Annotated in this window: 65 protein-coding genes (1 of these 65 only partly in view); 64 read left to right on the forward strand and 1 reads right to left on the reverse strand. The window is 41.9% G+C overall.

The window, feature by feature from the left end; genetic code table 11:
* The first annotated feature begins 9 nt into the window (after positions 1-9).
* The 3 genes from NSQ20_RS12465 to NSQ20_RS12475 are packed head-to-tail and all read left to right on the forward strand — an operon-like array spanning position 10 to position 996.
* Positions 10-414 carry a YopX family protein gene (locus tag NSQ20_RS12465; protein WP_340032668.1) on the forward strand — a complete coding sequence of 135 codons (405 nt, stop codon included), beginning with the start codon at positions 10-12 and terminating at the stop codon, positions 412-414.
* 1 nt (position 415) lies between these two features.
* Positions 416-658 (forward strand): hypothetical protein, encoded by a 243-nt coding sequence (locus NSQ20_RS12470; RefSeq protein ID WP_340032669.1) that lies wholly within the window; start codon positions 416-418, stop codon positions 656-658.
* Positions 658-996 (forward strand): hypothetical protein, encoded by a 339-nt coding sequence (locus tag NSQ20_RS12475; protein WP_340032670.1) that lies wholly within the window; start codon positions 658-660, stop codon positions 994-996. The genes NSQ20_RS12470 and NSQ20_RS12475 overlap by 1 nt, the downstream gene beginning before the upstream one ends.
* A gap of 146 nt (positions 997-1,142) precedes the next feature.
* Here the strand turns inward: NSQ20_RS12475 and NSQ20_RS12480 are convergent, their stop codons facing one another.
* Positions 1,143-1,397 (reverse strand): hypothetical protein, encoded by a 255-nt coding sequence (locus NSQ20_RS12480; RefSeq protein WP_340032671.1) that lies wholly within the window; start codon positions 1,395-1,397, stop codon positions 1,143-1,145.
* 197 nt (positions 1,398-1,594) lie between these two features.
* On the opposite strand from NSQ20_RS12480, the gene NSQ20_RS12485 reads away from it, so the two are divergent.
* From NSQ20_RS12485 to rpsB, 61 genes are all read left to right on the forward strand, one after another.
* Positions 1,595-1,939 carry a hypothetical protein gene (locus NSQ20_RS12485; RefSeq protein ID WP_340032672.1) on the forward strand — a complete coding sequence of 115 codons (345 nt, stop codon included), beginning with the start codon at positions 1,595-1,597 and terminating at the stop codon, positions 1,937-1,939.
* Positions 1,936-2,214 (forward strand): hypothetical protein, encoded by a 279-nt coding sequence (locus tag NSQ20_RS12490; protein ID WP_340032673.1) that lies wholly within the window; start codon positions 1,936-1,938, stop codon positions 2,212-2,214. The genes NSQ20_RS12485 and NSQ20_RS12490 overlap by 4 nt, the downstream gene beginning before the upstream one ends.
* Before the next feature lie 148 nt (positions 2,215-2,362).
* Positions 2,363-3,100: a metallophosphoesterase family protein gene (locus NSQ20_RS12495; RefSeq protein WP_340033022.1), complete on the forward strand. Its 738-nt coding sequence runs from the start codon at positions 2,363-2,365 to the stop codon at positions 3,098-3,100.
* Entirely contained in the window at positions 3,090-3,728 is a 639-nt protein-coding gene (locus NSQ20_RS12500) for a sigma-70 family RNA polymerase sigma factor (RefSeq protein WP_340032674.1), read from the forward strand. Before NSQ20_RS12495 ends, NSQ20_RS12500 begins: the two co-directional genes overlap by 11 nt.
* Before the next feature lie 48 nt (positions 3,729-3,776).
* Positions 3,777-4,157, forward strand: a complete 381-nt coding sequence (locus NSQ20_RS12505) for a hypothetical protein (RefSeq protein WP_340032675.1) — start codon at positions 3,777-3,779, stop codon at positions 4,155-4,157.
* Between the two features lies 1 nt (position 4,158).
* The gene (locus NSQ20_RS12510; protein WP_340032676.1) at positions 4,159-4,572 is read left to right on the forward strand and encodes a hypothetical protein; all 414 of its coding nucleotides are present in this window, start codon (positions 4,159-4,161) and stop codon (positions 4,570-4,572) included.
* A 45-nt stretch (positions 4,573-4,617) separates the two neighbouring features.
* Positions 4,618-4,869: a hypothetical protein gene (locus NSQ20_RS12515; protein WP_340032677.1), complete on the forward strand. Its 252-nt coding sequence runs from the start codon at positions 4,618-4,620 to the stop codon at positions 4,867-4,869.
* Between the two features lie 412 nt (positions 4,870-5,281).
* Complete coding sequence (locus NSQ20_RS12520) at positions 5,282-5,773, forward strand: hypothetical protein (protein WP_340032678.1); 492 nt, start codon at positions 5,282-5,284, stop codon at positions 5,771-5,773.
* 197 nt (positions 5,774-5,970) lie between these two features.
* On the forward strand, positions 5,971-6,915 hold the full coding sequence (locus NSQ20_RS12525; RefSeq protein ID WP_340032679.1) for a ParM/StbA family protein: 945 nt from the start codon (positions 5,971-5,973) through the stop codon (positions 6,913-6,915).
* A complete protein-coding gene (locus tag NSQ20_RS12530) occupies positions 6,906-7,187 on the forward strand; it encodes a hypothetical protein (protein ID WP_340032680.1) in 282 nt (93 codons plus the stop codon). The genes NSQ20_RS12525 and NSQ20_RS12530 overlap by 10 nt, the downstream gene beginning before the upstream one ends.
* A gap of 123 nt (positions 7,188-7,310) precedes the next feature.
* Entirely contained in the window at positions 7,311-10,508 is a 3,198-nt protein-coding gene (locus NSQ20_RS12535) for a PHP domain-containing protein (protein ID WP_340033023.1), read from the forward strand.
* Entirely contained in the window at positions 10,509-10,643 is a 135-nt protein-coding gene (locus tag NSQ20_RS12540) for a hypothetical protein (protein ID WP_340032681.1), read from the forward strand.
* 203 nt (positions 10,644-10,846) lie between these two features.
* The gene (locus NSQ20_RS12545) at positions 10,847-11,440 is read left to right on the forward strand and encodes a hypothetical protein (protein ID WP_340032682.1); all 594 of its coding nucleotides are present in this window, start codon (positions 10,847-10,849) and stop codon (positions 11,438-11,440) included.
* 141 nt (positions 11,441-11,581) lie between these two features.
* Positions 11,582-11,797, forward strand: coding sequence for a hypothetical protein (locus tag NSQ20_RS12550; protein WP_340032683.1), 216 nt, complete (start codon positions 11,582-11,584; stop codon positions 11,795-11,797).
* An 89-nt stretch (positions 11,798-11,886) separates the two neighbouring features.
* Positions 11,887-13,566 carry a recombinase family protein gene (locus NSQ20_RS12555; protein WP_340032684.1) on the forward strand — a complete coding sequence of 560 codons (1,680 nt, stop codon included), beginning with the start codon at positions 11,887-11,889 and terminating at the stop codon, positions 13,564-13,566.
* A gap of 589 nt (positions 13,567-14,155) precedes the next feature.
* Positions 14,156-14,611 (forward strand): MarR family transcriptional regulator, encoded by a 456-nt coding sequence (locus tag NSQ20_RS12560; protein ID WP_036609387.1) that lies wholly within the window; start codon positions 14,156-14,158, stop codon positions 14,609-14,611.
* Positions 14,612-14,854: 243 nt separating this feature from the next.
* Positions 14,855-16,015: an ADP-forming succinate--CoA ligase subunit beta gene (gene sucC, locus NSQ20_RS12565; protein ID WP_036609384.1), complete on the forward strand. Its 1,161-nt coding sequence runs from the start codon at positions 14,855-14,857 to the stop codon at positions 16,013-16,015.
* A gap of 63 nt (positions 16,016-16,078) precedes the next feature.
* Positions 16,079-17,008, forward strand: a complete 930-nt coding sequence (gene sucD / locus NSQ20_RS12570) for a succinate--CoA ligase subunit alpha (protein ID WP_036609382.1) — start codon at positions 16,079-16,081, stop codon at positions 17,006-17,008.
* 244 nt (positions 17,009-17,252) lie between these two features.
* Positions 17,253-18,383, forward strand: coding sequence for a DNA-processing protein DprA (gene dprA, locus NSQ20_RS12575; protein ID WP_339198916.1), 1,131 nt, complete (start codon positions 17,253-17,255; stop codon positions 18,381-18,383).
* A 116-nt stretch (positions 18,384-18,499) separates the two neighbouring features.
* Positions 18,500-20,599, forward strand: a complete 2,100-nt coding sequence (gene topA / locus NSQ20_RS12580) for a type I DNA topoisomerase (RefSeq protein ID WP_036609379.1) — start codon at positions 18,500-18,502, stop codon at positions 20,597-20,599.
* A gap of 57 nt (positions 20,600-20,656) precedes the next feature.
* Positions 20,657-21,994 (forward strand): FADH(2)-oxidizing methylenetetrahydrofolate--tRNA-(uracil(54)-C(5))-methyltransferase TrmFO, encoded by a 1,338-nt coding sequence (gene trmFO, locus NSQ20_RS12585; RefSeq protein WP_074094557.1) that lies wholly within the window; start codon positions 20,657-20,659, stop codon positions 21,992-21,994.
* Between the two features lie 26 nt (positions 21,995-22,020).
* Positions 22,021-22,563, forward strand: a complete 543-nt coding sequence (hslV, locus tag NSQ20_RS12590; RefSeq protein WP_017689194.1) for an ATP-dependent protease subunit HslV — start codon at positions 22,021-22,023, stop codon at positions 22,561-22,563.
* Positions 22,564-22,679: 116 nt separating this feature from the next.
* Positions 22,680-24,080, forward strand: coding sequence for an ATP-dependent protease ATPase subunit HslU (gene hslU, locus NSQ20_RS12595; protein WP_036609375.1), 1,401 nt, complete (start codon positions 22,680-22,682; stop codon positions 24,078-24,080).
* 981 nt (positions 24,081-25,061) lie between these two features.
* Positions 25,062-25,469 carry a flagellar basal body rod protein FlgB gene (gene flgB, locus NSQ20_RS12600; RefSeq protein WP_036609373.1) on the forward strand — a complete coding sequence of 136 codons (408 nt, stop codon included), beginning with the start codon at positions 25,062-25,064 and terminating at the stop codon, positions 25,467-25,469.
* Positions 25,470-25,475: 6 nt separating this feature from the next.
* The gene (flgC, locus tag NSQ20_RS12605) at positions 25,476-25,925 is read left to right on the forward strand and encodes a flagellar basal body rod protein FlgC (RefSeq protein WP_017689191.1); all 450 of its coding nucleotides are present in this window, start codon (positions 25,476-25,478) and stop codon (positions 25,923-25,925) included.
* A gap of 58 nt (positions 25,926-25,983) precedes the next feature.
* On the forward strand, positions 25,984-26,295 hold the full coding sequence (gene fliE, locus NSQ20_RS12610; RefSeq protein ID WP_017689190.1) for a flagellar hook-basal body complex protein FliE: 312 nt from the start codon (positions 25,984-25,986) through the stop codon (positions 26,293-26,295).
* Positions 26,296-26,432: 137 nt separating this feature from the next.
* Positions 26,433-28,016 carry a flagellar basal-body MS-ring/collar protein FliF gene (gene fliF / locus NSQ20_RS12615; protein WP_340032685.1) on the forward strand — a complete coding sequence of 528 codons (1,584 nt, stop codon included), beginning with the start codon at positions 26,433-26,435 and terminating at the stop codon, positions 28,014-28,016.
* A gap of 11 nt (positions 28,017-28,027) precedes the next feature.
* Positions 28,028-29,044 (forward strand): flagellar motor switch protein FliG, encoded by a 1,017-nt coding sequence (gene fliG / locus NSQ20_RS12620; protein WP_036609368.1) that lies wholly within the window; start codon positions 28,028-28,030, stop codon positions 29,042-29,044.
* On the forward strand, positions 29,037-29,900 hold the full coding sequence (locus NSQ20_RS12625) for a FliH/SctL family protein (RefSeq protein WP_036609366.1): 864 nt from the start codon (positions 29,037-29,039) through the stop codon (positions 29,898-29,900). The genes fliG and NSQ20_RS12625 overlap by 8 nt, the downstream gene beginning before the upstream one ends.
* On the forward strand, positions 29,887-31,206 hold the full coding sequence (fliI, locus tag NSQ20_RS12630; RefSeq protein ID WP_036609365.1) for a flagellar protein export ATPase FliI: 1,320 nt from the start codon (positions 29,887-29,889) through the stop codon (positions 31,204-31,206). Before NSQ20_RS12625 ends, fliI begins: the two co-directional genes overlap by 14 nt.
* An 11-nt stretch (positions 31,207-31,217) precedes the next feature.
* Entirely contained in the window at positions 31,218-31,670 is a 453-nt protein-coding gene (gene fliJ / locus NSQ20_RS12635; RefSeq protein WP_036670362.1) for a flagellar export protein FliJ, read from the forward strand.
* A gap of 43 nt (positions 31,671-31,713) precedes the next feature.
* Positions 31,714-32,655: a DUF4088 family protein gene (locus tag NSQ20_RS12640; protein ID WP_036670365.1), complete on the forward strand. Its 942-nt coding sequence runs from the start codon at positions 31,714-31,716 to the stop codon at positions 32,653-32,655.
* Positions 32,656-32,695: 40 nt separating this feature from the next.
* Positions 32,696-34,084, forward strand: coding sequence for a flagellar hook-length control protein FliK (locus NSQ20_RS12645; RefSeq protein ID WP_051449694.1), 1,389 nt, complete (start codon positions 32,696-32,698; stop codon positions 34,082-34,084).
* A 19-nt stretch (positions 34,085-34,103) separates the two neighbouring features.
* Positions 34,104-34,661 (forward strand): flagellar hook capping FlgD N-terminal domain-containing protein, encoded by a 558-nt coding sequence (locus NSQ20_RS12650; protein WP_017689182.1) that lies wholly within the window; start codon positions 34,104-34,106, stop codon positions 34,659-34,661.
* Positions 34,658-35,041: a TIGR02530 family flagellar biosynthesis protein gene (locus NSQ20_RS12655; protein ID WP_036609362.1), complete on the forward strand. Its 384-nt coding sequence runs from the start codon at positions 34,658-34,660 to the stop codon at positions 35,039-35,041. The genes NSQ20_RS12650 and NSQ20_RS12655 overlap by 4 nt, the downstream gene beginning before the upstream one ends.
* 81 nt (positions 35,042-35,122) lie before the next feature.
* Complete coding sequence (flgG, locus tag NSQ20_RS12660) at positions 35,123-35,941, forward strand: flagellar basal body rod protein FlgG (protein ID WP_036609361.1); 819 nt, start codon at positions 35,123-35,125, stop codon at positions 35,939-35,941.
* 68 nt (positions 35,942-36,009) lie between these two features.
* Positions 36,010-36,231, forward strand: coding sequence for a flagellar FlbD family protein (locus tag NSQ20_RS12665; RefSeq protein WP_017689179.1), 222 nt, complete (start codon positions 36,010-36,012; stop codon positions 36,229-36,231).
* The gene (locus NSQ20_RS12670; RefSeq protein WP_036609360.1) at positions 36,231-36,692 is read left to right on the forward strand and encodes a flagellar basal body-associated FliL family protein; all 462 of its coding nucleotides are present in this window, start codon (positions 36,231-36,233) and stop codon (positions 36,690-36,692) included. Before NSQ20_RS12665 ends, NSQ20_RS12670 begins: the two co-directional genes overlap by 1 nt.
* Before the next feature lie 40 nt (positions 36,693-36,732).
* Positions 36,733-37,731: a flagellar motor switch protein FliM gene (fliM, locus tag NSQ20_RS12675; RefSeq protein WP_036609359.1), complete on the forward strand. Its 999-nt coding sequence runs from the start codon at positions 36,733-36,735 to the stop codon at positions 37,729-37,731.
* A complete protein-coding gene (gene fliY, locus NSQ20_RS12680; protein WP_036609358.1) occupies positions 37,721-38,995 on the forward strand; it encodes a flagellar motor switch phosphatase FliY in 1,275 nt (424 codons plus the stop codon). Before fliM ends, fliY begins: the two co-directional genes overlap by 11 nt.
* A gap of 28 nt (positions 38,996-39,023) precedes the next feature.
* Complete coding sequence (locus tag NSQ20_RS12685) at positions 39,024-39,389, forward strand: response regulator (protein ID WP_017689175.1); 366 nt, start codon at positions 39,024-39,026, stop codon at positions 39,387-39,389.
* Positions 39,390-39,400: 11 nt separating this feature from the next.
* A complete protein-coding gene (locus NSQ20_RS12690) occupies positions 39,401-39,937 on the forward strand; it encodes a flagellar biosynthetic protein FliO (RefSeq protein WP_100529395.1) in 537 nt (178 codons plus the stop codon).
* Positions 39,934-40,689, forward strand: coding sequence for a flagellar type III secretion system pore protein FliP (gene fliP, locus NSQ20_RS12695; protein WP_036609355.1), 756 nt, complete (start codon positions 39,934-39,936; stop codon positions 40,687-40,689). The genes NSQ20_RS12690 and fliP overlap by 4 nt, the downstream gene beginning before the upstream one ends.
* A gap of 25 nt (positions 40,690-40,714) precedes the next feature.
* A complete protein-coding gene (gene fliQ, locus NSQ20_RS12700; RefSeq protein WP_017689172.1) occupies positions 40,715-40,984 on the forward strand; it encodes a flagellar biosynthesis protein FliQ in 270 nt (89 codons plus the stop codon).
* A gap of 10 nt (positions 40,985-40,994) precedes the next feature.
* The gene (gene fliR, locus NSQ20_RS12705; protein ID WP_036609353.1) at positions 40,995-41,783 is read left to right on the forward strand and encodes a flagellar biosynthetic protein FliR; all 789 of its coding nucleotides are present in this window, start codon (positions 40,995-40,997) and stop codon (positions 41,781-41,783) included.
* Positions 41,784-41,806: 23 nt separating this feature from the next.
* A complete protein-coding gene (gene flhB, locus NSQ20_RS12710) occupies positions 41,807-42,889 on the forward strand; it encodes a flagellar biosynthesis protein FlhB (protein ID WP_174806417.1) in 1,083 nt (360 codons plus the stop codon).
* 25 nt (positions 42,890-42,914) lie between these two features.
* Positions 42,915-44,948, forward strand: a complete 2,034-nt coding sequence (gene flhA / locus NSQ20_RS12715) for a flagellar biosynthesis protein FlhA (protein ID WP_036670372.1) — start codon at positions 42,915-42,917, stop codon at positions 44,946-44,948.
* Positions 44,945-46,297: a flagellar biosynthesis protein FlhF gene (gene flhF / locus NSQ20_RS12720; protein WP_253507493.1), complete on the forward strand. Its 1,353-nt coding sequence runs from the start codon at positions 44,945-44,947 to the stop codon at positions 46,295-46,297. Before flhA ends, flhF begins: the two co-directional genes overlap by 4 nt.
* Positions 46,294-47,181, forward strand: a complete 888-nt coding sequence (locus NSQ20_RS12725) for a MinD/ParA family protein (protein ID WP_340032686.1) — start codon at positions 46,294-46,296, stop codon at positions 47,179-47,181. Before flhF ends, NSQ20_RS12725 begins: the two co-directional genes overlap by 4 nt.
* Before the next feature lie 32 nt (positions 47,182-47,213).
* Positions 47,214-48,656 carry a chemotaxis-specific protein-glutamate methyltransferase CheB gene (cheB, locus tag NSQ20_RS12730; protein ID WP_047842490.1) on the forward strand — a complete coding sequence of 481 codons (1,443 nt, stop codon included), beginning with the start codon at positions 47,214-47,216 and terminating at the stop codon, positions 48,654-48,656.
* Between the two features lie 32 nt (positions 48,657-48,688).
* A complete protein-coding gene (locus NSQ20_RS12735) occupies positions 48,689-50,761 on the forward strand; it encodes a chemotaxis protein CheA (protein WP_340032687.1) in 2,073 nt (690 codons plus the stop codon).
* 41 nt (positions 50,762-50,802) lie between these two features.
* The gene (locus NSQ20_RS12740) at positions 50,803-51,264 is read left to right on the forward strand and encodes a chemotaxis protein CheW (protein ID WP_036609340.1); all 462 of its coding nucleotides are present in this window, start codon (positions 50,803-50,805) and stop codon (positions 51,262-51,264) included.
* A gap of 10 nt (positions 51,265-51,274) precedes the next feature.
* On the forward strand, positions 51,275-51,895 hold the full coding sequence (locus tag NSQ20_RS12745; protein ID WP_091017763.1) for a chemotaxis protein CheC: 621 nt from the start codon (positions 51,275-51,277) through the stop codon (positions 51,893-51,895).
* Positions 51,888-52,385 (forward strand): chemotaxis protein CheD, encoded by a 498-nt coding sequence (locus NSQ20_RS12750; RefSeq protein ID WP_017689162.1) that lies wholly within the window; start codon positions 51,888-51,890, stop codon positions 52,383-52,385. The genes NSQ20_RS12745 and NSQ20_RS12750 overlap by 8 nt, the downstream gene beginning before the upstream one ends.
* Positions 52,386-52,389: 4 nt before the next feature.
* Positions 52,390-52,833 (forward strand): hypothetical protein, encoded by a 444-nt coding sequence (locus NSQ20_RS12755; RefSeq protein WP_253507499.1) that lies wholly within the window; start codon positions 52,390-52,392, stop codon positions 52,831-52,833.
* Positions 52,834-52,848: 15 nt separating this feature from the next.
* Complete coding sequence (locus NSQ20_RS12760; protein WP_017689160.1) at positions 52,849-53,637, forward strand: FliA/WhiG family RNA polymerase sigma factor; 789 nt, start codon at positions 52,849-52,851, stop codon at positions 53,635-53,637.
* A gap of 62 nt (positions 53,638-53,699) precedes the next feature.
* Complete coding sequence (locus NSQ20_RS12765; RefSeq protein WP_076249810.1) at positions 53,700-55,109, forward strand: FapA family protein; 1,410 nt, start codon at positions 53,700-53,702, stop codon at positions 55,107-55,109.
* Between the two features lie 52 nt (positions 55,110-55,161).
* Complete coding sequence (locus NSQ20_RS12770) at positions 55,162-55,476, forward strand: hypothetical protein (protein ID WP_036609332.1); 315 nt, start codon at positions 55,162-55,164, stop codon at positions 55,474-55,476.
* Between the two features lie 65 nt (positions 55,477-55,541).
* Complete coding sequence (locus NSQ20_RS12775; RefSeq protein ID WP_339188210.1) at positions 55,542-56,126, forward strand: hypothetical protein; 585 nt, start codon at positions 55,542-55,544, stop codon at positions 56,124-56,126.
* A gap of 3 nt (positions 56,127-56,129) precedes the next feature.
* Positions 56,130-56,756 (forward strand): hypothetical protein, encoded by a 627-nt coding sequence (locus tag NSQ20_RS12780; RefSeq protein ID WP_339188209.1) that lies wholly within the window; start codon positions 56,130-56,132, stop codon positions 56,754-56,756.
* 295 nt (positions 56,757-57,051) lie between these two features.
* On the forward strand, positions 57,052-57,671 hold the 5' portion of the coding sequence (rpsB, locus tag NSQ20_RS12785; protein WP_017689155.1) for a 30S ribosomal protein S2. Its footprint extends 79 nt past the window's final position; the window shows 620 of its 699 coding nt (coding positions 1-620); the start codon lies at positions 57,052-57,054; its stop codon lies off the right edge, out of view.

Below are 57,671 nucleotides of genomic sequence, written 5' to 3' on the forward strand. Positions count from 1 at the left end.
GATATAAATATGAAGATGATCGATGTAGATAAACTTAGTCAATGGATCAATAGTGAGCGAGTGGAATTGGAAGCAGAGGGCCAATCAGCATTAAATATGGTTTTAAAAGAGATTGTGAATGGAACTTTTGATTTAACAGATCACTATATTGGAATTGACGATAGTAATGGTAAAAAAATGTGCGAAGGCAGCATTGTAAAAATCACCTTTGACACAAACTACATAGATAAAGATTTCTACATTGGAGTAATTAAATATGGAGCAGATCGAGGATATCCAGCTTTTGATTTGGAGCCTTGGATTGATTGCGACATGAATGCAATTAGCTGGCTCAAAAGTGAGAGCGATCCATCTGTAATTAAGTATGAAGTTATCGGAAACATCAAAGATAATCCTGAACTATTGGAGGTTTAAAATGAAAGAAAAGACAATTAAATTTACAGGGAAACCTAGTGGTGACCATGAATCATTTGTTTGGGATGTGAATAAAGAGGATTTTATTAAAATTACTGGACAAAAACCTGACAGATTTGATAAGGCAGTATTTACTAAGGGAAGATATATGGTTTATCCGAATAGTCTACTAGAAGGAATTGCAGATGAGAAAGTGGATTATGAGTTTGAAATAACAATTAAAGCAAAGAAGGTGGGAGAGTAATGGCTAAAACAAACAAGAAGAGTAAGACAATTGATCAAACTGAGGCATGGATTAAAGCTATTCACAACTCAGAGGAGGAGAGAAGAAGGGTAGATGCTTCACTTTCACCATCAAGAGATTCAATTCGATATGTAGCTGATTACGCCAAGACTATCAATGACTCTGTTCAACTAATTAAAAACACTTCAAACATGGCACATCAGGGCATAATTGAATTTGAAGTTGCCCAGAGAATCATCGACAATCAAAAGAAAACGTTGCTGCGTGACGTTAAGTGGCTTGAAACATTTTTAACACAAGATGATGAAGACAAAATAGAAGAGTCAATGAAAGTCTAGTTTTATCAAAAATTAAAAAGCCAGAAAATCTCTGGCTCAAAGGAGAAACAATATGGAATATGTCAGTCGAATAAATGAATACTATGAAATATTTCGTCCACAGAACATATCGATGAAAGAAAATGAGAGAAAATGTGTTACAAGTGTTACTTATCGTGAGACAAACTTTCTAAAAATCGAACCTCATTTTCGATTAGAACTTCCTTTAGAGCAGCAAAAATTAAAGAATTATTTACTGCAATTAGTTCTTTCATCATTAGGAGTGTATTTTGTGAATAATGTTGCTGGGTTTGCGACTGCTCTTCTAGAGAGTTTAGTAAATTATTATAATTAATATCTTGCTCTGCCTTTGCTATCGCGCTCATCACTTTTGCTTGTGCAATTTCTTCAACGTTAATCATAAACCGAGCACCTCTATGTATTAGATTTGATTCTATATGACTAACTAGGGTGACTATTGAACCAGTATATTAATACTATGACAAATTTCTACATACAGCAATACGGAACGTCAGTTCTGTCAAGTGTTTTAAGTCGACTACCTAAATATGTTGACAAATGAAAATACTTTGATCTCTTTGAGATAGGAGGAATATAAGTGCTAAGAATTAAAGATGATTACTTCAAAAATATTATAAAAAGCATTAAAGATAGAACATTGAATTTTGATGCTGAAGGTGGATGTGCATGTGGACAACTAGAGATTAAATTAAGCGATCATTTATATTTGAGTGTGTATCGAAGTTGCCGTAAAGCAAATGCAACTCCAGATGATAAATTGTGGAATATTGAGAGTGTTGAATTTCATAAACAGTCTTTTGACCAAATTGAAGATGGCTATCCAGAAGAGGTTAAAATGAAACTGGACAAAGAACAAGAATACATATTGATCAAAGTTCTAAAATCAGCAACGGAAGAAGATTGGGGAGAAGAATGCCGATGAAATATCAAATAACTCCAAAACAAGCAAGAGAAGTGACGGAAGAACAGTTTTACTCTTTCTTTAATGAAATCGTACCTCGTAGTAATTGGGCTAGTTATCACCATAGAAAGATGGATATTGGTAAGATGATTGACTATTTAGATGAAGTGACAATTGGCAGAAGTATTATAGATGGGAAATGGAATGTGTGTACTTTTCTTACTGATAAGCACTACGAAGGAAAAGAATTAGTTGATGCCCTATGGGAGGCAATGAAAGATGATATTGAAAAGTAGATGAATTACCTGTTTTACAACAAAAAAAGAGCAGCCACACCAATTAAGGTAATGACTGCTCTCGGTTAAACCTTCGTCTATTGCACCCCTGCAATAAAATAATTTTAATAGTACGTACACAATAAATCAATAGAAATGAGGCCATAACATCAGAAAACTCGTAGTTAGCGACATCCACGGTTGTCACGATGAATTCAATTGTATTCTTAATAAGTGTAAATACAACCCAGCAACAGACCAACTTATGCTTCTTGGTGATTATGTTGATAGAGGTTTGAGAAGTAAGCAAGTTGTTGAGCAAATTATAAATATTAAAAATAACAACAATGCTATTGTACTAAAAGGAAATCATGATGACATGATGGTAGCTGCACTAAAGCATGACGATGAGGCATATGACGCACATTGGCTCAATAATGGTGGATTCACAACGATAATTAGTTACATTGGTGGAGACTATTTTGAAGAAGGATTCGATTGGGACAAATACATAGAAGTAAAAGAGCATATACGTAAACACTATCAACACCACATTGATTTTCTTGATGCATTACCACTATATCATGAGGACGAGAGACACTTATACGTTCATGCAGGAATTAATCCAATGTTAAGTAACTGGAAAAACACTTCTGAGTCTGATTTCATATGGATTAGAGAGCAATTCTATAGCAATTTCACCAATCTAAATAAGAAAGTAATTTTTGGGCATACTCCAGCAGTTCATTTACACGGTTCCGCTGAAATTTGGTTCGATCCTAAAGGAGACAAAATAGGTATTGATGGTGCATGTGCATATGGTAAGCAGCTAAATTTATTAGAAATTACAGAGGAAGGTCTGTACATACCACGCAGTGTACAGAAGGGTGAGAAAGATGAATTTTGATAATATGGTGAGACATTATGATCCAAGTTTTGATAATGAAGCAATGATCAAACTCGCTAAAGAGACAAACGATCAGGAATTAAGAGACCAAGTAATCAATAATAATATTCGCATTGTAGTTAAACTTGCTCACAAGTGGAAGGAATTTGGCTTCAAAGACGACTTGGACGACTTAGTTGGAATAGGATCAATAGGATTAGTAAAAGCTTTTGATACATATGACACAAGTAAAGATACTAAACTATCTACCTATATCGGAAATGTTGTGTGGATGGAATTTGTCAAAGCTGAACGCCACAAACGTATGAAGTGTCGCAATTCTTTTCAAACCGTGAGTCTTGAGACACCCATTGGTAAAACGAGCGATGGTAAGGATAAATTAATTTCAGAAATTTTAGCCAATGATGAACATACTAAACTTAATCAGATAGAAGAAGATGAATTCAACAATCAATTAAATGTATTGCTGGATACGAAGCTTAATGAAAAAGAGAGATACGTTGCTAAGAAATTCTTTTTTGATGGTGTTGGAGTCACTGAGATTGGTAAAGAGATAAATCAAACTAGACAAGCAACTCATTATCAATATAAGTGTGCTGTAAAGAAACTAAGACCAGCATATACCTAATACATAGATTAAATGAAACTTATATTTTACATAGAAAAGAGGAGCAATTTGATAGTTAAAAATGAAATTAATATACATGAAAACAGTGTGAACTATATGAATCGAGTATTTATGCAGTATAAAGAAATTGAAACATTACCAAGTGTAGTTGATAATCCTATTATCCACCTATATCCAGTCAAAGACACTTACGAAGAAAATGGTGAATTAAACGGATATAGTGATGCCTTGTACTTTCATTTGCATGTGTACGATCCTATAAGCATGACAAGTTGGAAAAGTAAACAACTGCATGATGGAATTATTCCCTTTTCGGAGGTTATGGTTCAACAGATCAAAATATTTAAAGATTTGAGCACAATGATTTCACTTAGCGGTTCATATAGGATGTCTCAGATGCAAGGATTTAGTATTGGGAGATTGACTTAGTATGGATAACAACGTGCGGTGGGATATTGAAGACGAGATAAAACAAATTGCAATTGAAGCCAATAGATATTTTGGTGTTCAAGTGATGATCAACCGCTTTGCGCATTACCAAGAAAAAGACATTCTGAAGGTTTTGTTTGATTTAAGCAGTGACACAAACCTACCCAAGATAAAACTTCAATTGAACTATACTTGTCCAATCCACAAAGATATTCTCTTTTCACACATTGCACCAATAATTACAGATGGCACAATAACAACATACATAAATCATCAATTTAACTGTAACAAATGTAGCAGACCTGTGTTTGTGACACCAGAAGCAACATATATGGGCTTTACGATAAGCGATGAATACTATAATCATGTGAATAGTCATCGGAGTAACCATACGCTACGTAACTTCAAGAGCTAGTGAAAGATGCACTTCGGCACATTCAGAGAGTGAGGGTAATTATTAATGGACGAAAGTGTAATTCCTAAAGGAATGTACTGTTATGATGAAAAAGGTTACTGTCCATATTCTCGTGAGGACAAAAAATATAAATATGATGCTTATGGTTATGGCAATGTATCATCTACTTGGTGTGATTATTTAAAGCTTAATAGTGCTCAGTTAGATTTTGAAGGAAGATACGAAAAAGATGGTAGTAAGTGTTATTTGGCTCATTTAATTTACGATCTATGCAAAGTGTGTGAGGTTAATAAGTGAAGAAACTGAAGAAGCACATTGGCATACTAGGCAGCAAACCATCAGCAAGAATACATAGTAATATCGAGTCGCTGTTTTGTAAGAACTGTAACACTATACCGCAATTTACATCAACCAAAGAGTGGTTTGTTCCATTTAAATGGTATCAATTTTCAAATTGTCTTGAGACGTGCGATTGGATTATTTGTTCTGATTGTTATACACCACTAAAAGTAAAGTAGAGAGTAGAGGTGCTGTGTTATTCAAATCCAAAACTACACAAAAATACTTAACAATAGACTTGAAAAGGGAACGATCAAGAAAGAGAAGTATGACAAATACATAGTAAAACTGGTAGAGTGGCAGCTTAATTACGGATTAGAATATTATCAAAGTGAAAATGATCCATTTTAATTAAGGAAGGTAAATACATATGATAAAACTAAATGATAAAGACTTGTTTAAGCTATTTGATAAGCATTTGAGAGTATTCTATCCAGCATTTAAAAATAGAAAGTTAAACTTAAACTACATTTTTGATATGGACTATGCGTTTTATGATTATATAGAAAGGAAACTCCACTTCAATAATTACATTATATATTTTCAGTTTGAGGGAGACTGCTTAAGAAAGTTTAACTACCAAGAAGCTGTTAGAATGATAAAGCGTGAATATCCAGAAACTAAAGTGAAATTAAATCTATACATAGATAATGAACGAAATAATATAGAAGATGAGACCAGCTATCACAAGATTGTAAAGTTTAATTGTTCTGTGGATATTGACGATGCTGAGTTAACTGGTGAGCAACTATCTTCATTAATTGACCTTGCTTTGGATACACGAAGCGAAAACTGTGATAATCACGAATGGCTAACTGAATTATCCTTGAGATATCAACGTTTTTTGAGGGCAAAATCCTGATGAAACATCAATTTTACAGGAAGAGATATAAATGAGGGGTTCTTATTCTACAAGTTAATTACAATAAAATAATACTGTACAACATAAGTTTATAGTGGTACAATCATCTTATAGAGGCTACAAATGTACACGAATAGTACAGAATATCTCAATCTGGTATATCTGTGTACACGACTTCAAAAGGAGGTTGTACCATTTTGTATAACACATTAAATTTAGACCTTGGATTTAAATGGACTAAAGGTGAGAGAGGAGGAAGGTTCTTTCGTCAACCAACTATAGCTGGGGAAGCTAAAGACCTATTTGAACAAAATATAAAATCAGATCACTTCATTTACAACGATGAATTGTTCGTAGGAAATGCTGCTGTAGAATACAGTGATGTTAAATACTTTTCTCTCAACAATAACAAAGCCGAAGCTGAGACAAGTGAAGTGGTCATGAAGACTACTTTGGGGTATTTAGCTAAAAAAGAAAAAGTGAAACTAGTAAGTGGACTTCCTATTGACTTTTACTTTAAACAAAAAGCTCCATTTGAACAAAAACTTTTAGGTTTGGCCGATCAGGGTGAATATAAAATTCGTAAAGGTAAGGGAAGCAACATTACAGTCCAGCCCATTATAGAAGAATGTAAAATAGTTCCTCAAGGACTAGGTGTTACAATGGACTATTTATTAGGTGACGATGGCAAAATTGCTAAAGTGAAAGCAGCCAAACAAAAGATACTAACTGTTGACTTGGGATTTTACACTCTTAATCTACTGGGGTTCAGCAAATCCAGTATTTTGAAAGAATCCAAAAGTGTTTTAGTGGGAGTAGAGAAGGCGTACACGCTATTGCAAACTTACATACAAAAACTAACTGGGCATACTCCAGCAATATATGAGTTAGACCCTTATGTTATCTCAGGTAATTACCTTGGACACAATATAGTTCCTCTAATTCATAAAGCATTTAAATCATTAGCCAGACAAATCAAAAATGAAATCGAAAGTTTGAATACCAACTTTGACATCTACTTAATAGCTGGTGGAGCTGCTCGATTTATTTTTGAATACTTGGATCTTCCAAATAAGGTTTTGATGGATCAGCTTGCTCAAGTTAGAGGGTATGGAAAGATTGGGAAGAAATCATGGAAATAGCGGCTAGAGCAAGACTTAGACCAATTAAAGACGAAGATCTACGAGAGGTTTGGAAAAACCTCCCTCCCCACGAAGATAAGAGTGATGTCGTAAGGAGGGCTCTGAGATTACTGTTCTTTGGTAGTGGTAGTACACCATATTTAAGCAGCACTCATTTGAATCTTACCACTAATGAAGAAACTGTTGAATTCATTAGTGGAAACAAAATCGAACAAACAGATGATACAGAGCTATATGATGAAAAGTTGGACGAATTATTAGGTTCATTTTAATGTAGGCTTCGGCCTACTTATACATAGATATCACTACGATAAAGGTGGCGGTTAAAACCAACCAATTACAAATAAATAATATTTAAAATCAATATTTGATTAATAATAAGGAGGTCGATAACCATTTGTGTATTTTGCAATTATCACAATCACAGGGATTACTCAAACATTTTTACTCCTGACTGTTCAGTTAAGATAGATGACTATGTAAGACGATCAAAGGAACTTGACCACAAGATTCTCTCTAGTATGGAACATGGGTTTCAAGGAAGATATTTTGATACTTATGATGTAGCAAAAAAAGAAGGTTTGAAATTTATCTTTGGTACTGAAGCATACTGGGTTAAAGATCGATTTGAAAAGGACAACACCAATGGACATATGTGTCTCTTTGCCAAATCAGAAAAAGGAAGACGCGATATCAACCGTATTCTTTCTGAGGCAAATGAGACAGGATACTATTACAAACCACGAATTGATTTAGATTTAATCTCTACATTAGATCCAAACGAAGTTTTTGTAACGAGCGCATGTATAGCATTTTGGCAATATGAAGATGTGGAGAAAATTGTTCTTGATCTAAACTCATACTTTGGGAAGAATTTTATGTTAGAAGTTCAAGCACATCATACCGAAACTCAAAAAAAATTACATCACAGAATATTGGATATTTCGGCAAAGCATAACATTGAGTTGATTGCCGGATGTGATAGTCACTTCATATATCCAGAACAAGCAAAAGATAGAGATGCAGTTCTAGAGGCAAAAGGGATTGTATACGAAAATGAAGATGGCTGGTTTATGGATTATCCCGATGGAGAGACATTAAAAAGACGATTCGTTGATCAAGGTGTCCTTAATGAAGAACAAATTGATAAAGCAATAAAGAATACATTGGTCTTTATGGATTTTGATGATTATGATTCTGATCTAATTAAGGTGTTTAGTAATGACATTAAACTTCCTACCTTATATCCAGAGCTAACACAAGAACAACGTGATCATAAATATAAACAATTATTGAATGAAAAGTGGAGAGAAGCGAAGAGCAGCATTCCAAAAGAGAAGCATGCTAAATACATAGATGAAATTAGAAAAGAAGGTTCTGTAGTAGTAAACACGGGAATGTCTGATTACTTTCTGATTGATCACGAAATTGTTAAAGAAGCTGTTGATAAAGGAGGAATTATAACTCCTACAGGACGGGGCTCAGGAGTATCATATTATACGAATACATTATTGGGATTTTCGAAAGTAGACAGAATTTCTGCTCCCGTACATTTATACCCTGAACGTTTTATGAGTGAAAGCCGAATACTGGAAACAAAATCACTTCCTGACTTAGACTTGAATTTGGGCAACCCAGAAGTATTTATTGCAGCACAAACCAAAGTACTAGGAGAAGGGCATTCATATCCAATGATTGCTTACGGTACATTTAAACGTAAATCAGGCTTCAAACTGTATGCCAAATCGCAGAATCTTGACTTCGAAATCGCTAATGAGGTATCAAAACAACTTGAGGCGTATGAGAATGACTTAAAATATGCTGAGGATGATGAGCAGGATCTGATTGATGTTTATGATTATGTTGATAAAAAATATCATCACCTTATAAAAGAAAGCGAGAAGTACACGGGGATAATCTCAGACAAAAAACCACATCCTTGTGGACATTTAATTTATCAGGGAAACATCAAAGAAGAGATTGGCCTAATAAGGATAAAAAGTGAGTCAACTAAAAAAGAAGTAATTGCTGCACTAATTGATGGAGAAATAGCAGAACGTAAAAAATTCCTCAAGAATGACTTACTTAAAGTTGATGTAGTTAAAACAACACATGATACATATAAAAGAATTGGACTACCAATACACACAGAAACCGAACTATTAAATACTATTAAGGACAACGATAAAGTTTGGGACATTTACGCTAAAGGTTTAACTGTTGGAGTAAATCAGGTTGAGAAGTACTCGACCACACAAAAAGTAATGAAGTATCAGCCAAGCAATATTTCAGAGTTAACAGCATTTATAGCAGCTATTAGGCCATCTTTTAAGTCAATGTATCATACGTTTGAAAGTAGAAAACCTTTCACTTATGGAATTAGTAGTTTCGACGACCTCATACAGACTGAGGAAATGAAGAATTCTTATGTACTGTACCAAGAACAAACCATGGCAACACTCGCCTATGCAGGATTTCCTTCTGACGAAACATACGGAATCATCAAGGCAATCAGTAAGAAAAAACCAGCCGTAGTTAAGCCGTTGAAAGAACGATTCTTAAAAGGATTCAGCGACAAAATCCTTGAGCGAGAAACTGTAACTCAACAAGAAGCATTTGATATGAGTGATAAAGTATGGAAAATTATTGAGGATTCAAGTGGATACGGTTTTAATGCGTCACATGCGTACAGTTATGCGCTTGATTCCGTATATTGTGCATATCTTAAAAGCCACTATCCGATCTTCTTCTATGAATCATTATTGAGACATTTTTCAGAGAAGAAGAACAAAGATAAAGTTGGTCTTCTTAAAGAAGAAATGCAGAAAGGGTTCGGAATTAAAGATGGTGGCATAAAGTTTGGGACTGATAATAGAAGTTTTGTGGCAGATGAGAAGAGAAATTCAATCTATGCCGATCTATCAGGCATTAAGTTCATGAATGTAAAAGTAGCTGAAGAACTATTTGAGATTGGCAAAAATACATATGAAAGCTTTGTAGACTTATTAGTTGACATAAATCTAAAAACTTCAGTTAATGCTAGACAATTAAAGATACTCATTATGCTTAATTATTTTGATATGTTTGGTAACAATGGGTATCTCTCTGCCTTGTTCAAGGAATTCTCAGATGGTAAGTATAAATATAAAAAAACATATGTAGAAAAAACAATAGAACAAAGGATTATTGAGTTGAAAAAGATTGAAATTGAATTAAGGAATCAGGAAGTACCAGCGATTCTTCCAAATGAGACAGTTATGTTTCAGATTGAACACATGGGTTATGCAGATGTTAAATATCCTGAGACAAGCTCTGGCTGGTGTGTAGTAACGGATATTGATACAAAATATTCTCCAAAATTAACATTGTATAGTGTTCAAAAAGGAGAAACACGTATCTTCAAAATGAGCAAAAAGACATTCAACGTTAAGGATAGAGATTTAAGAATAGATATTGGTGATTTAATTGAGATTACTGAGTTTAAGAAAAAAATGAAATCTGTTCCTGATGGAAATGGAAATTTCATAGAAACAAATGAGTCTGAAACTTGGATCACTGGTTACAACAAGTATAAGAATAAGGAGAATACATAGATGGAGAACAAGCTTAGCAAATCAAAGATTGAGCAGATTATTGGACGTAAGTTGACTGAGTATGAATACAAAGAAGTTGTAGGAACAGTTCTCAATCAATTGCTGAATGAAAAAGTTGAGAAAACAAATGGATAGATTCGACAATGATTATCACTATGTACATTTTCCTGACCCACAAGAAAAGGAGGTGAAGTATTCGACCTGTTACGGTTGTAAGGAAGATATTATTGTGGGAGAAGAAGTTTTAGATGTATTTGGAGCATGTGTACACGATACATATGAATGTTTATTTAAAGCAGCAAACGCTAAACGAATAATTGCAGGAGAGGAATGATTAATTGAGTCTTAATGGACATAATATGAAATTGCAACTGAGACTACCATTGCCAGTTTCAATAAATGACTTATACATAAATCAATACACATGGAACCCGAAAACCAGATCTAGAGTACCTACGGGTAAACGGATATTAAGTAAAGAAGGAGAAAAAGTTAAGAAAGAAATTATTGAAGCGGCTACAGACCAAGTAAGCAAGCAAGAATGGGATTATGAGTACACTAAGACACACTACTTGTACATGGATTCTTTCATTTATTTTAACCGCAAGGGTAGAGATGACAATAATATCTACAAACTCAACAACGATGCACTAGAGAAGATAGCATATGATAACGACAGTAGAATTTTAACAAGGACTCAACGCATATTGTATGACAAAAAGAATCCTAGGGTTGAATTAGTTTTTACTCCAGTAGAATACATAGGAATATTTGATAATGAACAGATGTATGGTGATTTTGTTAAGAGATGCGAAGGTTGTAGTAGATACAAAAGAAATTGTTCAATATTGAAAGCTGCTAAAGAGGCATTTATTCAGGACGAGATAGTAAATAACGTTTGTAGTAGTTTCAAAGAAATGAGAAGTAAATAAAAGTAGTATTTCACTAGCCATTTGCGAAGAAATAGGGATTGAGATTAAAGGGTATAAGCCTAGAACGAGATGGCACTATCACTTAAAAGACTTTGTTATGGAGGCAATTAATACATATGGAATCGAAAGAGTGATTAAGATATGAAGCACTACTATGAGATATTTAGTGAGAAGAAACATCCTATTTTAATGACCAATAATACAGAATTTAGTAATGAACTGTTTGATGAAATGATAAGCGAAGCAAAAAAAAGCCTTATCACTACTAAAAAATCTGGAAATTTAGATACTGGTATTGTGCAATATCTTATTGAAAATTACGAATTTAGTCTTATAAAATTTACAGCAAAGTCCTGAAAATGGGCTTTGTTTTTTATAATATACAAGCAAGATTTTGCCGTTTGTAGTATAATTAAATACATAAAAATAATACGGAGGTATATAAAATGGAATATGTTTCGATTGCTGCATACTGTCGTGTTAGTACAAAACATGACGATCAATTAAATAGTTTGGATGCACAGGTACAGTACTACAATAGCTACATAGATGGAGACAATAAAACAAAACTTCATGAAGTTTATTATGACACATTATCTGCTACCAAATGGGAAAAGCGTAAAGGATTTAAGAAGATGTTATATGATGCAGGATTGGATTTTGAAGTAAGCAAGAGAGGGAATCTATTACTAGAAATTAGCGATAGGCCACCACTATTTAATAGAATTCTAGTTAAAGATGTATCAAGATTTGCTCGTAATATTGATTCGGTCGATATTATTCGCAAACTAAGAGACAAACGAGTTTTCATTGACTTTACCAATATGAACCTATCAACAGAAAATATGTCTGAAGATATGATGTTGGGAATGTTCATATTATTTGCTGAAAGGGAGTCAAAGGACAGATCAGAAAAGACGATTTGGGGGCTTGCTAGGAGTGCCGAAGAAGGAAGGATTAGGGTTAAGGATGATTACTATGGATATCGCTACATAAAAGAAGGTAGAGAGCTTGAAGTTGTGAATGATGAAGCTGAAAATATTCAGTTGATCTTTTATATGTATGCTCATGGTCTTGGATTCAGAAAGATAATTCAAGAACTCGACATTTTGAAAATAAAAACACGGAAAGGTAAAAGTTTTAGTCCTACCACTATAAGCAGAATTTTAAAGAATGTTGGCTATACAGGAACTCTTATTCGCAATAAGCTAGATGCCCCTCTTGTATTTACATCTAAAAAAACTGCTACCTTAAAAGACGAATCAGAGTGGAAAGTTCATGAGAATAGAATTCCAGTCATTATAGATCGAAAGATGTTTGATTTAGCTCAGAACATTAGAAAAGGCAAAGTTAATCATACAAATAGAGTTGGAACAAGACCTCCAACTAGTAGATACTCTAAACTTTTAGTATGTGACGTATGCGGTTGTAACTACACTAAAAACAAAGAGAACAAAACTGGTCGAGATTTTATGAACTGCACTACAAAGAAAAGGTTTGGCGTATTAAAGTGTTCCTCTCCAAATGTATCTTGTGAACTATTGGAAAAAGCAATTCATGATTTTGCAAAAAATAAATTAAAAGATACTATCGGACATTTTAAGGACACCTATATTTATGAACTTAATTTATTTCAAAAAGAACTTGAAGAAAGGATAGACAATCAACAAATTGACAAAGCATCAGATTTTAAGGATCAGATTGCCGAAAAGATAAGCCAAGAAAAGAAAGTTATTAAACTGTATAGTATGGGAAACTTTGACGAAGAGACATTGGACGAATTAGTATCAGAAATAAAAAGAGATCGTTTAAAGCTCGAACAAGAACTAAAGAAATGCACCTCATCCAATGAAGATTTAAAAGAAGAGATAGATGAAATCAATAATGCAATAAAGCAGATTAAAAATTTCAAAGTCGAGATAAATTATAGTGAAGAAGAAGTGTTAGAATTGATTGATGCAATTAGAATTAGAAAACTTATAAGCACCAGAAGAGAAAGAAAGAGAATAATACTTACATTCGAATTTAAGATATTTAAAAAGCTAAATCAAATCGTTGAGAAATATGCAGGGATGAATAAGGTTCAAACGGATAATTCTGTATCTGCTCCATATGACTTATACTGACTATGTAACCGATGATGGATGTCTGTGGCAGACCATTGGATAAATCGGTTTCCACCTCGATCAGAACACCATCGATTCCGTACAAACACGCACTGTGTAATTTTCCGTACATAAAAAAGAAACACCTCACTCGATTCTTGACTCCGCATAATACGGGCCAGTCTACGAATTAAGGTGCTTCCTCAGCTTCTATTAGCATTTTATATAAAAGGAATCATGGAGTCAACCTGTCATTATCATTGCTGTAGTCATCTTTCCTGATCCCTGAATTTTATTTCTGGAAGGAAATCATTAAATAGCTTTGCGAACATGGTTACGTATAAACTTTCATTATGTTTATTAAATTTAGCCCGAGAAAGCGTGAATCTGTTCGATGGACTTATCTATTATTGTTGTTAAATCATGGGGATGAACTGCTGATTATCTAATTATATTTATGTTTTACACAATCTAATTTATCATAATTAAATTGAATAGTAAAATCATTTGTGCTCAATTATTCTGTTTTTTTTCTATTTTGTGATAGTATAGATCTATAGTTCCCGTATTATTAGGAATAGATTGCACAATAGGCAGGTGAGAAAGACATATGCAGACTGACAGTTTGAAGCTGGATAACCAATTATGCTTTGCCATATATGCTTGTTCACGTGAGATTACGAAGATGTACCAGCCTTATCTGGAGGTACTTGGCGTAACGTATTCCCAGTATTTGGTGTTGATGGTTTTGTGGGAACGTGAAGAATGTACGGTTAAGGAGATCGGGGAGGCTCTCTATCTCGATTCGGGAACGTTGACACCACTTCTCAAACGTTTGCAGTCAGCAGGACTTATTAATCGCGAACGCTCGGCTCAGGACGAACGAAAAGTATTAATTACACTAACCGACTCGGGTCGTGAGTTGCGGAACAAGGCATTATCCATACCTGAATCCATTCAGGGAGATGCGTGTTTGAACAGTACAGAGTTTGAAACATTGCTGGGTCAGTTCAAAGGATTGCTGGAGAAAGTTCACGAAACCAACACCAACGCAGCCAAAAAATAAAATGTAGTTTTACATCAAGGAAACCTCAGTTTTTATCTGGGGTTTTTTCCATATATACCCAAGCATTCACAATATGGGATCATACTCATATCAAAATACTGTCTATTAACCATTAGTTTTTTAAGGAAAGCGTTTTAAAAACGTGTTACAATGAATTGGGCTTGAGTGAAAATAGTCAACATTTGTCTTTTGTTAGTCTACCAACCCGCCTTGTTGCAGTCATGTTGATAGGAGGATTCGAGAATGAATATCCATGAATATCAAGGAAAAGAAGTACTGAAACAGTATGGAGTTACCGTTCCAAACGGAAAGGTTGCTTATACAGTCGATGAAGCGGTCGCGGCCGCTGAGGCATTGGGCAGTCCAGTGACTGTTGTCAAAGCACAAATTCACGCAGGTGGCCGGGGTAAAGCCGGCGGCGTAAAAGTGGCAAAGAGTACGGATGAAGTTCGTGCCTATGCTTCCGAAATTCTGGGCAAAGTATTGGTAACACACCAGACTGGACCAGAAGGTAAAGAAGTGAAACGTCTTCTGATTGAAGAAGGATGCGATATCCGCAAAGAGTATTATGTGGGTGTTGTTGTGGACCGTGCCACAGGCCGTGTAGTTATGATGGCTTCCGAAGAAGGCGGTACTGAGATTGAAGAAGTAGCTGAAGCTACACCTGAGAAAATTTTCAAAGAAATCATTGACCCTGCCATTGGATTGCAAGTGTTCCAGGCCCGTAAACTGGCTTACAGCATTAAGATTCCGAATGAACTGGTGAACAAAGCTGTTAAGTTCATGCTCGCGCTGTACACTGCATTTGTCGAAAAAGATTGCTCTATTGCAGAGATCAATCCTCTCGTTGTTACCGGAGATGGAAACGTTATCGCGCTAGATGCGAAATTAAACTTTGACTCCAACGCCCTGTTCCGTCACAAAGACATTTTGGAACTGCGTGACCTGGATGAAGAGGATGAAAAAGAAATCGAAGCTTCCAAATACGACCTCAGCTACATAGCACTTGATGGCAACATCGGCTGTATGGTCAATGGTGCGGGACTTGCGATGGCAACGATGGATATTATTAAATACTACGGTGGAGACCCGGCCAACTTCCTTGACGTTGGGGGCGGTGCGACAACGGAGAAGGTGACTGAAGCATTTAAGATCATCTTGTCCGATGCCAAAGTAGCTGGGATCTTTGTTAACATCTTCGGTGGCATCATGCGCTGTGATGTTATCGCCAATGGTGTTGTTGAAGCCGCGAAGCAGCTTGGCCTGACCAAACCGCTGGTTGTTCGTCTTGAAGGAACTAACGTGGAGCTTGGCAAACGTATTCTGGGTGAATCTGGCCTGAATATCGTTCCTGCTGATTCCATGGCCGATGGTGCACAGAAAATTGTTGCCCTCGTAAAATAAGTTCATTCCTTAGTACCGGAGCTGTCCGGGAATTGAAAAATAACCGTAAGGATGTGAAGCAACGTGAGTATTTTGATCGATAAAAATACAAAAGTCATTACGCAAGGCATTACGGGTTCAACGGGAATGTTCCACACGAAGGGCGCATTGGACTACGGAACCCAGATGGTAGGCGGAGTTACACCGGGTAAAGGCGGAACTAATGTGGATATCACGTTGGAAGACGGTACAGTAGCTAGTCTGCCGGTGTTCAACACTGTGCAGGAAGCGAAGGAAGCTACAGGCGCAACAGCGAGCGTCATTTACGTTCCTCCTGCATTTGCAGCAGATTCCATTATGGAAGCTGTTGATGCTGAGCTGGACCTCGTGATCTGTATTACAGAAGGTATTCCGGTTCTTGACATGATCAAGGTTGACCGCTTCATGGAAGGTAAAAATACCGTCCTGATCGGACCAAACTGTCCAGGTGTCATTACACCAGGCGAATGTAAAATCGGTATCATGCCTGGTTATATCCATATGGCAGGGCACGTAGGCGTTGTTTCCCGTAGTGGAACACTTACCTATGAAGCCGTTCATCAACTGACGACACGTGGCATTGGACAATCTTCTGCTGTAGGAATCGGGGGAGACCCTGTAAAAGGCTCCGAGTTCATTGATATCCTCAAACGGTTCAATGAAGATCCACAGACTCATGCGGTCATCATGATTGGTGAGATTGGTGGTACAGCTGAAGAGGATGCTGCAGATTGGGTACGTGAAAACATGACCAAACCGGTTGTTGGCTTTATCGGTGGCGTAACAGCGCCTCCAGGCAAACGGATGGGCCATGCTGGCGCTATTATCTCTGGCGGTAAAGGTACAGCCAAAGAGAAGATTGCGAAGCTGGAATCATGTGGAATCAAAGTAGCACCAACTCCTGCTGAGATGGGTTCGACTTTGGTGAGTGTACTTGAGGAACGCGGTATTTTGAATTTGTGCACGACACATTAATTCTTTTTCGTTATAATAGAAGAAACGGCTCGGAAATGATTTATTTCTGGTAGACCGACTATTATGGTTACGGAAAAGGTAAGCAACCTTTTGTCCTTGAACAGGGCGAAGGGTTGCTTTTTTGCGTTTTTTTTACGGGAAAAGGGGGAGGAATTGTCTCTCATCTGCGTAAACGCTTGCATTCCGTGGTCACTTAACACACAATATGAGGGAAGATCTCTTCCCGCTTTGGGAGGTTTATGGTATGGAAGAAAGATGGATCTTGTTTGGGTTACATGAGATGGAGGGCATTGGCAAGAAAACAATCTCGAAACTGATTCTGGGACAACATGAATTACCCGAACTATTGAATTATGGGGAAAGCGACTGGGTCGCAGCAGGCTTGCGCAAAGATCAAGCTGCACGCTTGGCTAGCCAATTTACTATCGAATGGATCGAGAGTAAAAGAGAACACGTTTACAATCAGGGGATAGAGGTTATTACTTATCTGGATCAGAAATATCCCATATTAATGAAGGAAACCGTTCAGCCTCCCTGGGTAATGTATGCTCGAGGGGATGTTAGTTTGCTTCACAATTCGTCTATTGCCATGGTGGGAACTCGTATGCCAACCGTGTATGGGCGCAAAGTTGGAGAAAAGCTGGCAGAGCAATTATGCAATGCAGGACTGACGATTGTAAGCGGGCTTGCCCGCGGTATTGATAGCGTATGTCATGAGGCAGTACTACGTGCCAAAGGAAAAACGATTGCAGTATTTGGAACAGGGATTGATAATATATACCCACCCGAAAATACAAGCCTCGCTGAACGAATCGCGGAGACGGGGCTGCTTTTGTCGGAATATCCACCAGGTACGAGAGCGCGCCAGGGATTATTTCCGGAACGGAATCGAATCATTGCCGGTCTGACATTGGGAACATTGGTTGTTGAGGCTGACATTCGCAGTGGTTCACTCATTACAGCAGATGCTGCGCTTGAAGCAGGCAGGGATGTATTTGCAGTCCCTGGACCGATTACATCGCCGAAAAGTCGGGGAGCACACAATCTTATCCGTCAAGGGGCCAAATTGGTCACTTGTGCAGCAGATGTATTGGAAGAGTATCGATTGGGCTTGCCAAATGCAGAACAACTTCCTTACAATAGAGGACGTTCGACCGAAACAAGCGAGCCTTCCAGGCGTGGGATATTCGCTGAGGTTAAGCTCTCTCCAGATGAACAACGTGTGATTTATCTGTTGGAACAGGGAGAACAATCATTGGATCAACTGGTTGAGCTGCTTGGTTGGGATTTTGGACATTTGCATTCAGTTCTGTTATCTTTAATCATAAAAAAGCAGATTAGCCAATTACCAGGCACTAAATACGCGAGGGTATGACGAAGCTACAACCTACGTAGTGCGTGGAAATATATAATTAGCAGAAGTTATTAACTATGCATAAGCTTACAGAAACAGTTTCATGACAGTTTCATGACTGAGAGGAGGATGAACCTATGGCGGATGCACTCGTAATCGTGGAGTCGCCCTCAAAGGCGAAGACGATAGGCAAATATTTAGGCAGCAAGTTCATCGTAAAAGCTTCGATGGGGCATATTCGCGATTTGCCAAAGAGTCAGATCGGCGTTGAGGTAGAGAATGATTTTAATCCGAAATATATTACGATCCGCGGCAAAGGTTCAATTTTGAAAGAACTGAAGGATGCACGGAAGAAAGTGAAAAAAGTGTATCTCGCAGCTGACCCGGATCGCGAAGGTGAGGCTATCGCATGGCATTTGGCCCATGCCCTTGAACTGGACGATACGGCAGATTGCCGGGTAGTATTTAATGAAATTACAAAACAGGCGGTCAAAGATGCGTTCAAAACGCCGCGGAAAATCAATATGGATTTGGTTAACGCGCAGCAGGCAAGACGTATTCTGGATCGGCTCGTTGGATATAAAATTAGTCCGTTATTATGGAAGAAAGTGAAAAAAGGTTTGTCTGCAGGCCGGGTTCAGTCCGTGGCTGTTAAAATCATTTTAGATCGTGAAAATGAAATTGATGATTTTGAGCCGGAAGAATACTGGAGCATTACCGCCAAGCTGACAGCAGACGGCAATCCGTTTGAAGCCAAGTTTCATAAACTGAACGGGGCCAAAACAGAGCTGGGCAGTGAAGAGGAAGTGCAAGCGATCCTGAAACAGATCGAAGGTGCAGACTTTACGATCAAGGAAGTTAAAGAGAAAGAACGTAGCCGTAACCCCTCCGCCCCGTTTACGACAAGTTCTCTGCAACAGGAAGCGGCGCGTAAATTGAATTTCAGAGCTTCCAAGACGATGTCGGTCGCCCAACAACTATATGAAGGTGTAGACCTTGGAAAAGAAGGCACAGTAGGTCTCATCACGTATATGCGTACGGACTCCACACGAATTGCGGCATCTGCACAAGAAGAAGCCAAAGAATATATCGTTGGTAAGTATGGTGAGCCATTTGCACCTGAGACTCCACGAAACTATTCCAAAAAAGCAGCTAATGCTCAGGATGCGCATGAAGCGATTCGTCCAACTTCAATTCTGCGTGACCCTGACTCAATCAAGTCATTCATGAGTCGCGATCAGTTCCGGTTGTATAAACTGGTATGGGAACGTTTTGTAGCGAGCCAAATGTCTTCGGCTATTCTGGATACACTCTCTGTAGATATTGCTGCGGGGGACACCATTTTCCGTGCAGCAGGTTCGAAGGTACGATTCCAAGGTTTCATGAAGGTATATGTTGAAGGAAACGACGATGGTACAACCGATGAAGATCGTCTGCTGCCTCCGTTGAAAAGTGGAGATGTGCTTGAGAAGCAGGAGATTGAGCCAAAACAGCATTTTACACAACCGCCACCACGATATACGGAGGCAAGGTTGGTTAAGACGCTTGAGGAATTGGGTATAGGGCGTCCGAGTACATATGCGCCAACACTGGAGACCATTCAGAAGCGCGGATATGTTGCGATAGAGGAAAAGAAATTCATGCCGACGGAGCTTGGTGAACTGGTCATCGAACAGATGGAAGAGTTTTTCCCTGAAATCCTGAATGTAGAGTTCACCGCCAACATGGAAGGTGATCTTGACCATGTGGAGGAAGGTTCGGAGGATTGGGTCAAAGTACTCGCAGAATTCTATGAATCTTTTGAGAAACGCCTTGAGTTTGCGGAAGAAGAAATGAAAGAAATCGAGATTGAAGACGAAGTATCCGATGAGATCTGTGAGAAGTGCGGCAAACCGCTGGTTTATAAACTCGGACGTTTTGGCAAGTTTCTTGCGTGCTCGGGCTTCCCTGATTGCCGGAATACCAAACCGATTATCAAGGATATCGGCGTGACTTGTCCGAAGTGTAAGGAAGGTCATGTTGTTGAGCGTCGTAGCAAAAAAGGACGTATTTTCTACGGTTGTGACAAATATCCTGAATGTGATTTTGTCTCATGGGACAGACCTTCAGCCAAACCATGTCCAAGTTGCGGATCGCTAATGATTGAAAAGCGGAACAAAAAGGGAGCACGATTGCAGTGTACTTCATGTGATCATCAGGAGCCGGTGGATGAACCGGATGACGAATCAGCGGATTAATATATATGCGAATCAAATTTAGTGAATTTTGAAATTGTTTTATGGGGGTAAATGATTTTGACGAATGAACAACAAGTAACCGTTATTGGTGCCGGGCTGGCAGGAACAGAAGCGGCCTGGCAGATTGCAAGTCGCGGCGTACGCGTGAAATTATACGAGATGAGACCTGTTGTGAAAACGCCAGCCCATCATACGGATAAATTTGCAGAACTGGTATGTAGCAACTCGCTGCGTGCGAATGGATTGACCAATGCAGTGGGTGTGTTAAAAGAAGAAATGAGAATGCTCAATTCTCTCGTATTGTCAGCAGCAGACAAACATGCAGTTCCCGCAGGTGGGGCGCTTGCTGTGGACCGGGATGGATTTTCAGGTGAGATTACATCCACGTTGCACCAGCATCCGCTCATCGAAGTGGTGAATGAGGAATTAACTTCTCTGCCGGAAGATGGCATCGTTGTTGTTGCAACGGGGCCGTTGACTTCACCTGCATTGTCTGAGCAAATCAAGGCACTAATGGGTGAAGAGTATTTCTACTTCTATGATGCAGCTGCACCGATCATCGAAAAAGATTCAATTGATATGAATAAAGTGTATCTGGCTTCCCGTTATGATAAAGGTGAAGCGGCATATCTGAACTGTCCGATGACAGAAGAAGAGTTTGATGTCTTCTATGAAGCTCTCATTACTGCTGAGGTCGCTCAATTAAAAGAGTTTGAGAAAGAAATCTACTTTGAAGGCTGTATGCCAATCGAAGTGATGATGAAACGAGGAAAACAGACGGCTCTGTTTGGTCCAATGAAACCGGTAGGTCTGGTTAACCCTCATACAGGAGAGTTGCCACATGCGGTTGTTCAGCTTAGACAGGACAATGCAGCTGGAACCCTGTATAACTTGGTGGGCTTCCAGACGCATCTGAAATGGGGAGAACAGAAACGTGTCTTCTCCCTTATTCCTGGACTTGAAAATGCAGAGTTCGTTCGTTATGGCGTAATGCACCGTAATACATTTATTAACTCTCCTAAACTGCTTCTTCCGACGTATCAGTTTAAAGAGCGTCCAAACCTGTTCTTTGCAGGTCAGATGACGGGTGTAGAAGGATATGTGGAATCTGCTGCATCAGGGCTGATTGCCGGCATGAACGCAGCCAAAGCAGCACTTGGGCAGGAACTGGTAGTATTGCCGGTAGAAACAACACTTGGCAGTATGGCTCAGTATATTACAACGGCTGACTTCAAGCACTTCCAACCAATGAACGCAAACTTTGGTTTGTTGCCGAAGCTTGAAACAAAGATTCGTAACAAAAAGGAAAAAAATGAAGCTCTTGCACAGCGTGCACTGGATGGCATCATTAGTTTTGCTGCGGCAGAAGGTCTAACTGTTCCGGAACGCGTATAAATTATTCGTGGGAGGATGCTGATATCATGGATATGTCATTTCATGCTACAACGATCTGTGCTGTTCGTCATAATGGTAAGGCTGCAATCGCAGGAGATGGTCAGGTGACCATGGGCCAAAGTGTTGTGATGAAGAATACAGCCAAGAAGGTAAGACGTTTGTACCGCGGACAGGTTGTTGCTGGCTTTGCTGGTTCTGTGGCGGATGCGATCACCCTGTTTGAGAAATTCGAAGGTAAGCTCGAGGAACACCATGGTAACTTGCAACGTGCTGCTGTAGAGCTTGCCAAGGATTGGCGTCAGGATCGGATTTTGCGTAAGCTTGAGGCACTCTTGATTGTGATGGACAAATCAGGTATGCTGCTCATTTCAGGCGGCGGGGAGATAATTGAACCGGATGATGACGTTATTGCTATCGGATCAGGTGGAAACTTTGCCTTATCTGCTGCGCGTGCGTTGAAACGTCATGCAGTAAACCTGGAAGCGAAAGATATTGCGCGTGAATCACTTCAGATTGCCTCGGAGTTATGTGTATATACCAATAATAATATTATTGTAGAAGAGTTATAAGCCAAAGAAATCTCCCGTAGTGGAGCATGATTCTGTAATCTGCTCCAGGACGTCTAGGGGATTCTTTGTCCTTGTTAGGAAAAATAAATTCAACATACTGGTAGGAGGGAAGCAATATGAATACTCAAGCGTTAACACCGAGACAGATTGTTGCAGAGCTTGACAAGTATATTGTAGGTCAAAAGAAAGCTAAAAAATCGGTAGCGGTAGCTCTTCGTAATCGTTATCGGCGTAGCCTTTTGCCTGAGCACACTCAGGATGACATTGTGCCTAAAAATATCTTGATGATTGGACCTACCGGTGTGGGTAAAACGGAAATCGCCCGTCGCCTTGCTAAACTGGTAGGTGCGCCATTTGTGAAAGTGGAAGCTACCAAGTTCACTGAAGTAGGTTACGTTGGCCGTGACGTTGAATCGATGGTGCGTGATCTGATTGAGACATCACTGCGGATGGTGAAGTTGGAGCGGACTGAAAAAGTGAAGGACAAAGCTGAAGAAGCTGCCAATGAGCGAATTGTACATATTTTGGCTCCTTCACAGTCTAAGTCCAAGAGTCAGCGTAATCCCTTTGAGATGATCTTTGGTAATAATGGCAACAACGTTCAGGAACAGGATGAGCCAGAACCGGATACTGGGGTTGCCGAACGCCGCCGTAAGATCAAGTTTGATCTGTTGTCCGGCAAGCTGGAGGATGACATCATTGAGATTGATGTCGAAGACACTGCGCCTAACATGATGGACATGTTTGCTGGACAAGGTAATGATCAGATGGGCATGAATATGCAGGAGATGTTTGGTAGCCTCTTACCTCGTCGTACGAAAAAGCGCAAGCTCGCCATCAAAGAAGCGCGCAAAGTGTTGACCCAGGAAGAAGCAGGCAAATTGATCGATATGGATGATGTTACACAAGAATCCATTCGTCGAGCAGAGCAGACAGGTATCATTTTCATAGATGAAATTGACAAGGTCGCCAGTCAAGGGCGCGGTAGTGGTCCTGATGTATCCCGTGAAGGTGTGCAACGTGACATACTGCCTATCGTAGAGGGCTCTACAGTAATGACGAAATATGGTCCTGTCAAAACGGATTATATTCTGTTTATGGCAGCTGGCGCATTCCATGTCGCCAAACCCTCTGATTTGATTCCTGAGCTTCAGGGACGCTTCCCAATTCGTGTGGAACTAAGCAGTCTAACACTGGAGGAGTTTGTTTCCATTCTGACTGAACCCCAAAATGCACTGACCAAGCAGTATGTTGATCTGTTGCGGACAGAGAATATTGAGATTGAGTTCTCGGATGAGGCCATTCGCGAGATTGCCAAATTGGCTGAATCCGTCAATCAAAATACAGAAAATATAGGTGCTCGTCGATTGCATACGATTCTTGAAAAGCTTTTGGAGGATTTATCCTTTGAGGCACCTGAGCTTACACTGGAACGTATGGTGATCACTCCGGAGTATGTTCGGGAGAAATTAAATGATATTGCGCTTGATCGTGATTTGAGTCAGTATATCCTGTAACATGCGGCTAGCAATGCAGTTGTTAAAATGATGTTATAAATGAACGGTATGCAAGAGAGTAGAGAACATTTGTGTGATCGACAAAGGGAAGCAATCCTTTAATGAATCACAAAGGCCCTCTTACTTGGCGCATATCGTTTATTTTTGTTTCTATCTAAAGGATTTTGATGTTACAACCGATAAAAGATGTGTGGTTGTTATACGGATCGACAAAACCTAGGACTTGTGCCGCATGTATCCGGAGTTAAAACCTATCGGAGTGGTAGTTATTCTTCCATTCCATACCCAATGATTCCCATTAAAAGAATTTTCCTTATTCCAAGTCTGGTCATCGGTTTAGTCGACAGATTGGTAAATGTTGCGTAAATGCGCAAAGTGATGAATTATTGAAAAGTTTGAAGTCACTAATTGTTTTCTTAAAATTAAAATATATAGACCCCACTTAATTGTTAAGAAAGTGTTGTGTGGGCAAGACGAGTTTTCTTTATTCTTGAAAGATAATTTGTCAATTGATTAATATACAGCTTTGTATGTATACCTATCATATTGTCCTTAAACCCTTAGTATGACGGCAAAAAATTCTAACATTATCAACTATGAAATATTCGGAAAATTACATAATTACGGGCGTTATAAGCTCATGTTGAGACTCGAAATTTTTTTTTTATTTTAAGAATGTTAAAGAACAATTAGGGAGAGTATTAACATACTTTTGTTTTGGGCCCGAACATTTACGAAAAAATTCATAATTTGCAGAAAATACACAAAAAGCCCCGTCTTTCAGAAAAGATAGGGCTTTTTTCTTATTGTAATAAATCCCAAACTCGAAGAAACTTATGTTATACGACAACATCAGAGTTAATTCTACTTAAGTCCTAGAAAACCGTGTAAAGACGAATATTTTTGTCGAAAAAAACATAAGAATTTTCAAGGGAAAAGATACAATCTTTTTCCATAACTTCTAAAGAGAGGAGGGAGATTGTGAATCTTTTAAACGATATCAGCTTTAAAAGATTGCAAGGTGCACTCGATGCGTCCAATATCAGACAACGAACAATTGCTGACAACATCGCGAACGCCGATACTCCGTATTTCAAGCGCTCGGACGTTTCTTTTGAAGAAATGTTGCAAGGGCAAATGAATGGAGATATGCCTGTTCTTAAGGGTAAATTAACTGATGCAAGGCATTTTGTCATAGGTCCTTCCTCTTCCGTACCCACGCCAGTAGTTAATATGGACCAGTCAACCTCCATGAATAACAACGAAAACAATGTCGATATAGACAGAGAAATGAGTCTTCTGGCGGAGAATCAGTTACGTTATAACGCTTATATTCAGCAAGTGAACGAACAAATTAAAATCATGCGTGTTGGCGTGGAAGGGAGATAACCTAAATTGAACATTAGTAATAGTTTTAGTATCAGTAGCTCAGCTCTGACAGCCCAACGGTTGCGGATGGACGTAATATCTTCCAACATTGCCAACGCAGAGACTACGCGCGCGAGCGTATCCAATGGTGAAGCGGTCCCTTACAAACGTAAAATGGTTGTGCTTGAGCCGAATAAAACGTCATTTGGTACGATGCTGCAAAATCAGATGAGAGGTAGCGGTTCAGGAGATGGCGTAAGAGTAACGGAGATTCGCGAGGATCAGTCACCTCTCAAGCCTGTGTATGACCCTTCTCATCCGGATGCAAACGCAGAAGGATATGTATTTATGCCTAATGTGGATATTGCGAAAGAAATGGTCGACATGATCTCTGCTTCGCGTTCATATGAAGCAAACGTAACAGCACTGAATTCAACCAAAGCGATGATCTCCAAAGCTTTGGAGATTGGAAGATAATCTGCTTAAAAATGAAAATAAGAAAAATACAAACCAGGGATGAAGGGGAGGGACATTAATGATTCAGAACAACATGTTTAGCACACAGGGGATACAACCGCTACAGATGAAGAGTGCAACCGAAAGTAAGCCTTCTACACCAGCCGAAACCATTCAGAGCTTCGGTACATACTTACAGAATGCATTAGGGTCCGTTGCAGCACAGGAGGCTCAATCGCATGAAATGTCGAATCAATTCTTGGTCGGCAAAGCGAATGTGGATCAGGTGATGATTGCTTCCGAACAGGCCTTGTTAAGCCTACAACTCACAACTCAAGTCCGAAACAAAGTGGTCGAAGCATACCAAGAAGTTATGCGAACGCAGTTATAAAATAACCTACTTGCGCTTCGATAATAGCGCTGATCATTACAACAAAGCAGCTGCGATGCTGCTCCTGATCGTCAACCTATGAAACGGCTAGGGTTGAGTAAGGACAGACTAAGCAAAGTTTCGGATGGGGTGACAGAGTGAATGAGAGAATCGCCCAGTACAGGGATAAGGCATCCCAGTATTGGAATAGTTTTAGCAAAAAGCAAAAAGTATTATTTATATCCACCTTCCTGTTCCTGATTTTGGCTGCAGTTGTACTCACGATGCAATTGTCCAAAACGGAATATGAAGTTGCTTTTACAGATTTGAATGCAAGTGATTCAGCGGGCGTGATCAGTTATCTCGATTCATCTAGCATTCCATACAAATTAAGTTCAGATGGCAAGACCATATCCGTACCGAGTACAAGTGTTGCAATTGCAAAAGTGAATGTTGGATCTCAAGGGATTATTCAGAATGGTTCATTAGGGTATAAGTCATTCGAGGAGTCATCATCCCCCATCGGGATGACGGATAAAGAGTTTGATGTAAAGTACAACAACGCTATAAACGGAGAAGTTGAACAGTTACTTCAGCGGATGCAAGGGATACAGGATGCTAAAGTACTGGTTAATATGCCGAAAGATAACATCTTTGCTGGTTTGGAAGAACAAGACAAAGCATCAGCATCGGTAGCTCTCCAATTCAAACCGGGTTATCATCCAAATCAGGCAGCGGTAGATGGCTACTTTAACTTGGTTAAGACTGCAATTCCTAATCTGCCTGTTGAGAACATCACAATTACAAACACAGATGAAGCAGAATTGATCCCAACTGCCCGAGGTGGCAGTGGCGGGTTGTCTTCCGAAGTTCAAGAGAACATGGCACTACAGAAAAAGTTTGAAAACGATGTCCGTAATAACGTAAAACAATTCCTTTCCCAGATTGTAGGCGAAGACAAAGTTAATGTTTTGGTAGCCTCCAAGCTTAATTTTGACAAAGAAACACGTAAGGAAAATCTGGTCACACCTGTTGATGTAGATAATATGAAAGGCATCGAGATCAGTGTGCAGGAGATTCAAAAGAGCTACACTGGCGCAAGCAATCCAACAGGTGGTGTTGCTGGCACAGGACAAGAGGAAGTTCCGGGTTACCCATCATCTGATGCAACCGGTAACTCTACCTCCGAAGAATCATCAAGCACTATAAACTACGATGTTAATCGAATCGCTAAGGATATTATTTCCAGTCCGTATACTGTAAAAGACTTAACCATTAACGTTGCAGTTGAACCACCGAATGGAGAAACAGAATTACAGGGACCGGTTCAGGACGCAATTGAGAACATTTTAGTTAACATTGTTCGTGCTTCACTGGCAGACTCAGGCACTGTAATAAGTGACGCCGATCTGACAAAGAAAGTTTCAGTCATGTCACAAGGCTTCCAGACTGCCTCTGGAGACAATACAGGTTTCCAGCTTTCCTCAACGATGATGTGGGGTGGAGGCGCACTCATAGCGGCATTGATCGCAGCGGTAGTTATTTTGTTAGTACGCCGTCGCCGCAAACAAAACGAAGTCGAAGAAGAAGAGATTCCTCTTCCAATAGCAACAGAGTTCCCGTCCATTACGCTGGACAGTGTAACGAACGAAAGTCAGGTGCGCAAACAATTGGAGAGTTTGGCCAAGAAAAAGCCAGACGAATTCGTCAATCTGCTGCGTACATGGCTGGCTGACGAATAGAGGTGAGCGCATTGGCAAAGGCAAGCAGTCAAGGTTTGACTGGCAAACAAAAAGCAGCAATATTGTTGATTACATTAGGTCCGGAAGTATCGGCTCAGATATTCAAACATCTGCGTGATGAGGAGATTGAGCAACTTACGTTGGAGATTGCCAACGTTCGCAAAGTTGATTCTTCCGAAAAGGATATGATCATGGCCGAGTTTCACCAGATCTGTCTGGCGCAGGAATATATCTCTCAGGGCGGTATCAATTACGCCAGAGAAATCCTGGAGAAAGCTCTGGGTTCATCAAAAGCACTTGAAGTCATTAATCGTTTGACAGCTACGCTGCAAGTCAGACCATTTGACTTTGCGCGCAAAGCAGATCCGAATCAAATTTTGAACTTTATTCAGAATGAAAGCCCGCAAACGATTGCCCTAGTTCTGTCTTACCTGCAATTCGAACAGGCAGCAGCGATTCTATCATCCTTGCCACAAGAGAAACAGGCAGATGTCGCTCGCCGGGTGGCTGTTATGGATAGTACTTCGCCGGAAGTCATCTCTCAAGTGGAGCGGGTTCTGGAACAGAAGTTATCCTCTACCGTAACGCAGGATTACACCAATGCAGGTGGTATCGAATCGATCGTTCAGATTCTGAACGGAGTCGATCGGGGTACAGAACGTACCATTTTGGACTCGCTTGAAATTCAGGATCCAGAGCTTGCAGAGGAAATCAAAAAACGCATGTTTGTATTCGAAGATATCGTCAATGTGGATGATCGTTCGATTCAGCGCATTATTCGGGATATCGACAACGCAGATTTGCAGTTGGCACTCAAAGTGGCAAGCGAAGAAGTTCGGGATGCCGTGTTCCGGAATATGTCGAAACGGATGTCCGAGACATTCAAAGAAGAGATGGAATTCATGGGACCTGTGCGATTGCGTGATGTTGAGGAAGCTCAGACACGTATCGTAGGAACGATACGCAGATTGGAAGAAGCCGGTGAGATCATTATCGCACGCGGTGGAGGAGATGATATCATTGTCTAATTTGATTAAATCTTTCCAGTATGTACCCGTTGATGACCGTAAAAAACTTGAAAATCATCATCATTATGGTGGTGCTGAGGAGTCTGAAACGGAATTATACGGTGATAGTGCTGAAGGTTCTGAGGCAGAAACGCTTCAAGCACGCGTGGACGAAGAAACACAACGTCTTACCGCAGAAATGCTGGAAGATGCCAAGGAGTTTGCAGAAAAGCAAGTACGTGAAGCTTCAGAAGAGGCAGAGCGCATGCTTCAAGAGGCCCGTGAACAGATCGACAGCTGGTGGCAGGAACAACGACAACAGGATGAACATCTGACTGAAGCGCTTCGTTCACAAGGTTTCCAACAGGGTTTTGAGGAAGGCAAAGTACAAGCTGAACTGGATCTCCAGGTGCAGATCGAAAAGATGATGATTGAAGCCCAGGAAGTGCTCAAGGAAGCTTATGTAGCTAAAGATCAGATCATTCAGGAAGCCGAACCGTTCCTCGTGGAGCTCGCTTGCGGGATCGCTGAGAAAGTCATTGATAAGCAACTTACCATTGAACCCGATCATACATTGGAACTGATTCGTCAGAGTTTGTCACGTAAACGGGAGCAGGGTTTGATCACACTCTGTGTGGCACCTGATCAGTTTACTTTTGTACAGGCAGCTCGTGAAGAATTGTCTCTATCTATTGACTCTCAGGCAGAATTGCAGATTTTGCCTGATTCAACGGTCAAAGATAAGGGATGTGTCATTCGTTCTTCGTTCGGAAGTGTAGATGCGAGAATTGATACACAGCTTGCTGAGATTAAAAAAGAACTGGTCCGCATAGCACTTGAGGATGAGGAGCGAAAAAATCAACATGAAGGTTCTTAGTTCACAGCGATATATGGAACATTTGCGCCAATTCGATCCTGTTCGTATTAACGGCAAAGTTACTCAGGTCATTGGTCTTATGGTGGAGTCAGAAGGGCCAGATGCAAGTATCGGTGACGTATGTTATATCTATCCTGGTAAATCGGCTAAGCCTCTTCAGGCCGAAGTTGTTGGGTTTCGAGATAACAAAGTGCTGCTTATGCCACTGGGTGAACTTCAATCCATCGGTCCTGGTTGCGATGTAGTAGGTACGGGTAAACCACTCGGCGTTCAGGTAGGCTCCGAATTGCTCGGTAAAGTATTGGACGGACTTGGACAACCGCTGGACGGTTCCCTCCTTCCATCCAGAATGCCGATGTACTCTACCTCCAATACACCGGTTAATCCAATGGATCGTCCGCGTGTACTTGAAACGATGGGTGTTGGTGTAAGAGCTATCGACGGATTGTTGACCGTAGGTAAGGGACAGCGTGTAGGTATTTTTGCCGGTTCTGGTGTTGGTAAGAGTACATTGATGGGCATGATTGCTCGTAATACAGCAGCAGATGTCAATGTCATCGCGCTTGTGGGTGAGCGTGGACGTGAGGTGCGCGACTTTATTGAACGGGATCTGGGTCCGGAAGGACTGGAACGCTCCGTAGTCATTGTTGCAACTTCAGATCAGCCTGCCCTGATTCGGATTAAGGGAGCAGTTATTGCGACCACTATTGCAGAGTATTTCCGAGATCGTGGAATGAACGTGATGCTCATGATGGATTCGGTAACTCGATATGCGATGGCACAAAGGGAAGTTGGTCTGGCCGTAGGTGAACCTCCGGCAATGAGAGGATATACGCCATCGGTTTTTGCAAGTTTGCCCAAACTGCTTGAACGGGCAGGCACAGGGCCTACGGGTTCGATTACAGCCTTTTACACCGTTCTGGTTGATGGAGATGACATGAACGAACCAATCGCGGATGCGGTAAGGGGTATTCTGGATGGACACATTGTGTTAAATCGATCCATTGCAAATAAAGGTCATTTTCCAGCGATTGATGTGTTAGCCAGCATAAGCCGTGTTATGAAGGATATTGCTCCGGAAGAGCAGCTGGAAGCCGTTAATAATATGAAACGTTTGATGGCTGTGTACAAAGAATCGGAAGATTTGATCAATATTGGAGCTTACCAGCGGGGATCAAATGCAGCCATAGATGAATCGATAGACCAGATTGATAGTATATGGAACTTTACCAAGCAGAAAGTCGACGAGAAAGTCACTTTAAGTGAAGTACAGGAACGTTTGATTCTTGAATTTGCAAGGAGATGAATGGGTAAACGATGAAATTTCGATATCATTTCCAGAAAGTTGTTGACCTGAAGAGTAATGAAAAAACACAGGCAGAGTGGATGTTATCCACAGCGATCGGTAAACTTCAGACGGAGGAAGAACATCTGATACAACTTCTTAATGATAGAAGTAATCTGATCGGCATTATCCAATCTGCTACGGAAAATACAGCGTCTGTAAACAGTCTGCAGGAGATGCAGCGTTATGTACATCACCTTGACGAGTGCATTTCACGCAAAAACAGTGATGTTAAACATGCTCAGGTCAACGTGCAACGGAATCAGACGTTTCTGAACGGTAAGATGGTTGATGAAAAAGTATGGCTTGGAGCGAGAGACAAGGCCAAGATCAAATTTCAGCAGGAGATGCTCCTCCGGGAACAGAACGATCTGGACGAGATGGCTACTGTACGCTTCGCTGCCAAAGCCGGACGCGCGAATTGATGTGAGCCGGACGCGAAGTTGTCTCGTGAAGGAGGAATAAACGATGGCTGTTAAAGATGATAGCGACATGGAAAAAGAGTCGGGAGGCGGTTGGGAAAAGTTTCTGATGATTTCAATCCCGATTGTATTCACCGTAGTATTGCTAGGTGTACTACTTACGCTGTTTAATGTAGATATTCGTAATAATTTGTTTGAATTCGCCAACAAGATACCGGTAGTCAAGGAATGGGTACCTGATCCTGTACTGGATCCGGAGAAGGAGAAGCTGGAGAAGAGTGAGCAGCAGGTTGAAAGTGCTGAAGCCACAATCGAAAAGCTGAAATCCCAAGTAACTGCCAAAGAAACAGAGCTCAAGGCAGCACAGGAAGCGACAACAACTGAAGCAAAGAAGGCCACGGACCTTCAGAAGAAGTTGGATGATGCGGAAAAAGCGGCTGAAACGGCTACAGCAGCAACGCCGGAAACGGAATCTGATTATCAGAAACAAATCAAAGATTTGGCTAAAATGTATGCTGACATGAGCCCAAGCAAAGCTGCACCGATTTTGCAAAATATGACGAATGAGGAAATGGTATTGTTGTTGAATGCCATGCAGTCATCTGCTCGGACCAAGGTGCTTGAAAAGATGGACCCGAAAACAGCAGCCGATGTCACCATGATGATGAAGGATGCCAAACCGTCCGGGGATCTGGCGCTGGATGCGCTGCAATCCAGATTGAAGAAAGAAACCACAGCAACTTCAACTGCATCCACAACCACAAGCAAAAACCTGGATAAAAACCAGCTTAGTCAAACATTTGCTTCGATGTCTGCTTCAAGTGGTGCCAAGTTATTATTGGAAACATACAAGTTAAGTCCTGACAAAACATTGACCATCCTGAATTCAGTAGATGATGCAACACGCTCTCAATTGCTTGAGAACATGTCTTCAGAGGACTCGGTTGAAACTGCAAAAATTTTGAACAAATTAATGGGCAACAAGTAGATCGGATTACACTGTTTAACCGAGAGGAGGTGAAAATAAAATGTCGATTGTATATCAAATGGCATCCACAGCAACTGTAAAAGCAACAGGAGCAGGTCAGACAACCGGAGCACAATCGAAAGGTTCAGCTGCAGGTGCTAGCGGTGAATTTCTCCAAACTCTTGCACAATCGCTATCTGGAGGAAACACAGAAGGTGATAGTTCAAGCGCTACTGGAAGTTTAACTGCCAATCCGTTGTTGTTTTCCTTTGCTACAAGTGAAGAAGGAGAAGCGGCATCAATCACAGCTATACTGAATTCGTTGTTCACGGACTTGGATTCACTTGACGAAGCTTTGGAAAATGACCCAGCTCTACTTGCAGGTATGCAAACTCTGATTCAACAGATGTATACACAATTAACTAATCCTTCAGGTACTAATGCAGAAGGTTCCGACGAGTCTTCGAACGGAGCGGAAAGCGTAAAAACAGTACCCGCAATTGAACTGTCGCAGCATCCGGCAGCAGTACGTTTTGTTCTGCAAGATATGCTTACACAATTAGTAGCTGGAATGAATGATCCTGAGAGTAACGTTGCGAAGAACGCTCCTGAATTCAAACATTTGTTACAATCTCTGCAGAGTCAGCTTCAAGAGGCTGGAGTGGATACCACTAGTAACAAAGGATGGACTGAACTGAAATCCATACTGGATACATTGACTGCAGTTAAGGATCAGATTGCACAGGTCGCTCCAAGTACTAGGCTTCAAACATCCAAACAGGATTCGGTCGTACCACAAGTTCTTGTTGCGGCAGTGGCGAATTCTGGAACCCAAGTGAAAGCTGAGGTTGAGACAACATCTACTTCAAATGCAGGTGGAGAAGTGGAACACTCAACCATCATTACTGCAGGAGAGCTGTCCTTGCGTTCATCAGGTACTACAGCAGGAAAACCGGCTGAACCTGTAATGCAAACATCACAGTTTGCCAAGGAAATGACACAGTTTGTTGTTAATAAGCTGGATATTGTCCAGCAAAAGGGATTTTCCGAGGCGACCATCTCACTTCGGCCTGAGCATCTAGGTAAATTGGATGTTCAAATTACCTTGCAGAACGGGCAGTTGGTTGCACGGTTTATGACTGAACATACGATGGCTAAAGACATGCTTGAACAACAAATGACGCAGCTACGTTCTTCACTTCAAGCCCAGGGAATTCAAGTGGAACGACTTGAGGTTACCCAGAACAGTTCAATCGGATCACAGATGTATCAGGACGGAGGCCGTCAGCCGGGAAGTAACTCTCAGCAACAACGCCGTTCGCGTGAGCGTGAGGAACAATCGGATGATGCTATAGCTACAGCAGGGATTCAAGAAGAATTGCGTAACTGGCGTAGCGAGCAAGTCGAAGGAAACGAATTACAGAGAGATACGTTTAGTGCTGAGGCTTAAATAGAAATGAGGTGAGTAAATGGCTAATGAAAATGTTTCAATGAATAATACCTGGCCGAACTATTCGGCAGCCAATAAAGCAACCACAAGTGCTGCAACAAAAGAATTGGGTAAAGATCAGTTTCTAAAAATCCTGATTACCCAGCTGCAAAATCAAGACCCGATGCAGCCAATGGAGGATAAGGAATTTATCGCTCAAATGGCACAGTTCAGCTCAGTGGAACAACTGGTCAATATTTCTACGCAGCTTAAAACATTGAACCAGTCCCTTGGTGCTGTATCCGGCATGATTGGCATGGAGGTAAGTTGGCTTTCTTCTAATAAAGATGATAACGGAACTCTTCGTCAGGGTATTGTAGATTCCATCATTGTAAGAGATAGCGTTCAATATGCAAAAGTGGGCAACGACGAGATTAAGCTGGATGAGATCATTCAGGTGAATTATCCAAAACAGGCAGAAGAGAGTCAAACTCCGGTACAGAACGTTCAGGATGTAACTCCTGAAACGAACGAGAGCCAGGAAGTTGAATCATCCGCTGAAACGGGTGATACAGAAGATAGCGGGAAAACGATATGAGTGATCGCATAACGGTTGGACAATTATACGCAGGCCCGATTACACCGAATATGCTTCAAAGACCCAAAACGGGAGAAGCTTCGGCTATACCCGAAAAACCTTTTGCAAAGGTGCTGGAAGATAATCTTCTGAAATTGAGCAATCATGCTGCCAAACGATTGGAACAGCGTGGTATTGAACTCAAGACCGAGCAAATGGAACAGATTGGTTCTGCTTTGGACAAAGCTGCTGCCAAAGGAGCCAAAGAGTCATTGATTTTAATGCAGGATATGGCTTTTATCGTCAATGTCAAAAATCGTACTGTGGTTACCGCTATGGATAGTGAAAGCATGAAGAATAATGTGTTCACTCAGATTGATAGTGCCGTAATCATTTCTTGACCGGCTGGCCCTTCTCGGGAGCCGGAATGCCGCTGACCGACTGATGCGGTAACCAAATGAAGACTGGGAGGATTTTTAAAAATGTTGAAATCAATGTACTCAGGCGTTTCCGGGATGCGGGGTTTCCAAACAAAACTCGACGTAATTGGTAACAATATTGCGAACGTAAACACGGTTGGCTTCAAAGGCAGTCGGGTTATGTTCAAAGATATTATGAGCCAAACTACGGCAGGGGTAACTGCCCCAACTGATGCTCCATCTGGTGGTGTGAATGCAAAGCAAATCGGTTTGGGTGTATCTGTGGGATCTATAGATACACTGCATCTCGCAGGAAGCCCAATGACTACAAACAATCCGACAGACTTACGTATTAACGGAGATGGCTTTTTTCTTGTCTCCTTGGGTGGAGATCAGGAAATTCCTTACTTGACACGTGCAGGGGATTTCCATGTTGATGCTGCTCGAAATCTTGTAACTTCAGATGGTTTGTTCGTCTTAAGTAGTGAGGGAGAGCCCATTACAATTGGGGATGATGTTGTTTCATTCACAATCGGACAGAACGGTATGATTAATCAGACAATGGCTGATGGAACAATCGAAGGCGATACTCAAATTGGAATAGGGAAGGTAGTTAACCCTGAAGGATTGGAAAAAATAGGGGGTAACCTATACCGGATGACAGCTAACGCAAATCCTGACGGTACTCTTGATCCTTTAACTGCGAACAGTGCTGAGGACGGAACAGGAGCAATCATTGCTGGACAACTCGAGATGTCTAACGTGGATTTGACAGGAGAGTTTACTGAGATGATTGTAGCTCAACGTGGATTCCAGGCAAACTCCCGGATCATTACAACGTCGGATGAAATACTTCAGGAAGTTGTTAACCTGAAACGTTAATAGCTGATTAATGAATTTTTAAAACGTGGGGGAGCTTGCTCCTCCCACTCTGATTAAGGGGGCTTAGCATGATTTCGGTTACGCGGTTAAATGGTTCTCCCATGTGGTTAAATGCGCTGATGGTTGAAATTGTGGAAGAGACGCCGGATACGTATATTACTCTGGTAACTGGAAAGAGACTGATTGTGCTTGAAAAAGCCGCTGACGTTATTTCCAAGATTAAAGATTACAACCGTGAAATCGGGGTTCAGGCAGCCACTATTAAAGTGCAGCAAACGGAGGAATCCTGATGAAAAAAATGATGCCCTGGCTTGCAACAATGTTGCTGGCGATAACACTCATTGTGGTGGTTGTGTTTGTATTTATGCAAGGACAGAACGGGAATAAGGACGACACACATACGGCGGCAGCCTCAGAAGCTAAGAAGATGACTGCGGATGAAATTGTAGAGGTTTCCTCTGAGCTTGGAGAAATTAAAACCAATTTGGCTGATACGGATCATGTTGTAGTTGTCAGCTTCTCATTCAAGTTGTCAGACAAAACAGCCAAAGAAGATTTCGAGAAAATCAAAGAAATTACAGTGAAGCCTATTATCATTCAGACGTTTGCGGATACAAAGTCTGAGGAGCTGGCTACAGCGAAGGGCCGCGTACAATTTAATGAGAGATTGACGGGACTAATTAATGAAGCTTTACCTGAAGGTAAGTTGAGCAGCACCAGTTTTTCAGCTTTTGTAATGGCGCCAATGTAAATGAACAGAACACGCTGTAGACCTGTAAGGGGGTGAGAACATGGTGGATGTATTATCACAAAATGAGATTGACGCCCTATTAGCAGCCCTTTCTTCTGGTGAAATGGACGCAGAAGAATTGAAGAAGGAAGAAACTCAGAAGAAAATCAGATCGTACGATTTTAAGCGGGCAGTGCGTTTTTCCAAAGACCATATCAGAAGCTTGACTCGTATTCACGAAAACTTTGCACGCTTTCTCACCACTTATTTTTCAGCCCAACTGCGGACGTTCGTTCAAATCAATGTCGTTCAGGTCGAACAGTTGCCTTATGATGAGTTTATCCGTTCTATTCCTAAGATGACGATATTGAACATTTTTGAAGCGGAGCCACTACAGGGACGAATGGTGATGGAAGTCCATCCAAACGTGGGATATGCGATGTTGGATCGCCTGCTTGGTGGAACCGGAATTGCTCCAACCAAGATCGCATCCATGACGGAGATTGAGACGACCATCATGGAGCGGATATTCAGCCGAGCATTTGAAAGTTTGCAGGAAGCATGGAAGACTGTGTTGGATATTTCCCCAAGGATGGAAGCGCTCGAGACCAATCCGCAATTTATGCAGATTGTATCTCCCAATGAGACCATTGCTCTGATCTCGCTCAGTACCAAAATTGGTGACACGACAGGCATGATCAATCTATGTATACCGCATGTCGTTCTTGAACCTATTATGTCACGGTTGTCAACTCATCAGTGGTTTGTTTCGGAGAAGAAAACGAGAGCTCCGGAGGAGTATGATGCTCTAAAAGAGCGTGTAAACAAAGCCAAGTTACCAATCGTTGCGGAATTGGGAGAATCGAGAATTTCAATTGCAGAATTTCTGGGTCTGTCCGTTGGCGATGTCATTACGTTGAACAAACCAGTTGATGAGGGACTTTCCATTAAAGTGGGTGACAAACTGAAATACATGGGCAGTCCGGGGACAATCAAAGACCGTGTGGCTGTGCAAATAGACAAGATTGTCACCGAAGGAGTTGAAGAATTTGACGAGTAAGGATTATTTATCCCAAGAAGAAATCGATGCTTTGCTCAGGCAATCGGAATCGATAAACAGCTCGGAACCCGCTGAAAAGACGGTTGATGATTTTTTGACCGAGCTGGAGCAGGATGCCTTGGGGGAGATTGGTAACATTACATTTGGTAGCGCGGCAACAGCCTTATCCACGCTATTAGGCCTCAAAGTAGATATTACAACACCTAAAGTTTCTATCATTAGTCGAACGCAGTTTGAAGAAGCTTTTCCTAAGCCACATGTTGCCGTTCATGTGAATTACGTGGATGGATTCGAAGGCATTAACTCACTTGTTATCAAGAAGAGAGATGCCCAAGTCATCGCTGATTTGATGTTGGGTGGAGAAGGAAATCCGGTCGATGAAGAACTGAATGAAATCCATATTAGTGCAGTACAGGAAGCGATGAACCAGATGATGGGTTCCTCTGCAACCTCAATGTCCACGATTTTTAATCGTTTTGTGAATATTTCCCCTCCGGGAATCGATATTCTCAATCTGGAGAGTGGAGAGGGTGTAAGTAATCTTCCAGCAGATGAGACACTTATCCAAGTTTCATTTCGTTTGTTAATCGGGGATCTGATCGATTCCAATCTGATGCAGTTGCTTCCAGTACATTTTGCCAAAAGCATGGTAGATATGCTGATTGGAGGCGCTCAGGAGTCAACTGCCAGCGCACCAGTGGCATCAACACCTGAACCTGCGCCAGCAGCTGTACCAGCAACGCCACCACCGGTTGCGGAGCAGCCGCCCGTTCAGCACCAACAGGCTCCACAGGCTCCACAACAGCCTGCTCAGGACTATAACGGATATGGACAGGCCCCGATGGGTATGCCTCAAGGAATGCCGCCACAGCAGCCGTATGGCATGCCACCGCAGCAACCTTATGGTGCACCTCAACATTACGGTGGAATGCCAAATAGGAATGTTAACGTACAACCAGTTCAATTCGCCAATTTGCAAAATGGGGCGTATGGTCAGGTAGACGAAAACAATTTGAATTTATTGATGGACATTCCCCTTAAGGTCACCGTAGAATTAGGAAGGACCCAGAAGCAAATTAAAGATATTTTGGAACTGTCACAGGGTTCGATTGTCGAACTGGATAAGTTAGCCGGGGAACCTGTCGATATTTTGGTGAATAACAAACTGATCGCCAAGGGAGAAGTTGTCGTTATTGACGAAAACTTTGGTGTTCGTGTTATAGATATCGTTAGCCAATGGGACCGAATTCAGAAATTACAATAAGCACAATTTAGGGAGGACTTGAATCAAGATGGCAAACCGAATTTTAGTCGTAGACGACGCTGCATTTATGAGAATGATGATCCGGGACATTTTGTCCAAAAATGGATATGAGGTTGTTGGTGAGGCACAGGATGGCTCACAAGCAATTGAGAAATTTAAAGAGCTTCGTCCGGATCTGATCACAATGGATATTACGATGCCTGAGATGGACGGCATTGCAGCTTTGAAAGAAATCAAGAAGATTGATGCTAACGCTAAAGTAATTATGTGCTCCGCGATGGGTCAACAAGCGATGGTAATCGACGCTATTCAAGCAGGTGCTAAAGACTTTATCGTTAAACCGTTCCAATCTGACCGGGTTATCGAAGCGATCAGCAAGACACTGGGCGTTTAAGAGACATGATGATGGCTCAGGGTGATATTCCAGGAGGAGCTGGCGTGGGAAGTAATTATTATTTACAGCTTGTATGGGTGATTGTTGTCCTGGCCGTCATCCTGGCCCTTATTGTTTATCTGATCCGTTTTCTAAACAAAAGGAATCAGCAAATGTTCCGGCACGGCACAATTCGTACCCTGGGCGGAGTTGGACTGGGGCAAAACAAGTCATTGCAAATTATGGAAATTGGTGGATGTGTATATCTGCTTGGTGTAGGTGAAGACATCCAGTTGATAGATAAGGTTTCGGATCTGGAAGAGGCCCAAAGAATCATTGATTCCTTCGAACGAGATGCTGCTGCACAACAAGGAAATCTCTCACCTCTCATTGCCAAGCTCACAAAACGTTTCCGTAAAGAAGAACCGCCGCGGGAAATGGAACTAGAGGACACAACTTCTTTTCACGAAATGTTTGAATCCAAACTTCGGCAGATGCCTAACCGTAAAGAGAAGATGGAAAAGCTCCTGGATAAAGACAATACTACAGATCGGTCGAGGGATTCATGAAGAAAAAGATTTGGTTAGCGTGTTGTTTATTAGGACTTATCAGTCTGGCATCTGTAACGGTTGCCTTTGCCGAACCCATTCCGAATATTGATATTCAGATTGGAAACGGTGATGGAGGGACACCAAGCACGAGTTCACTGTCCATCATTCTGTTAATTACAGTGCTTAGTATTGCTCCAGCAATGCTTGTACTGATGACCAGTTTTACCCGGATTGTAATTGTGCTCGGTTTTATACGTACATCTTTGGGTACACAACAAATGCCACCCAATCAGGTGCTGGTCGGTTTGGCGCTATTTCTGACACTTTTCATTATGTCGCCGACGTTGTCTTCCATAAATCAGGTAGCGCTTCAGCCCTATCTCCAGGGAGAGCTTACGCAAACCGAGGCACTTGAAAAAGCAGCGGATCCCATGAAGAAATTTATGTTTAGTCACACCAGAGAAAAAGATCTTCTGCTGTTTATGAAGTACAATCAGACTGAACAACCAAAGACCTATCAGGATATCCCAATTACTGTTATGGTGCCGGCATATGTAATCAGTGAGTTGAAGACAGCATTCCAGATGGGGTTTATGATTTTTATTCCGTTTCTGGTTATAGACATTGTTGTCGCGAGTACACTCATGGCAATGGGGATGATGATGCTTCCGCCGGTCATGATCTCATTACCTTTCAAAATACTGCTCTTTGTCCTTGTGGACGGGTGGTATCTGGTTGTCAAGTCACTGTTACTGAGTTTTAACACTTGATCCGGAAAGTTAAAGGAGGACGGTCATGACTTCGGAATTTATTATCGGTCTGGCCGGGAAAGCGGTATACACGTCATTGCTGGCCAGCGCACCTATGCTTATACTAGCTCTGGTTGTAGGACTTGCAATCAGTATTTTTCAAGCGACAACTCAAATTCAGGAACAAACATTAGCTTTTGTGCCCAAGATTGTTGCCGTACTTCTGTCAGTACTTTTGTTTGGACCTTGGATCTTAAATATCTTGGTCGATTTCACGTTTAACATTCTCGATAATCTATACAGATACATAGGGTAGGCTTTAGCAGATGGAGACATTGTTGCAAAGTTTCCCTGTCGCTCTGCTTATGTTTTGTCGAATCACATCATTTTTTGTAACTGCGCCAGTTTTTTCGGCTCGAAATGTGCCGGCTTCAGTTAAAATAGGTATCTCTGCATTTGTCACATTATCTGTCTATCTGATTTACGGAATAGACCAGACCGTACCCACAGACCTGAGTTATGTCTTATTGATCATCAGAGAGATTCTAATTGGCCTGCTTTTAGGTTTTGTGGCTTATCTGTTGATGACGGCTGTTCAGACTGCGGGGACCTTTATCGATCTACAGATCGGTTTTGGTATGGCCAATGTATACGATCCAATGACAGGTGCTTCAGCTCCACTTACGGGTAACTTGAAGTATGCATTTGCTATGCTTCTGTTTCTGACAATGAATGGTCACCATTATTTGCTGGATGCGATAGTTTACAGTTACCGGTGGGTACCATTATCTAATGTGTTTTTCCTACGGTTGGCAGATGGAAGTATTGCTGAATTTTTGATTCAGACCTTAGGTCAATCATTTATGCTGGCTTTTCAGATGTCGGCTCCGATTGTAGTTGCGTTGTTTTTGACGGATGTTGGATTGGGTTTTTTGGCCAAAACTGCTCCTCAATTTAATGTATTTGCAGTTGGGTTGCCGCTTAAGTTACTCGTTGGTCTTGCTATTTTGCTTTTGCTGGTTCCCAGTTTCTCCTTTGTATTTAGTCAATTGTTCGAAGCGATATTCAGATCGATGGAAAAATTGCTTGGAACCATTGGACAAAGGCCCGGCTGAGTGAAACGGAGGAAAAGACACGGATGAAACTTCAACTCGACCTCCAGTTGTTTTCAGGGGAGAAGACGGAGAAAGCTACCCCGAAAAAGAGACAGGATACACGAAAAAAAGGACAGGTTGTAAAAAGCGCTGAACTATCTGGCGCATCCATTCTCCTAATCGTGTTTTTGATCATGATGGTATTCAGCAATTTCTATAAAGAACGTATAGTTCGTCTGTTTACAGATATCTTCATCAATCGATTGAGTATGGATATCACCGGAGAGAATGTGATGGCGCTTATGATGCGCTATGGCATTGAAGTTTTGTTATTGATCGCTCCCGTTTTGCTGGGTGCGTTACTGGTTGCTTTAATCGTTAACTACATGCAAGTTGGTTTTCTTCTTGTAGGGGAAGGTTTGAAGCCAAAACTTGAGAAACTGGACCCGATTAAAGGTTTCAAAAATATATTCTCTCTCCGCTCATTAGTGGAATTTGCTAAATCCATTTTGAAAATGTCGCTTATCGGTTATCTCGTTTACAGTACAATTAAAGGCTACCAGTCAGATATTGCTTCACTTTCTCATTTTTCATTGGATGCTATTTTACATTTCGCTGCGTCGATCACTTTAAGTCTTGGTATCAAGATTGCAGTGGCATTAATGATACTTGCGATATTTGATTACATGTATCAGAAGTATGACCATGAGAAGAAGATTCGTATGTCCAAGCAAGACATCAAAGACGAGTACAAGAAAATGGAAGGTGATCCGCTGATCAAAGGTAAAATCCGGGAACGCCAGCGTCGTATGGCTATGCAGCGTATGATGCAGGAAGTGCCAAATGCGGATGTAATCATCACGAACCCGACCCACTTTGCGGTTGCGCTAAAGTATGAAGGTTCCGAGATGGAGGCACCACAGATTATTGCCAAAGGTCAGGATTATGTCGCCTTGCGTATTAAGGAAATAGCCAAAGAAAACGGTGTTATTACGATGGAAAACAAGCCGCTGGCACGGGCATTGTTCCAGAGAGCCGAGATTGGTGACGCTATACCGGCCGATTTGTTTCAAGCGGTAGCTGAAGTGCTGGCTTATGTATATAAACTAAAGGGCAGAACGAAATAAAAGGGGATCGGAGGCCGTACATTCATTGAAGATTAAAGATATAGCTGTCCTTGCGGGTATCATTGGCATTGTGTTGATGATGATTCTTCCGATCCCAACCTGGCTGTTGGACTTGTTGCTGGTCGTTAATATTTCAATTGCACTGATGATACTCCTTGTTGCAATGAACAGCAAAGAAGCGTTGCAGTTTTCTATTTTTCCAGCTTTGCTGTTGATCACTACACTATTCCGACTGGCTCTGAACATTTCGACTACCAAGCTAATTCTTGGTGAAGGGGATGCTGGAGCTGTAGTTGCTACCTTTGGTAGCTGGATTGCTGGAGGACAGATTGCAATTGGATTTATCGTGTTTTTGATCCTCGTTGTCGTTCAGTTTATCGTTATTACAAAGGGGTCTGAGCGCGTAGCTGAAGTTGCTGCCCGATTCACCCTTGATGCGATGCCTGGTAAACAAATGAGTATTGATGCGGATCTGAATGCGGGTCTGATCAACGAGCAACAAGCTCGTGAGCGTCGTTCCAAAATTGAACGTGAAGCCGATTTCTATGGAGCGATGGATGGAGCAAGTAAATTCGTAAAAGGTGACGCAATTGCAAGTATTATCATCCTCCTGATCAATCTCATTGGTGGATTTATAATCGGTATGACTGTGCATGGGATGGCTTTTGCAGATGCAATGTCAACGTACTCTGTACTGACTATCGGAGATGGATTGGTAAGCCAAATCCCGGCTCTGCTTATTTCCACAGCAGCAGGACTTATCGTCACCAGAGCGTCTTCAGAAGGAAACCTGGCAGATGATATTACGGGGCAACTGTTTACATATCCAATACTAATTTATATCGTAGCTTTCGTTATTGCCATGCTCGGTTTCTTCACACCAATTCATGTTATTACTACGCTTCCGTTGGCAGGTGTCTTGGCATATGCCGCGTGGCGTATGCAGAATAATCTGAATTTGAAACAAGTAGCGGAAGAACAGTTGGAAGAAGAACAGCAGATTGAAGAGGTTAGAAGTCCTGAAAGTGTAATTAACCTGCTTCAGGTGGACCCTATTGAGTTTGAATTTGGTTATGGTTTAATACCACTTGCTGATAATCAGCAGGGTGGGGACTTATTGGATCGGATCATTATGATTCGGAGGCAGTGTGCTCTTGAACTGGGGTTGGTCGTTCCGGTCATACGGATTCGAGATAATATCCAGCTCAGACCCAATGAGTATGTTATCAAAATCAAGGGTAATGTGGTAGGTGGCGGAGAACTGTTGTTGAATCATTACCTTGCCATGAGTCCTGGCTATGATGAGGAGTCTGTGACAGGTATTGAAACGACGGAACCTGCTTTTGGACTTCCGGCACTATGGATTGATGAAGTAACCAAAGACAGAGCCGAACTTGCAGGATATACGGTCGTTGATCCGCCTTCCGTTGTGGCTACACATCTGACGGAACTGATTAAGAAACATGCGCATGAGTTACTTGGTAGACAAGAGACAAAAGCACTTGTGGATAATCTCAGAGAGAACTATTCTGCCCTTGTGGATGAACTGATCCCTTCTCTACTTTCCATTGGTGATGTACAGAAAGTGCTTGCCAAGTTATTGCGTGAGAAAATATCTATTCGAGATATGGTTACCATCTTCGAGACACTAGCTGACTATGGTACGTATACGAAAGATCCTGATGTGCTGACTGAATACGTCAGACAATCCCTCTCACGTCAGATTACTCAGCAGTTCTCACAGAAAGGTGAGACACTTCGAGTGATCACGGTTGGACCTGGTCTTGAGAAGAAAATTGCTGAAAGTGTGCAACAATCGGATCAAGGCAGTTATCTTGCGCTTGACCCTGTATCTACACAAAGTGTATATCAGAAGCTCAGTGAACAAGTGAACCGTTTGATTCAATCAGGTCAACAACCTGTTGTATTAACTTCTCCAACCATTCGGATGTATCTGCGTCAGGTTATTGAACGTACTATGCAGGACATTCCTGTGCTTTCCTACAGCGAGTTGGAGCCGAATGTTGAAATTCAAAGTATCGGGGTGGTGAACTTATGAGAGTAAAACAATACGTTGTTGAGACCATGCCCGAAGCTATGCTTCAAATTCGCAAAGACCTGGGAAGTGATGCCGTTATTCTGTCCACCAAAGAGATTAAGGTGGGCGGTGTAATGGGAATGTTTCGCAAAAAACGGATCGAAGTTGTAGCTGCAGTGGATAAGGAAGAAAACAAGCAAACAACAAAGCCAGTACAAAATCAATTCACACCTGTACCTCGTGCATTTGTACCTGAGGCTTATCGGCAAACAGCTCGTTCGTTTGTTGCGGCTTCTGATGAGTCGGTGACAACGAATACAGCTGATCAAAGTGTACAGGACCAATCTGCGGCTGCACCGTCTGTGTTTGAATCGCGTAATATCGGTTCAAACATAGACAGCGGCTCAGGTTCTTCAAGCACGGATCATAAACCGCGACCGCAAGGGGCGGATTTTTCGGGTTCAACAACTGGTCCGAAGCCAACAGGTTCAGATCTGCAACAGGATAAGTTGATGACTGAATTGCAGGATCTTAAACAGATGGTGACCAGGCTTTCAAAGCAAGGTACTTCTGCAGACCCTGTGCCAGAGGAACTGCATACGATCCGTGAACGTTTGACAGAACAAGATGTTTGGCCTGAAGTATGGGAATCCTGGTTTGATTCAATTCAAGCAAAATGGTCTGAGAATGGATTGAAAGAACAGGATGTAGAGCAAATAGTGAAGCTTGAGGTTATGCACTTTTTGGAGCAACGTATTGAAGAAGGCATTCTTCCTACCACGCGAATCGTCTATGTAGCTGGACCAACCGGTGTAGGGAAAACTACGACAATTGCAAAATTGGCTGCTGAACAAATGTTCAAAAAACAGCGTAAAGTTGGATTCATTACATCAGATACGTATCGGATCTCGGCGGTAGAACAGCTTAGGACGTATGCATCTATACTGAATGTTCCACTTGAGGTGGTGCAATCGCCTGGTGATACACAACGTGCCATTTCTCGATTAGAGAATTGTGATTTGATCTTTATGGATACTGCGGGTAGAAACTACAGAAATGAATTACTTGTTTCAGAACTGCAAAGTTTGCTTGCTCCTGTAGAGAATAGCGAAACCTTTCTGGTCATGAGTATGACTTCCAAAAGTGCTGATATGGTGCAGATCACGGAACATTTCAGTAAATATGGACTGGATAAGGTGATTTTCACCAAAATGGATGAGACTGGGAGCTGCGGTCCGCTATTTAACTTGTTACACCGTTTTCCACTCAAGCTCGCATATGTGGCAAATGGACAAAATGTTCCGGACGATTTGTTGAAACCAGATGCAGATTCGTTGTCCAAACAGTTGCTGGGAGAATGGTCACAATGAAGGATCAGGCAGCTACACTTCGAAGTATGGTCTCCGCGCCATTGGAAATGGAAGGCATTGAGCGAGATATTCGATCCTCGAAAATCATTACTGTGGCCAGTGGTAAGGGAGGTGTTGGCAAATCCAATTTCACACTGAACTTTGCCTTGGCATTGCAGGCTTTGGGGCAAAAGGTACTTGTATTTGATGCTGATATTGGAATGGCTAATATTGATGTTCTTATGGGTACGTCTTCTTCCTGTAATCTTTACCACCTGTTGTACCGACAAAAATCCATAAGGGAAATCATACAACTGGGTGCCAGTGGCTTGCCTTACATTGCTGGAGGATCGGGCATGAAAGAGTTATTCTCATTGTCTGATCGTGATCTGGAGTTTTTCGCCAGTCAAGTCGAGGATATTGCCCAGGAAATGGATTATGTCATCTTTGACACTGGTGCAGGACTCTCCAGAGAGAATATGAAGTTCATCGGTGCTGCTGATGAATGCCTGATTATAACTACACCTGAACCGACTTCAATAACCGATGCTTATGCTTTAGTCAAAGTTATGCACGGCCAGGAAAATGCTACGCCCTTTCGGATGATCGTTAACCGGGTGGAAGACGAACGAGAAGCGGAACGGGTGGCAGAAAAAATAGCTGGAGTGGCGAGGCGGTTTTTGCAGACGGATATTCCGCTACTTGGGTATATTTCAGAAGACGCTCAGGTAGTCAAGGCGGTTAAAAGGCAAATGCCCTATAGTCTGGCTTATCCCAATGCCAAAGCCTCTAAAGATATAGAGAAACTTGCTCTTCGTTATCTGGCTGTACCTGCAACTCCGGGATCCGGAACCTTGACAGGAATCAGGGGATTTATGAATAAGTGGCTTAAACGAACAACATGATTTCTGAATAAAGGAAACAGGGGTGACACAACATGGCGGCGTATCAAGTATTGGTTGTCGATGATTCCGCTTTTATGCGTAAGATTGTTACGGATTTGATCCAAGCGGATCCAGAATTCAAGGTTACAGCAACGGCATCAAACGGTAGAGAAGCGATTCAAAAATCACTAGAATTGAAACCCGATATTATTACAATGGACGTTGAGATGCCCGAAATGAATGGGTTGGATGCATTAAAATCAATTATGAAGGAATCTTTCGTTCCTGTGATTATGCTCTCTGGTATCAATGAACAAGGCATGAAAGAAACCATTATGGCGCTTGAAGCTGGGGCATTTGACTTCATTCGCAAACCATCTATTTCACATGACCAGGATATTGCTCAAGTTGGTAAAGCTTTGGTTGAGCGCATGCGAGCTGCGATGAATGAGATTAAAAGAAAAGCTGATCGTGAGTTATCCATGAAAAATAGAGACATGTTGCGAGGAGCAGTTGCTCCCCCAACTCAGCCAGTGCAGAAAGAACTGCCGGCTAGGGATCGAGCGGAGCCTGTGAAAAAAACGATCGAACCTGTCGAGACGATTCAACGCTCTCTTCGAGAGCGGACTGAAGCCTTTCAGGCCAAAGCAAAGAAACCAATTGAACCATTGTCACCTTCAAAACCAGGTCGCGTAGAGAATAAACCGGAGCCTTTGCCAAAGGCTGAGCGTAATTTGGGGACGAAGGCAGAAAAAGCAGTGAGGTCAGCTAATCCAGTACAGACTCCAAAGGAAGTTCGACTACCTAATGCAGCTAGAGTGGCAGCTGATCAAATAGCGGCAACTTCTGCCTCTGCAAAAGCCAAGGATGTAATCAAGCCTAATCCTGTTCCCAAAGGTGGAGGGGGGCTGGAAGGACCATTCAACAAACTTGTGGCAATAGGTTGTTCTACGGGTGGACCGAGGGCTCTCAAGACATTGCTCGAGCAGTTGCCTGCTGATTTGCCTGCACCGGTCATTATTGTGCAGCATATGCCGCCCAATTTCACACGTTCTCTGGCTCAACGATTGAATACATTCAGTCCACTGCATGTGGTTGAAGCTGAAGAGGGCATGGTTCTGAAAAAAGGAACCGCCTATATAGCACCTGGCGGATTCCATGTGAAAGTTAACAAAACAGCAGACGGGAAGTTTATCGTGAAGCTGACTGAAGATCAACCAGTGAATGGCCATAGACCTTCAGTGGATACGATGTTTGAGTCACTTCTGCCGTTTACATCTTTACAAAGGCATCTTGTTTTGCTAACGGGAATGGGAAGTGATGGAGCACGTATGATGAAGAGATTATACGAAGCCGGAGTTACATCAACCTTTGCCGAGAATGAAGAAACATGTGTTGTATATGGTATGCCGCGTTCTGCTGTAGAGCTGCAATGCGTTCGTCATCTTCTGCCATTGCAGGAGATTGCTTCTAAACTTGTTCAAGCAGTGAAATAACGGAGTGTAACTCACGGAGGAGGTGCCTCACAATGGACATGAACCAATATTTATCCATGTTTATTGATGAGTCTAATGATCATCTGCAATCGCTTAACGAAAACATGCTTCAACTTGAAGGCAATCCGGAAGACCTGGGCATAGTTCAGGTTATATTCCGCTCTGCTCATACCTTGAAGGGTATGGCAGCAACTATGGGCTTTGAAGATTTGGCATCACTGACACATAAAATGGAAAATGTGTTGGATCTGGTTCGTAATGAGAAGTTGAAAATGCAGGATTACATTTTTGATACCATGTTCAAGAGTCTGGACGCTTTGGAAACTATGGTTCAGGATATTACCGAAGGTGGACAAGGTAAAGCAGATGTGTCGTCGATCGTAGCTTCACTTCAAGCCATTGAAAATGGTGAAATGACAAACGGAAATGGACCTGCTACAGAAACAAACAAGCCGGCTAACGCTTCAATCTCTTCGGCTGTGGAGCTGGATGAATTCCAATATTCAGTGCTGGATCAGTCGATCGCCGAAGGTCATCGTGTGTTCTACGTGGATGTGCTTGTTAGCGAGCATAGCCAGTTAAAAGGTGTACGGGCTTATATGGTCTTTGATATGCTGGAACGTTCAGGTGAAGTCGTTAAGGCTTACCCATCCGTTCAGGATATTGAGCAGGAGAAGTTTGAGCGCAGTTTCTCGTTGTATTACATAACAACTAAAGAAGCGCACGAACTGGAAGAAGGCATCATGAGTATCTCTGAAATTGAAAGTGCAAAGCTCATTCAACTGGATCAGGAGACTCTTCAGCAGATGGCCAATCAGGTAGCAGCTACAGTTGAAGCGCCACCCGCACCAACAGCTGTAGCTGAGGTTGCTTCGCCGGATAAGAATTCTGTATTCAAAGAAGAAACCACAACGGCACCAGCTAAAACAGCTGCACCGAAGCAAGCTGCTGCACCTTCACGTACCATTCGTGTGGATATTGAACGTCTCGACGTATTGATGAACCTGTTCAGTGAATTGTTGATTGACCGTTCACGTCTGGAGCAACTGGCCAGTGAAACAGGCAACAATGATTTATCTGATACAGTAGCTCATTTAAGTCGAGTTAGCACAGATTTGCAAAATATTGTACTGAAATTGCGAATGGTTCCGGTAGATACCGTATTTAATCGATTCCCGCGCATGATCCGTGATCTGGCTAAGACACTTGATAAAAAAATCGATCTGGTGATTACAGGTGCTGAGACGGAACTGGATCGTACGGTAATTGATGAGATTGGTGATCCGCTTGTGCATTTACTGCGTAACGCGGTTGACCATGGTGTGGAATCCATTGCAGAGCGTGTAGCTGCAGGTAAACCAGAGATGGGTACAGTAAACCTGCGTGCCTTCCACAGTGGAAATCACGTATTTATCGAGATTGAAGATGATGGTAAAGGTATCTATCGCGACAAGCTTTTGAAAACCGCGATCAAACGTGGTGTTGTTACCGAAGAACAAGGTGCCAAGATGAGTGATGATGAAGTGAATCAACTGTTGTTCGCACCTGGTTTTAGTACTGCTGATATTATCTCGGATATCTCTGGCCGGGGCGTTGGCTTGGATGTAGTAAAATCGAAGATCACTTCGCTTGGCGGTAATGTAACGATTCATTCAACTCCAGGCAAAGGCACGAACTTCTCTGTTCAGCTTCCGTTGACTCTATCCATCATTGCTGCAATGCTTGTACGACTTGGTTCTGAGAAATACGCTGTTCCGTTATCCTCCATTGTAGAGACGGCCATTGTACAACGTGAGCAAGTTCGTAATATTCACGGCAATAAAATGATCACGTTCCGTGAGTCACTGATTCCGTACTTGTCTTTGAGCGAAGTATTCTCTGTACCGGATTTCAATGACGCTGATGAGCAAGAAACAGAAATTGTCGTGATTCGCAAAGGCGACCGTCTTGCAGCCGTAGCTGTTGAAGAATTTATTGGACAAAGTGAGATTGTTCTCAAATCAATGGGAACCTATCTTCCTGCTATTGAAGGAATCTCTGGAGCAACCATTCTCGGAGATGGACAAGTAGCCCTGATTCTTGATCCTAATGCATTTATTAAATAAGCATAGAGCTAAGTCTTACATTTAATAGGGAGGTTTTTTACATGGAAGAAGAGTTGAAAGTCATCGTCTTTAAATTGGGTTCCGAAGAGTATGGTATTGAGGTAGACAAGGTTCAGACGATTGAGCGCATGATGCCAATTACCCGTGTTCCCAAGACACTTTCCTTTGTAAAAGGAGTTATTAATCTACGCGGTGTTGTCATTCCGGTCATTGATCTACGCGGTCGTTTCTCCCTTCCGGAAACGGAATACACGGATCAGACTCGTATTGTTATCGTAGGTGTAGACGACATGCAAGTTGGCTTTATCGTAGATTCTGCCAATGATGTTATTGATATCAAGAGCAGTGCGATCGATAGCCCGCCAGAAGTGGTTGGCGGCGTCAAAGCGAGATACCTGCGAGGTGTTGCTAAATTGGAAGATTCACGCTTGTTGATCATGCTCAACCTAAACGAAGTATTAAATAAAAGCGAGATTGTACAGCTGGAAAGTGTTGAGGGCTAGTACCGTGGAGATGTTCAACCGATTTGAGGTATTCCAGATGGATGTGCTCAAAGAGGTCGGTAACATTGGAGCAGGCAACGCCGCAACGGCGTTGTCTCAACTCCTCAACAGACCGATTGACATGGGTGTACCTACAGTACAAATGCTCCCTTTTGAAGAAGTTGCCGAAAAAGTGGGCGGAGATGAACGCATCGTGGTTACCGTGTTTCTTCGTGTAGAAGGCGAAGCACCGGGAAATCTTTTCTTTATGATGACACCAGAGGCTGCTAAAATGTTGTTGAATAGACTTGCCGGATTTGATCTAAAAGAAGGACTCGATTTTACAGATATGGAACAATCAGCGCTTTCCGAGATTGGAAATATTTTGGCTGGATCCTATCTTTCTTCTCTGGCAGATTTCACGAAGTTGTCTATGTATCCAACTGTCCCTGGACTTGCCATCGACATGGCAGGTGCCATTCTAAGTTATGGCTTGCTGCAATTTGGCGAGATGGGTGACGCTGCATTGTTGATTGACACATCTTTCTTTGAAGGTGAAGATCAAGTTGAGGGTCAGTTTTTCCTCATTCCGGATCCACCATCCTTTGCAAAGATATTTGAATCGCTAGGGGTGCCACTGAGCCATGATTGAGGACAAAAGCGTCGTTAAAGTCGGTATGGCGGATTTAAACATCGCTCATCTTCCTGGTGTAATCCGTACGACTGGCTTGGGTTCGTGTGTGGGATTAACAATGTATGACCCACATTTGAAGCTGGCTGGAATGGCGCATGTCATGCTTCCTACTTCAGAGATTGCCCGTGAAGGGAAACTGAACACTGCGAAATATGCGGATACGGCGTTGCCTGAGCTTTTGGAAAAGATGATTAAACTAGGCGCTTCTCACTCACGTATTGTGTCTAAAATGGCCGGAGGCTCTCAGATGTTTGCCTTTGCTGGTGCTGGAGATACAATGCGTATTGGACCAAGGAATGCAGATTCTTGTCGAGAGTGGCTTCAAAAACTCAATATCCCTCTTCTAGCAGAAGATACGGGTGGGAATTATGGACGAACGATTGAGATGGATTGTGAAACTGGACTTTTGACTATTCGAAGCGTACAAATGGGTGTAAAGGAACTATAAGACTATGATAGGAAACTACCGCATTAATCTTGGAGCAGGCATCGTTGGGTTTATTCTTACTTTTTTTGTAGCATACAGCAGCAATGTGCTGATGACCAGTTTAATTCGCGGATTGATCGGATTCGTAGCCTGGTTTGTCCTTGCATATGGTTTACGCTGGGGATTGGGATTGCTGCTGAACCCTCAGATCGAGGGAAATGGGTATGGTTATGATTCATCAAGTGCTCAAGATCAAAGAGGTTCACAGGTGGACATTAAAATCGAAGACGATGGACAAGAGCTGAATGATTTGCTCAAGAGTGGACAGAACGCTTCATCTGGGGACGATCTTCCGCCATCTGAGACGAAAGCTCCAACGGGATTCGCCCCTTTGGATCCGCCTAAACTTGTCCGGACCAAGGATCCGGAGGAATTGGCGCAGGCCGTTCGTCACCTGACAGACAAATAAGGAGGGTGAAAGTAATTGAACGAGCGTAAAGCTTCACATTTGAACCATTCTGATCTGTGGGAAAAGTGGAAAGAACATGGAGATCTTGAAGCCAAGAAAACGTTGATTGAAAAGTATCTTCATATTGTAAATTATGTATCCGGTCGACTGGCTGTTGGTTTACCCAAAAATGTTCCCAAGGATGACTTGGAGAGCAATGGCGTTATGGGGTTAATTGATGCATTGGAGAAGTTCGACTATGAACGTGGTCTGCAATTTGAAACTTATGCATCATGGAGGGTCCGCGGAGCCATTCTTGACGGTCTGCGTCAAGGTGATTGGGTTCCGCGTTCTGTGCGTGAGAAGGCCAAGCGAATTGAAGACGCCTACCAACAGCTGGAACAAAGTTATCTCAGGTCTGTTAGTGATGAGGAAATGAGCGAGTACTTGGACGTATCCACTAAAGATTTTCAACATATGCTTCAGGAAGTGGCAGTCATGTCACTTTGCTCGTTGGAGGACCCAATTCGTGAGGAAGAGTCTGAGACTCGTCTGTCTTTGATGGTGGATGAGAAAGCCAAAAATCCGGATTATAAAGTGAATGAGTTTTATTTGAAGGAAGCTTTGGTGCAAGGGCTTGACAAGTTGACGGTAAAAGAGAGAACGGTTGTTTCACTCTTGTATTACGAAGATCTTTCTCTTAGTGAAATTGCTGAGGTTATGTCTCTTTCTCCGTCTCGTATATCCCAGTTACATTCCAAGGCAATATTACGATTACGCGGCACGTTGGACAAACAGAAAGATTTGTTGATGCGTAAAGATTAATAGAGAGAAGTAATATCATTGGAGTTTGGGGAGTGGAAAGTCTAAAAGGGGGAAGAATTGCGGTGACACAGCGGACTGCTTTGGAACAATGTTTAAACATTGTTTTATCGGACGACAAATGCACAGCCTACCTTGAATTTTCCAAAGAGGAAGAAGGCTTTGCCTGCACGATCGATGAACTTGAACAATTTGTGGCAAACAAGGGCATCAAACAAGGTGTATCGCGAGAGGCATTATTACTTTTTGTGAACAACCCTGAAACCTATTTGAAAGATAAATACAAGATTGCAGAAGGTGTCGCTCCCATTCAAGGAACAGATGGCTTCATCAAGGTCCTGGTTGGAATGGACGATACGAATGAACGACGACCACTGGAATCGGAAGATGGAACTGTTGATTACAAAGAAGTGACCCGATTAAACAATGTCCGTAGTGGTCAGATCATTGCAGAGCGGATCGCTCCTAGCGATGGCATACCAGGCAGGGCAGTAACGGGTGAGGAAATTCCTTATCGTCCGGGAAAAGAAGCTCGGTTTAAAGTTGGGAAAAACGTTGTGATTAACCCGGATGGTTCTGCGATGTATGCTGCACTGGATGGGCTGGTTACCAAAACGGACGGTAACAAACTGAATGTGTTTCCGGTTTATGAAGTCAATGGTGACGTTGACTACAATAACGGTAATATCGACTTTGTAGGCACAGTTGTCATACGAGGCAATGTACTTACCGGATTTAAAGTAAAAGCAGCAGGGGACATTCGTGTCGTCGGAGGTGTCGAAGGAGCTGAACTGGAAGCAGGCGGCTCAATCGAAATTACCGGTGGTATTATTGGTTATAACAAAGGACTGGTACAAGCAGGCCATAATGTTAAATGTACTTTCATTCAAGAAGGCAACGTAGATGCCGGTGAAGATGTTCTGGTTTCCCAAAGTATTATGCATTCTAATATTCGTGCTGGCCACGGTGTCATCTGTGCGGGAACCAAGGGTCTTATTGTTGGTGGCTCGATCCAGGCTGGCCAGAACGTCTCAGCGCGTGTTGTGGGCAACAGCATGTCCACGGTCACTTCCATTGAAGTTGGTGTGCTACCAAAGCTGCGTAACGAACTCAATGATTTGCGCAAGGAAGTCAGAGAGCAGATGGATTCCTTGGACAAAACGAAGAAAGCTTTGACATTGCTGGATCAATTAGCTGCCGCTGGACAACTAACTCCAGATAAGATGTCGATGCGAATCAAGCTGAATGCTACGCAGAAATCTGCTCTTCGTATAAGTGAAGAAACGAAAATGCGTATCTTTGAAATTGAAAAGGCACTTGAAGATACAAGTAATGCTCGTGTTGATATTCTGAAGATGATTTATGGAGGCTCTAAAATAGTTATCGGCAGATACACGAAATTTATTAAAGATCCAGTGAGTCGAATTTCATTTTATTATCACGATGGTGATATTACGATGGTTCCATACGTTTAAGTACAGCATTCAGGCACAGGAAGAAATCCATTCGAAACCGTGAGGTGAGCGTATGAGTTTCAAAGCAGTGGAGTTGCAGATTGCGGTACCACGAACAAGTGAAGCGGGACGTTATCAAAGTGAAGCCCAGCAGCGACCGATTACGGATCAGAATCTTTTGGCAGAGCAAACGTCGAAAGAAGCAAATGAAGCAAGGCAACGAAGTGAAGCAATGGACGAAACTTCACAGACTTCGGTGCGTGATGGTCATAACCATGATGGGGATCAGCAGAGTGGTTCCGATGGACAGGAGACTGCTCAGGCTCAAGAAACTGTCAAACCTGCAGAGCACCCGTACAAGGGAAAACACATAGATCTGTCTTTATAATAAATGGTTGTTATGGACATGCAGTCTTGCGCACCGATGGTTGAATCAGAAGGAGAGAACCCAATTTGTCACCATGGATCATTATTGTCATATTAGGGGCCTGCGCCATCGCCTACGCTTGTATTATGCCTCGGAAAAACAAGGCGCAAGAGCCTGGGCATCAACTGGTGCAGGAGATGGAATCTACGCTTGAGCACTACATGACCGAGATCGAAAATGATAATGATGCTCTTATTCAACGTGTGGCTGAAATGAAGGGAGAAGCGACAGCAGCCGATCAACGTATGCAAATGCAACTTCAGGAATTACAGCAGCGGTTGGATCAGCTGGAACAGAGCAAAAAGAACGAAGCTGTCGCATCACCTGTTCCACACTCCGGTAATGTATCCGTACAATCTTCCGAAGGTTTGCAAGCCCAAGCACTCGTGAAAAGTGTACAAGCAGAGGCGGCCCAGCAGGCGTTAGAAGCAGACCAACAGACCAGTGAAGTCGAATCTTTGCCTGGGCGTGAATCGATTAAAGATCGATATGCAGAACTCTTTAATCTACATGCTGAAGGTAAGTCGATGGATGCCATATCCAAGCAGACAGGCATTCAGCGAGGTGAGGTACAGTTAATACTGCAACTGGCAGAACGGGAGGAAAGCTAAGTCATGGACAAGCGATCCTTATGGATTGGTCTGGGGAGCGGCATGATTATTGGTGCGGTTTTGCTTCAACTGGCCACAGTTGGACAAAATGCATTGTCGGATAGTAATCTGGACTCCGAGCAGACTGCCAATATAACCAAAGAACAACTTGAAACAGCCGCAAAAAGCCTGGATATGAAGGTGGTCGGTTCTGAAGAGGAATTGTACACAGAAGCTGAGTGGGTAGAGAAGAAAAAGCAGGAAAGCAGTGAGTTGCAAGGGGAAACAGCAACACCACCTGAGACAGTAACCTCTACGGAAACACCTACCGAGCCTGAAAAGCCACAAGAGCCTGCTGCAAGTGAAGGTGAAGGGCAGAAAGAGATAACTGAGCCGAAGACAACAGAACCTGTAACGCCAAGCAATCCGAAAGGCGCAACAGTATCATTCAAAGTACGTTCAGGCAACAGTCTGGCGATCGTTGCAGCAAACCTAAAAACTGCGGGAATCGTAGATGATGCTCAAGCATTCATAAAGGCTGGCAAGGCTGAGCGAATCAATACCAAAATCCAGGTGGGTACCTATACGCTTGAAAAAGGCGAAAGTTTCAAATCCATTATCGCAAAAATCACGAAAGAACCGTCAAACTGAGCATGCTCGGACAGGACGGTTTTTGCGTATTAAACGGTACATTTTCAAAGCTTGATAATAATTAGCGATGAGTTACATATCAAGTTTTAAATGATTCGATACTAGCAAAAAATGAAAAGTAGATTTTAGCTTCAAAGACTGTTGCATCGGACAGTCAGTTATGCTATATTAGATAACGGTGTTAAAACACACGCATGTGCTAATTTTGTTGAGGGTGCTTTCCTTATGGAGAGTCTTGGCGAAAAATGATGCCGGCGGAGGACACAATAAAAACCATATTAGGAGGTGTGTGAAGATGGCAGTAATCTCCATGAAGCAGCTTCTCGAAGCTGGGGTACACTTCGGTCACCAAACTCGTCGTTGGAACCCAAAAATGGATCGTTATATCTTCACTGAAAGAAACGGAATTTACATCATCGATTTGCAAAAAACGGTGAAAAAAGTCGAAGAGGCTTACAATTTCGTTAAAGGAATCGCAGGAGAGAATGGTAAAATTCTTTTCGTGGGCACTAAGAAACAAGCTCAAGATTCTGTTAAAGAAGAAGCTGAACGTGCTGGTCAATTCTACATTAACCAACGCTGGCTCGGCGGTACCCTGACTAACTTCCAAACTATTCAAAAACGTATTGATCGTTTGAAACAGTTGGAAGCTTGGGAAGAAGACGGTACATTCGCTGTATTGCCTAAAAAAGAAGTTATCTTGCTTCGCAAAGAAAAAGATCGTCTGGAGAAATTCTTGGGCGGTATTAAAAATATGAAAGGCCTGCCAAGCGCCCTGTTCATCATCGATCCACGCAAAGAGCGTATCGCTGTTGCGGAAGCTCGCAAATTGGGTATCCCAATTGTTGGTATCGTTGATACTAACTGCGATCCGGATGAGATCGATTATGTTATCCCAGGTAATGACGACGCGAT

Source organism: Paenibacillus sp. FSL K6-1122 (assembly GCF_037977015.1).
Lineage (GTDB): Bacteria > Bacillota > Bacilli > Paenibacillales > Paenibacillaceae > Paenibacillus > Paenibacillus amylolyticus.

Excerpts from the sequence above, each read along its gene's own strand:
- NSQ20_RS12540 (WP_340032681.1), top strand. The coding sequence starts at position 10,509 with ATGGAGAACAAGCTTAGCAAATCAAAGATTGAGCAGATTATTGGACGT.
- fliI (WP_036609365.1), top strand. The coding sequence starts at position 29,887 with ATGAAGGTTCTTAGTTCACAGCGATATATGGAACATTTGCGCCAATTC.
- NSQ20_RS12665 (WP_017689179.1), top strand. The coding sequence starts at position 36,010 with ATGATTTCGGTTACGCGGTTAAATGGTTCTCCCATGTGGTTAAATGCG.
- NSQ20_RS12550 (WP_340032683.1), top strand. The coding sequence starts at position 11,582 with ATGAAGCACTACTATGAGATATTTAGTGAGAAGAAACATCCTATTTTA.
- NSQ20_RS12520 (WP_340032678.1), top strand. The coding sequence starts at position 5,282 with ATGATAAAACTAAATGATAAAGACTTGTTTAAGCTATTTGATAAGCAT.
- fliM (WP_036609359.1), top strand. The coding sequence starts at position 36,733 with ATGGTGGATGTATTATCACAAAATGAGATTGACGCCCTATTAGCAGCC.
- fliJ (WP_036670362.1), top strand. The coding sequence starts at position 31,218 with ATGAAATTTCGATATCATTTCCAGAAAGTTGTTGACCTGAAGAGTAAT.
- NSQ20_RS12640 (WP_036670365.1), top strand. The coding sequence starts at position 31,714 with ATGGCTGTTAAAGATGATAGCGACATGGAAAAAGAGTCGGGAGGCGGT.
- flgG (WP_036609361.1), top strand. The coding sequence starts at position 35,123 with ATGTTGAAATCAATGTACTCAGGCGTTTCCGGGATGCGGGGTTTCCAA.
- fliQ (WP_017689172.1), top strand. The coding sequence starts at position 40,715 with ATGACTTCGGAATTTATTATCGGTCTGGCCGGGAAAGCGGTATACACG.
- NSQ20_RS12740 (WP_036609340.1), top strand. The coding sequence starts at position 50,803 with ATGGAAGAAGAGTTGAAAGTCATCGTCTTTAAATTGGGTTCCGAAGAG.
- NSQ20_RS12745 (WP_091017763.1), top strand. The coding sequence starts at position 51,275 with ATGTTCAACCGATTTGAGGTATTCCAGATGGATGTGCTCAAAGAGGTC.
- NSQ20_RS12475 (WP_340032670.1), top strand. The coding sequence starts at position 658 with ATGGCTAAAACAAACAAGAAGAGTAAGACAATTGATCAAACTGAGGCA.
- NSQ20_RS12510 (WP_340032676.1), top strand. The coding sequence starts at position 4,159 with ATGGATAACAACGTGCGGTGGGATATTGAAGACGAGATAAAACAAATT.
- NSQ20_RS12770 (WP_036609332.1), top strand. The coding sequence starts at position 55,162 with ATGAGTTTCAAAGCAGTGGAGTTGCAGATTGCGGTACCACGAACAAGT.
- NSQ20_RS12685 (WP_017689175.1), top strand. The coding sequence starts at position 39,024 with ATGGCAAACCGAATTTTAGTCGTAGACGACGCTGCATTTATGAGAATG.
- NSQ20_RS12755 (WP_253507499.1), top strand. The coding sequence starts at position 52,390 with ATGATAGGAAACTACCGCATTAATCTTGGAGCAGGCATCGTTGGGTTT.
- hslV (WP_017689194.1), top strand. The coding sequence starts at position 22,021 with ATGGATATGTCATTTCATGCTACAACGATCTGTGCTGTTCGTCATAAT.
- fliP (WP_036609355.1), top strand. The coding sequence starts at position 39,934 with ATGAAGAAAAAGATTTGGTTAGCGTGTTGTTTATTAGGACTTATCAGT.
- NSQ20_RS12465 (WP_340032668.1), top strand. The coding sequence starts at position 10 with ATGAAGATGATCGATGTAGATAAACTTAGTCAATGGATCAATAGTGAG.
- NSQ20_RS12470 (WP_340032669.1), top strand. The coding sequence starts at position 416 with ATGAAAGAAAAGACAATTAAATTTACAGGGAAACCTAGTGGTGACCAT.
- cheB (WP_047842490.1), top strand. The coding sequence starts at position 47,214 with ATGGCGGCGTATCAAGTATTGGTTGTCGATGATTCCGCTTTTATGCGT.
- NSQ20_RS12690 (WP_100529395.1), top strand. The coding sequence starts at position 39,401 with ATGGCTCAGGGTGATATTCCAGGAGGAGCTGGCGTGGGAAGTAATTAT.
- NSQ20_RS12555 (WP_340032684.1), top strand. The coding sequence starts at position 11,887 with ATGGAATATGTTTCGATTGCTGCATACTGTCGTGTTAGTACAAAACAT.
- NSQ20_RS12480 (WP_340032671.1), bottom strand. The coding sequence starts at position 1,397 with ATGATTAACGTTGAAGAAATTGCACAAGCAAAAGTGATGAGCGCGATA.
- NSQ20_RS12560 (WP_036609387.1), top strand. The coding sequence starts at position 14,156 with ATGCAGACTGACAGTTTGAAGCTGGATAACCAATTATGCTTTGCCATA.
- NSQ20_RS12645 (WP_051449694.1), top strand. The coding sequence starts at position 32,696 with ATGTCGATTGTATATCAAATGGCATCCACAGCAACTGTAAAAGCAACA.
- NSQ20_RS12670 (WP_036609360.1), top strand. The coding sequence starts at position 36,231 with ATGAAAAAAATGATGCCCTGGCTTGCAACAATGTTGCTGGCGATAACA.
- flhB (WP_174806417.1), top strand. The coding sequence starts at position 41,807 with ATGAAACTTCAACTCGACCTCCAGTTGTTTTCAGGGGAGAAGACGGAG.
- NSQ20_RS12500 (WP_340032674.1), top strand. The coding sequence starts at position 3,090 with ATGAATTTTGATAATATGGTGAGACATTATGATCCAAGTTTTGATAAT.
- topA (WP_036609379.1), top strand. The coding sequence starts at position 18,500 with ATGGCGGATGCACTCGTAATCGTGGAGTCGCCCTCAAAGGCGAAGACG.
- NSQ20_RS12515 (WP_340032677.1), top strand. The coding sequence starts at position 4,618 with ATGGACGAAAGTGTAATTCCTAAAGGAATGTACTGTTATGATGAAAAA.
- dprA (WP_339198916.1), top strand. The coding sequence starts at position 17,253 with ATGGAAGAAAGATGGATCTTGTTTGGGTTACATGAGATGGAGGGCATT.
- NSQ20_RS12735 (WP_340032687.1), top strand. The coding sequence starts at position 48,689 with ATGGACATGAACCAATATTTATCCATGTTTATTGATGAGTCTAATGAT.
- fliE (WP_017689190.1), top strand. The coding sequence starts at position 25,984 with ATGATTCAGAACAACATGTTTAGCACACAGGGGATACAACCGCTACAG.
- hslU (WP_036609375.1), top strand. The coding sequence starts at position 22,680 with ATGAATACTCAAGCGTTAACACCGAGACAGATTGTTGCAGAGCTTGAC.
- NSQ20_RS12780 (WP_339188209.1), top strand. The coding sequence starts at position 56,130 with ATGGACAAGCGATCCTTATGGATTGGTCTGGGGAGCGGCATGATTATT.
- fliR (WP_036609353.1), top strand. The coding sequence starts at position 40,995 with ATGGAGACATTGTTGCAAAGTTTCCCTGTCGCTCTGCTTATGTTTTGT.
- sucC (WP_036609384.1), top strand. The coding sequence starts at position 14,855 with ATGAATATCCATGAATATCAAGGAAAAGAAGTACTGAAACAGTATGGA.
- NSQ20_RS12530 (WP_340032680.1), top strand. The coding sequence starts at position 6,906 with ATGGAAATAGCGGCTAGAGCAAGACTTAGACCAATTAAAGACGAAGAT.
- NSQ20_RS12650 (WP_017689182.1), top strand. The coding sequence starts at position 34,104 with ATGGCTAATGAAAATGTTTCAATGAATAATACCTGGCCGAACTATTCG.
- NSQ20_RS12655 (WP_036609362.1), top strand. The coding sequence starts at position 34,658 with ATGAGTGATCGCATAACGGTTGGACAATTATACGCAGGCCCGATTACA.
- flhF (WP_253507493.1), top strand. The coding sequence starts at position 44,945 with ATGAGAGTAAAACAATACGTTGTTGAGACCATGCCCGAAGCTATGCTT.
- NSQ20_RS12725 (WP_340032686.1), top strand. The coding sequence starts at position 46,294 with ATGAAGGATCAGGCAGCTACACTTCGAAGTATGGTCTCCGCGCCATTG.
- NSQ20_RS12490 (WP_340032673.1), top strand. The coding sequence starts at position 1,936 with ATGAAATATCAAATAACTCCAAAACAAGCAAGAGAAGTGACGGAAGAA.
- NSQ20_RS12750 (WP_017689162.1), top strand. The coding sequence starts at position 51,888 with ATGATTGAGGACAAAAGCGTCGTTAAAGTCGGTATGGCGGATTTAAAC.